The organism is Streptomyces natalensis ATCC 27448 (assembly GCF_000935125.1).
Classification (GTDB): Bacteria; Actinomycetota; Actinomycetes; order Streptomycetales; family Streptomycetaceae; genus Streptomyces; species Streptomyces natalensis.
This window is the reverse complement of sequence record NZ_JRKI01000034.1, coordinates 228,506-286,176: the sequence shown is the minus strand read 5'-3', so window position 1 is coordinate 286,176 and position 57,671 is coordinate 228,506. Positions and strand designations below refer to the sequence as shown.

Annotated in this window: 49 protein-coding genes (2 of these 49 running past the window's edge); 21 read left to right on the top strand and 28 right to left on the bottom strand. The window is 70.5% G+C overall.

The annotated features are described in order from the left end of the window. A protein-coding gene (locus SNA_RS25950) for a M55 family metallopeptidase (protein WP_030066081.1) crosses the window boundary here: on the top strand, positions 1–357 show its end. It extends 468 nt beyond the left edge of the window; the window shows 357 of its 825 coding nt (coding positions 469–825); the start codon falls outside the window, past its left edge; its stop codon occupies positions 355–357. A gap of 82 nt (positions 358–439) precedes the next feature. Here SNA_RS25950 and SNA_RS25945 read toward each other — a convergent pair whose 3' ends face one another. The 7 genes from SNA_RS25945 to SNA_RS25915 all read right to left on the bottom strand — a co-directional run bounded on the left by SNA_RS25945 (position 440) and on the right by SNA_RS25915 (position 8,697). Next, a complete protein-coding gene (locus SNA_RS25945; RefSeq protein WP_030066082.1) occupies positions 440–1,774 on the bottom strand; it encodes an alpha/beta fold hydrolase in 1,335 nt (444 codons plus the stop codon). A 223-nt stretch (positions 1,775–1,997) separates the two neighbouring features. Continuing rightward, complete coding sequence (locus tag SNA_RS25940; protein ID WP_044366976.1) at positions 1,998–3,380, bottom strand: aldehyde dehydrogenase family protein; 1,383 nt, start codon at positions 3,378–3,380, stop codon at positions 1,998–2,000. 100 nt (positions 3,381–3,480) lie between these two features. Then, a complete protein-coding gene (locus SNA_RS25935) occupies positions 3,481–4,485 on the bottom strand; it encodes a proline racemase family protein (protein WP_030066084.1) in 1,005 nt (334 codons plus the stop codon). A gap of 65 nt (positions 4,486–4,550) precedes the next feature. Beyond that, positions 4,551–5,483: a dihydrodipicolinate synthase family protein gene (locus SNA_RS25930; protein ID WP_044366974.1), complete on the bottom strand. Its 933-nt coding sequence runs from the start codon at positions 5,481–5,483 to the stop codon at positions 4,551–4,553. A gap of 79 nt (positions 5,484–5,562) precedes the next feature. Further along, the gene (locus SNA_RS25925; RefSeq protein WP_241779840.1) at positions 5,563–7,197 is read right to left on the bottom strand and encodes an NAD(P)/FAD-dependent oxidoreductase; all 1,635 of its coding nucleotides are present in this window, start codon (positions 7,195–7,197) and stop codon (positions 5,563–5,565) included. Then, positions 7,172–7,492, bottom strand: coding sequence for a (2Fe-2S)-binding protein (locus SNA_RS25920; protein ID WP_030066089.1), 321 nt, complete (start codon positions 7,490–7,492; stop codon positions 7,172–7,174). Before SNA_RS25920 ends, SNA_RS25925 begins: the two co-directional genes overlap by 26 nt. A 44-nt stretch (positions 7,493–7,536) precedes the next feature. Beyond that, positions 7,537–8,697 carry an NAD(P)/FAD-dependent oxidoreductase gene (locus tag SNA_RS25915; RefSeq protein ID WP_030066090.1) on the bottom strand — a complete coding sequence of 387 codons (1,161 nt, stop codon included), beginning with the start codon at positions 8,695–8,697 and terminating at the stop codon, positions 7,537–7,539. Between the two features lie 213 nt (positions 8,698–8,910). Between SNA_RS25915 and SNA_RS25910 the strand changes: the two genes are divergently transcribed. The 5 genes from SNA_RS25910 to SNA_RS25890 are packed head-to-tail and all read left to right on the top strand — an operon-like array spanning position 8,911 to position 14,837. Next, positions 8,911–10,650: an ABC transporter substrate-binding protein gene (locus tag SNA_RS25910; RefSeq protein WP_030066091.1), complete on the top strand. Its 1,740-nt coding sequence runs from the start codon at positions 8,911–8,913 to the stop codon at positions 10,648–10,650. 14 nt (positions 10,651–10,664) lie between these two features. Further along, a complete protein-coding gene (locus SNA_RS25905; RefSeq protein WP_420823516.1) occupies positions 10,665–11,672 on the top strand; it encodes an ABC transporter permease in 1,008 nt (335 codons plus the stop codon). Next, a complete protein-coding gene (locus SNA_RS25900; RefSeq protein ID WP_044366968.1) occupies positions 11,669–12,655 on the top strand; it encodes an ABC transporter permease in 987 nt (328 codons plus the stop codon). Before SNA_RS25905 ends, SNA_RS25900 begins: the two co-directional genes overlap by 4 nt. Continuing rightward, positions 12,655–13,812, top strand: a complete 1,158-nt coding sequence (locus tag SNA_RS25895; protein ID WP_078970198.1) for an ABC transporter ATP-binding protein — start codon at positions 12,655–12,657, stop codon at positions 13,810–13,812. Before SNA_RS25900 ends, SNA_RS25895 begins: the two co-directional genes overlap by 1 nt. Beyond that, positions 13,809–14,837, top strand: coding sequence for an ABC transporter ATP-binding protein (locus tag SNA_RS25890; protein ID WP_044366966.1), 1,029 nt, complete (start codon positions 13,809–13,811; stop codon positions 14,835–14,837). The genes SNA_RS25895 and SNA_RS25890 overlap by 4 nt, the downstream gene beginning before the upstream one ends. Before the next feature lie 162 nt (positions 14,838–14,999). On the opposite strand, the gene SNA_RS25885 is transcribed toward SNA_RS25890, so the two are convergent. Beyond that, positions 15,000–16,250, bottom strand: a complete 1,251-nt coding sequence (locus SNA_RS25885; protein WP_241779839.1) for a M6 family metalloprotease domain-containing protein — start codon at positions 16,248–16,250, stop codon at positions 15,000–15,002. A gap of 134 nt (positions 16,251–16,384) precedes the next feature. Here SNA_RS25885 and SNA_RS25880 point away from each other — a divergent pair, with 134 nt between their 5' ends. After that, positions 16,385–17,350, top strand: a complete 966-nt coding sequence (locus SNA_RS25880; RefSeq protein ID WP_030066096.1) for a LysR family transcriptional regulator — start codon at positions 16,385–16,387, stop codon at positions 17,348–17,350. An 84-nt stretch (positions 17,351–17,434) separates the two neighbouring features. Here SNA_RS25880 and SNA_RS25875 read toward each other — a convergent pair whose 3' ends face one another. Continuing rightward, positions 17,435–19,486, bottom strand: a complete 2,052-nt coding sequence (locus SNA_RS25875; protein ID WP_044366961.1) for a flavin monoamine oxidase family protein — start codon at positions 19,484–19,486, stop codon at positions 17,435–17,437. A gap of 337 nt (positions 19,487–19,823) precedes the next feature. On the opposite strand from SNA_RS25875, the gene SNA_RS25870 reads away from it, so the two are divergent. From SNA_RS25870 to SNA_RS25860, 3 genes are all read left to right on the top strand, one after another. Next, a complete protein-coding gene (locus tag SNA_RS25870) occupies positions 19,824–21,569 on the top strand; it encodes a TIGR03767 family metallophosphoesterase (RefSeq protein ID WP_030066098.1) in 1,746 nt (581 codons plus the stop codon). Positions 21,570–21,777: 208 nt separating this feature from the next. Beyond that, positions 21,778–22,188, top strand: coding sequence for a hypothetical protein (locus tag SNA_RS25865; protein ID WP_030066099.1), 411 nt, complete (start codon positions 21,778–21,780; stop codon positions 22,186–22,188). 153 nt (positions 22,189–22,341) lie between these two features. Beyond that, on the top strand, positions 22,342–22,806 hold the full coding sequence (locus SNA_RS25860; RefSeq protein WP_157880091.1) for a hypothetical protein: 465 nt from the start codon (positions 22,342–22,344) through the stop codon (positions 22,804–22,806). A gap of 232 nt (positions 22,807–23,038) precedes the next feature. On the opposite strand, the gene SNA_RS25855 is transcribed toward SNA_RS25860, so the two are convergent. Continuing rightward, positions 23,039–23,230 (bottom strand): HAMP domain-containing histidine kinase, encoded by a 192-nt coding sequence (locus tag SNA_RS25855; RefSeq protein WP_030066101.1) that lies wholly within the window; start codon positions 23,228–23,230, stop codon positions 23,039–23,041. 183 nt (positions 23,231–23,413) lie between these two features. On the opposite strand from SNA_RS25855, the gene SNA_RS25850 reads away from it, so the two are divergent. Then, the gene (locus SNA_RS25850; protein ID WP_052808988.1) at positions 23,414–24,049 is read left to right on the top strand and encodes a hypothetical protein; all 636 of its coding nucleotides are present in this window, start codon (positions 23,414–23,416) and stop codon (positions 24,047–24,049) included. A 4-nt stretch (positions 24,050–24,053) separates the two neighbouring features. On the opposite strand, the gene SNA_RS25845 is transcribed toward SNA_RS25850, so the two are convergent. Next, on the bottom strand, positions 24,054–25,139 hold the full coding sequence (locus tag SNA_RS25845) for a sensor histidine kinase (protein ID WP_420823512.1): 1,086 nt from the start codon (positions 25,137–25,139) through the stop codon (positions 24,054–24,056). Between SNA_RS25845 and SNA_RS41605 the strand changes: the two genes are divergently transcribed. Further along, positions 25,068–25,277 (top strand): PepSY domain-containing protein, encoded by a 210-nt coding sequence (locus SNA_RS41605; protein WP_030066105.1) that lies wholly within the window; start codon positions 25,068–25,070, stop codon positions 25,275–25,277. The two genes, SNA_RS25845 and SNA_RS41605, sit on opposite strands and share 72 nt — an antisense overlap. A 90-nt stretch (positions 25,278–25,367) precedes the next feature. Here the strand turns inward: SNA_RS41605 and SNA_RS25835 are convergent, their stop codons facing one another. From SNA_RS25835 to SNA_RS25820, 4 genes are all read right to left on the bottom strand, one after another. Continuing rightward, positions 25,368–26,678: a C2 family cysteine protease gene (locus SNA_RS25835; RefSeq protein WP_030066106.1), complete on the bottom strand. Its 1,311-nt coding sequence runs from the start codon at positions 26,676–26,678 to the stop codon at positions 25,368–25,370. A gap of 117 nt (positions 26,679–26,795) precedes the next feature. Then, positions 26,796–27,974, bottom strand: a complete 1,179-nt coding sequence (locus SNA_RS25830) for an acyltransferase family protein (protein WP_037789915.1) — start codon at positions 27,972–27,974, stop codon at positions 26,796–26,798. Positions 27,975–28,231: 257 nt separating this feature from the next. Then, positions 28,232–29,527 carry a sensor histidine kinase gene (locus SNA_RS25825; protein WP_044366956.1) on the bottom strand — a complete coding sequence of 432 codons (1,296 nt, stop codon included), beginning with the start codon at positions 29,525–29,527 and terminating at the stop codon, positions 28,232–28,234. 3 nt (positions 29,528–29,530) lie between these two features. Continuing rightward, positions 29,531–30,244, bottom strand: coding sequence for a hypothetical protein (locus SNA_RS25820; RefSeq protein ID WP_051877303.1), 714 nt, complete (start codon positions 30,242–30,244; stop codon positions 29,531–29,533). Positions 30,245–30,854: 610 nt separating this feature from the next. On the opposite strand from SNA_RS25820, the gene SNA_RS25815 reads away from it, so the two are divergent. Together SNA_RS25815 and SNA_RS25810 are read left to right on the top strand one after the other, a co-directional pair. After that, positions 30,855–32,168, top strand: a complete 1,314-nt coding sequence (locus SNA_RS25815; protein WP_030066110.1) for a M64 family metallopeptidase — start codon at positions 30,855–30,857, stop codon at positions 32,166–32,168. A gap of 200 nt (positions 32,169–32,368) precedes the next feature. Next, entirely contained in the window at positions 32,369–33,235 is an 867-nt protein-coding gene (locus SNA_RS25810) for a GNAT family N-acetyltransferase (RefSeq protein WP_030066111.1), read from the top strand. 61 nt (positions 33,236–33,296) lie between these two features. On the opposite strand, the gene SNA_RS25805 is transcribed toward SNA_RS25810, so the two are convergent. Beyond that, a complete protein-coding gene (locus SNA_RS25805) occupies positions 33,297–35,144 on the bottom strand; it encodes a CocE/NonD family hydrolase (protein WP_078970196.1) in 1,848 nt (615 codons plus the stop codon). 117 nt (positions 35,145–35,261) lie between these two features. Here SNA_RS25805 and SNA_RS25800 point away from each other — a divergent pair, with 117 nt between their 5' ends. Both SNA_RS25800 and SNA_RS25795 read left to right on the top strand, forming a co-directional pair. Beyond that, on the top strand, positions 35,262–36,011 hold the full coding sequence (locus SNA_RS25800) for a TetR/AcrR family transcriptional regulator (protein WP_044366953.1): 750 nt from the start codon (positions 35,262–35,264) through the stop codon (positions 36,009–36,011). A 410-nt stretch (positions 36,012–36,421) separates the two neighbouring features. After that, the gene (locus SNA_RS25795) at positions 36,422–37,906 is read left to right on the top strand and encodes a S53 family peptidase (protein WP_241779838.1); all 1,485 of its coding nucleotides are present in this window, start codon (positions 36,422–36,424) and stop codon (positions 37,904–37,906) included. Positions 37,907–38,193: 287 nt separating this feature from the next. Here the strand turns inward: SNA_RS25795 and SNA_RS25790 are convergent, their stop codons facing one another. Further along, complete coding sequence (locus tag SNA_RS25790) at positions 38,194–39,543, bottom strand: MFS transporter (RefSeq protein WP_157880090.1); 1,350 nt, start codon at positions 39,541–39,543, stop codon at positions 38,194–38,196. 206 nt (positions 39,544–39,749) lie between these two features. Continuing rightward, a complete protein-coding gene (locus tag SNA_RS25785) occupies positions 39,750–40,742 on the bottom strand; it encodes an aminoglycoside phosphotransferase family protein (RefSeq protein ID WP_030072681.1) in 993 nt (330 codons plus the stop codon). 232 nt (positions 40,743–40,974) lie between these two features. Between SNA_RS25785 and SNA_RS41600 the strand changes: the two genes are divergently transcribed. Next, positions 40,975–42,804 (top strand): CHAP domain-containing protein, encoded by a 1,830-nt coding sequence (locus SNA_RS41600; protein ID WP_157880089.1) that lies wholly within the window; start codon positions 40,975–40,977, stop codon positions 42,802–42,804. A gap of 46 nt (positions 42,805–42,850) precedes the next feature. On the opposite strand, the gene SNA_RS25775 is transcribed toward SNA_RS41600, so the two are convergent. Beyond that, the gene (locus SNA_RS25775; protein ID WP_044366950.1) at positions 42,851–43,258 is read right to left on the bottom strand and encodes a VOC family protein; all 408 of its coding nucleotides are present in this window, start codon (positions 43,256–43,258) and stop codon (positions 42,851–42,853) included. Between the two features lie 93 nt (positions 43,259–43,351). Between SNA_RS25775 and SNA_RS25770 the strand changes: the two genes are divergently transcribed. Together SNA_RS25770 and SNA_RS25765 are read left to right on the top strand one after the other, a co-directional pair. Beyond that, positions 43,352–43,858 carry a MarR family winged helix-turn-helix transcriptional regulator gene (locus SNA_RS25770; protein ID WP_063752987.1) on the top strand — a complete coding sequence of 169 codons (507 nt, stop codon included), beginning with the start codon at positions 43,352–43,354 and terminating at the stop codon, positions 43,856–43,858. Positions 43,859–44,054: 196 nt separating this feature from the next. Then, the gene (locus SNA_RS25765; protein WP_037794163.1) at positions 44,055–45,044 is read left to right on the top strand and encodes a helix-turn-helix domain-containing protein; all 990 of its coding nucleotides are present in this window, start codon (positions 44,055–44,057) and stop codon (positions 45,042–45,044) included. 86 nt (positions 45,045–45,130) lie between these two features. On the opposite strand, the gene SNA_RS25760 is transcribed toward SNA_RS25765, so the two are convergent. After that, entirely contained in the window at positions 45,131–45,505 is a 375-nt protein-coding gene (locus tag SNA_RS25760) for a peptidase inhibitor family I36 protein (protein WP_044366948.1), read from the bottom strand. 467 nt (positions 45,506–45,972) lie between these two features. Here SNA_RS25760 and SNA_RS25755 point away from each other — a divergent pair, with 467 nt between their 5' ends. Then, positions 45,973–46,995, top strand: a complete 1,023-nt coding sequence (locus SNA_RS25755) for a hypothetical protein (RefSeq protein WP_241779836.1) — start codon at positions 45,973–45,975, stop codon at positions 46,993–46,995. Between the two features lie 64 nt (positions 46,996–47,059). On the opposite strand, the gene SNA_RS25750 is transcribed toward SNA_RS25755, so the two are convergent. From SNA_RS25750 to SNA_RS25735, 4 genes are all read right to left on the bottom strand, one after another. Next, positions 47,060–48,166: a serine hydrolase domain-containing protein gene (locus tag SNA_RS25750; RefSeq protein WP_198535133.1), complete on the bottom strand. Its 1,107-nt coding sequence runs from the start codon at positions 48,164–48,166 to the stop codon at positions 47,060–47,062. Positions 48,167–48,496: 330 nt separating this feature from the next. After that, the gene (locus tag SNA_RS25745) at positions 48,497–49,483 is read right to left on the bottom strand and encodes a C1 family peptidase (protein WP_044366944.1); all 987 of its coding nucleotides are present in this window, start codon (positions 49,481–49,483) and stop codon (positions 48,497–48,499) included. 182 nt (positions 49,484–49,665) lie between these two features. Then, entirely contained in the window at positions 49,666–50,274 is a 609-nt protein-coding gene (locus SNA_RS25740) for a CAP domain-containing protein (protein ID WP_241779835.1), read from the bottom strand. A gap of 181 nt (positions 50,275–50,455) precedes the next feature. Continuing rightward, positions 50,456–52,132, bottom strand: a complete 1,677-nt coding sequence (locus SNA_RS25735; RefSeq protein WP_044367228.1) for a sigma-70 family RNA polymerase sigma factor — start codon at positions 52,130–52,132, stop codon at positions 50,456–50,458. A 349-nt stretch (positions 52,133–52,481) separates the two neighbouring features. Here SNA_RS25735 and SNA_RS25730 point away from each other — a divergent pair, with 349 nt between their 5' ends. Next, positions 52,482–53,834: a cytochrome P450 gene (locus SNA_RS25730; RefSeq protein ID WP_030065964.1), complete on the top strand. Its 1,353-nt coding sequence runs from the start codon at positions 52,482–52,484 to the stop codon at positions 53,832–53,834. Positions 53,835–53,870: 36 nt separating this feature from the next. Here the strand turns inward: SNA_RS25730 and SNA_RS25725 are convergent, their stop codons facing one another. The 4 genes from SNA_RS25725 to SNA_RS25710 all read right to left on the bottom strand — a co-directional run. Further along, entirely contained in the window at positions 53,871–54,368 is a 498-nt protein-coding gene (locus SNA_RS25725) for a GNAT family N-acetyltransferase (RefSeq protein ID WP_044366942.1), read from the bottom strand. Between the two features lie 150 nt (positions 54,369–54,518). Then, positions 54,519–55,589, bottom strand: coding sequence for a trypsin-like serine peptidase (locus SNA_RS25720; RefSeq protein WP_241779834.1), 1,071 nt, complete (start codon positions 55,587–55,589; stop codon positions 54,519–54,521). A 354-nt stretch (positions 55,590–55,943) separates the two neighbouring features. Continuing rightward, a complete protein-coding gene (locus SNA_RS25715; RefSeq protein ID WP_030065961.1) occupies positions 55,944–56,684 on the bottom strand; it encodes a VOC family protein in 741 nt (246 codons plus the stop codon). Positions 56,685–56,829: 145 nt separating this feature from the next. Then, positions 56,830–57,671, bottom strand: partial view of an alpha-hydroxy-acid oxidizing protein gene (locus tag SNA_RS25710; protein ID WP_030065960.1) — the 3' portion only. The gene runs 319 nt beyond the window's last position; the window shows 842 of its 1,161 coding nt (coding positions 320–1,161); its start codon lies beyond the right edge, outside the window — the gene reads right to left on this strand; its stop codon occupies positions 56,830–56,832.

Here is a 57,671-nt window from a genome sequence, read left to right as displayed (position 1 = left end):
GATACGACGGACGCCGAGATCAAGCCGTTCTGCCCGGGCATCCACAGCGCCGTGGTCAAGTCCTCGGTGTCCCGGTTCGCCGCGGACAGTCTGCACCCCAACGAAGCCTGCAAGCTGATCCGCCAAACCGCGCAAAAAGCTGTGCGCACCCTGCCGCAGGCCACCCCGCCGCACATCACGCTGCCGGCCACGCTCACCGTACGTTTCCGCAACCCCGACCTTGCCGAGATGGCAACCTGGATCAACGGCATCGAACGCGCCGACGCCGTAACCGTCCAGCTGACGGACGAGGACCCGATCCGGCTCTACCGCAGGTTCGTCACTGCGGTCCTGCTCACCCGGGGCATTGCGGAGTGAGGGAGTGGTGAGGTGGCTCTGCCGTGAGGGAGAGGTCGGTTGGGGGCTTGCACCGTGCGGAAGTGCGGTGCGTGCCGGGTGGTCACGCCCGGCCCGCCGCCAGGGCCATCAGGCGGGCGAGGACTTGGTCGCCGGAGGCGGAGAGGCCGTCGTGTTCCCATTCGTTGGTGACCCAGATCCGGGAAGCGCCGACGGTGCGGGCGGTTTCCAGGGACAGGCCCGCGTCCACGTACATGTCGTCGTGGTAGACGACCGCGGCGAGCGGGACCGTGTTCGAGGCGAGACGGGCGTGGTCGTACAGCGGGGGCCAGTCGGTGCGCTGGGCGAGGAGGTCGGCGGCCTGGGCGAAGGGGCGCAGGCCGCGGATGTCCTCAAACATCCAGGGGTAGATCATCTCGCCGGTGAGGAGGAGCGGGTCGGCGTCCTCGGTGAAGTCGGGGAAGGCGGGCAGGGCGCGGGAGGCTGCCCAGGCGGTGGGGCCGGCGCCTTGTCCGTAGAGGGTTTCCTGGAGGACGGCGAAGAGGGGGTTGTCGGTGAAGCCGGTCAGGGTCATGACCTGGTAGAGGAAGGTGTCGGTCAATGTGGTGTCGGTCGACGTGGTGTTGGTCGACCTGGGGTTGGTCGATGCGGCGTCGGGTGTGCCGTCTCCGTCTCCGGCGTTGGACAGGGCATCGTCCAGCAGCCAGTGCAGGCGCTCGAATCCGTCGCCCATGCCGAGTAGCAGGCCGAGGGTGCGCAGTCGGCGGACGGTGAGGCGGTCGCCGTCGGGCAGGCGTATGTCCTGTGTCGCGAGCAGGTCGGCGATGCGGCGCAGGCGCCGGGCGTCCTCCGGGTAGCGGGCGTAGAAGTCGCGGACCCGGTCGCCCACCCGCGGATAGGTGCGGACGTACACGTCGTCGGCGGTGGCGGACAGACCGGGCAGGCCGCCGGCGACGTAGCACGCCTTGAGTCCTTCCGGGGCCTGGGAGAGATAGGTGAGGGTGAGAAAGCCGCCGTAGCTCTGGCCGAGGGTCTCCCAGGGGGTGTCGCCGCACAGTTCGCGGCGGATCAGCTCGGCGTCCGCGACGATCGAGTCCGCTCTGAAGTGGGCGAGGTGGGCGGCGAGTTGGGACGGTTGACGGAAGCGGGCGGCCGATCTTGCGGTGACGGGGGTGGAACGGCCCGTTCCGCGCTGATCGAGGAGCAGGACGCGGTGCGTCTTCAGGGCGTGGGCCAGCCATCCCGGCGACGCGGCCGACGGGCGGGGGGACTTGCCGCCCGGGCCGCCCTGGAGATAGAGCAGCCACGGTAGTTCCTCTTCGGCGCGGGAGCGGTCGGCGACCTCGCGGGCGAAGACCTGGAGGGTTTCGCCGTCGGGGGTGGTGTGGTCGAGCGGGACCGTGAAGAGGTGATCGACGGTTGCGTAGGAGGGGTTCATATCGATGAGTTTGTGGTTGTTGGTGAGTTGGGGTAACTCTCATTTGGGCATAAGTTCACGTTATGCAGCATGTGGCCCCTGGTTCGTGATGTGGCCCCTCGTTCGTCATGTGCCCCGCCCTCCGTCATGCGCCCCGCCCTCCGTTACGTCCCCTCGACTCCGTCACGTCCCCCCTCGACTCCGTCACGTCCCCCCGACTCCGTCACGTGTCCCACCGTGCGGCCTACGAACGCGTGGGGCTCAGGGTGTACGTCCGCTCCGAGGTGAAGAAGTCCAGGGCGGCGCGGCCCTGTTCGCGTGGGCCGCGGCTGGATGCCTTGGTGCCGCCGAACGGCAGGTGGAAGTCGACGCCGGTGGACGGGGCGTTGACGCGGATCATGCCGGTGTCGAGGTGGTCGAGTCCGTGCAGGGCCTCGTCGAGCGATGCGGTGTGTACGGAGGTGACCAGGCCGTAGGGGACGGAGTTGGTGATCCGTACGGCCTCGTCCAGGCCGTCGGCGGTGAGCAGCACGGCGAGCGGGCCGAAGACCTCTTCGCGTCGCAGGACATGACCGAGGGGGACGTCCGTCACCAGCGCGGGGGTCACGTACCAGCCGTCGCTCCCGGTGGGTGCGGGGGCGGCGGCCACGTCGGGCAGTGCCCGCCGGGCTTCGATGACGCGATCGCGGGCCCGCTCGCTGATGACGGGGCCGCAGACGGTGGCTGGATCGGTGGGGTCGCCCACCGGGAGTGTCCGCAGGTGCTCGGCCAGCGCCTCGCGCAGCGGGCCGAGGGCCGCGCCCACCGCGATCACCCGGCTGGTGGCGGTGCACTTCTGACCCGCGTAGCCGGCGATCGCGGAGGCGATCTGCGCGGCGGCGGTGTCGATGTCCGCGTCGGGCAGGACGATCGCCGCATTGAGCCCGCCCATCTCGGCCTGTGCAGGGATGCCGCGTGCGGTGGTGGTACGGGTGACCAGCTGGCCGACGACGGTGGAGCCGGTGAAGGAGACGGCGTCGGCGGTCGAGACGACGGCGTTGCCCTCGGCGGCGCCTCCTGGCAGCACGGTGAACACCCCGCTGGGGACGGCATGTTGGATGATTTCGGCCAGGCGCTGTGCACACGCGGTGGCTTCCGGTGCCGGTTTGAGGACGACCGTGTTGCCGGTCGCCAGTGCCGGGGCGGCCTTCCAACTGGGGATCGCGAAGGGGAAGTTCCAGGGGGTGATGAGGCCGGCGACACCGTGCGGGCGGCGCCGGGTGAGCAGCAGTCCGGGTCCGGCGGCCGTTTCGTGGACGGCGCCGGTGGGCTCGTACGGGGCCTGGGCGTGGTACCGCCAGATCGCGGCGGTGCGCGCCACTTCGGCACGGGCTTCGGCGACCGGCTTGCCCACCTCGCGCACGGCGAGCGCGGTCAGTTCGTCCGCGGCCGCCTCGATACCGGCGGCGATGGCGCCCAGCGCGGCCGAGCGGGCCGCCGCGCCGCCCAGCAGCCAGCGGGGCTGGGCGGCGCGGGCGCGCTCGACGGCATTGAGGGCGGCCGGTGCGCCGGGGGCGGGTAGGTGGACGAGGATGTCGGACGGGTCGGCCGGATTGCGGGACACGACCGGGGGAGGGGTGTCATTCATGCCGTAACCTCGCTTCGCTCGGCCCCGCATTCGCGAGGCACACACCTCTCAGTGGCTCTCCCCCAGCCTCCGGCCGGGGGGACCCCCCTGCTGCGCTCACTCATAGAAGGAAACCTCCGGGGAAGGGGTCCTCGGGATCGAGGAAGTACTGGGCGGTGCCGGTGATCCAGGCGCGTCCGGTGATGCGGGGTACGACCGCGGGCACCCCGCCGACCTCGGTCTCCTCGGTCAGCCGGCCGGTGAACTGCGTACCGATGAAGGACTCGTTGACGAAGTCGCGGTGCAGCGGAAGGGCTCCGCGGGCATGCAGCTGCGCCATCCGCGCGCTGGTGCCGGTGCCGCACGGCGAGCGGTCGAACCAGCCCGGGTGGATGGCCATGGCATGCCGCGAGCGGTGTGCATCGGAGCCGGGGGCGGCGAGGTAGACGTGCTTGAGGCCGGTGATCTCGTGCTGGGTGGGGTGGACGGGCCGGTCGGACGAGGAGTTGACCGCGTCCATGACGGCGAGTCCCGCGGCGAGCAGGTCGTCCTTCCTGGCGCGGTCGTACGGCAGCCCCAGGGCGTCGAGTTCGACGAACGCGTAGAAGTTTCCGCCGAAGGCGAGGTCGTAGGGGACCGCGCCGTAGCCGGGCACCTTCACCGTGCGGTCCAGCGCGACACAGAAGGCGGGGATGTTGGTGAGGGTGGCGGACTTCGCCCGGCCGTCCTCGACGCGCACGTCGACGGCGACCAGCCCCGCGGGGGTGTCGAGGCGGACGGTGGTGACCGGCTCGGCGACGGGCACCATGCCGGTCTCGACGAGGACGGTGGCGACGCCGAGAGTGCCGTGGCCGCACATCGGCAGCACGCCGGAGACCTCGATGAAGAGGACGCCGTAGTCGGCATCGGGGCGGGTCGGGGGCTGGAGGATGGCGCCGCTCATGGCGGCGTGCCCGCGCGGCTCGTACATCAGCAGGGTGCGCAGAGGGTCCAGATGCTCGATGAAGTGGAGCCTGCGCTCCGCCATGGTGGCGCCGGGGATCACCCCGATGCCGCCGGTGATGACGCGGGTGGGCATGCCCTCGGTGTGGGAGTCGACGGAGTGGAAGACGTGTCGGGTGTGCATGGGGATCGGCACCCCTTTCTGCCTTGGTACGGGGCTTGTGCGAGAGAGAGGGAGTCCGGCCGGGGTCAGTGGTGTCCCGCGGCGACGGCCTTCTCGGTCGCCGCGCGTACCTCGGCGGCCATCGGGGAGGTCAGCGCCAGGCGCGGCGGCCGGGTGGGGCCGCCGGGACGGCCCGCGATGTCCATGGACGCCTTGATGGCCTGCACGAACTCCGTCTTGGAGTCCCAGCGGAGCAACGAGTGCAGGGATGCGTACAGGGGCAGGGCGGTCTCGATGTCCCGGGCGACGGCGGCGCGGTAGAGCGCGGCGCAGGTGGCGGGGAAGGCGTTGGAGTAGCCGCCGACCCAGCCGACGGCCCCGGCGAGCGCGAGTTCGAGGAGGACGTCGTCGGCGCCGATCAACAGGTCAAGTTCCGGGGCGAGTTCGGCGATCTCGTAGGCGCGGCGCACATCGCCGCTGAACTCCTTCACGGCCACGATCGCGCCCTCGTCGTGGAGGTCGGCGAGCAGGGTGGGGGTCAGATCGACCTTGGTGTCGTGGGGGTTGTTGTAGGCGATGACGGGCAGTCCGGTCCGGGCGGCCTCGGCGTAGTGGGCGCGTACGGCATGCTCATCGGCGCGGTAGGCGTTGGGCGGCAGCAGGAGAACGCTGCCGCAGCCTTCCTCGGCGGCCTGCTCGGCCCAGCGGCGGGAGGCGGCGCTGCCGTACGCGGCGATGCCCGGCATGACCCGCGCACCGTCGCCCGCCGCGGCGACGGCGGTGCGCACCACGCGGGCCCGCTCCTCGTCGGTGAGGGTCTGGTACTCGCCCAGGGAGCCGTTGGGTACGACGCCGTCGCAGCCGCTGTCGATCAGCCAGCGGACGTGGTCGCCGTAGGCGTCGAAGTCGACGGAGAGATCGTCGCGCAGCGGCAGGGCGGTGGCGACCATGATGCCGCGCCAGGGGCGGTCGGGGCTCCAGGTGGCGGGGGAGGTGGTGGTGAGGGAGGTGTCGGTCATGGAGAGGGATCCCTTCTGTCTTATGTGACATTGCATTAAGTCGGGGGAGGGGGAAGGGTGTGATCGGGTGGGGTGTCGTCTATCTCTCGGTCGGCTTCGGCTCGGCCGTACCGGGGGAGTTCGGTTCGTCGAGGGCGGCCAGCGCCCCCAGTCGGACGGGTACGGCCAGCGGCCGGCGCTCCGGGGACGGCTCCGGCTGCGCCCCCTGCGCCCTCCGCGGCCCCTGCGCCTGTGCGGCCAGGCAGGCCACGGCCGCCCCGCACATCCGGCCCTGGCACCAGCCCATGCCTGCACGGGTGAGGAGTTTGACGGTGCGGGCGTCCCGGGCGCCGTAGTCGGCGACCGCCTCGCGGATCCGGCCCGCGGTGACCTCCTCGCAACGGCATACCTCCGTCGCGTCGTCGAGCCACTGGGGCCAGCCGGGGCCGGGGGCGTGGACGGCGGCCATCGCGTCGGCGAACGCGCGCAGGCGTGCGCGGCGGCGCCGCAGCACACGGGGAGACCTCCGTCCCTCGCCGGCCACCGCCCGGCCACGCAGCCGGGCAGCGATTGCGAGACCGGCCAACTCGCCTTCTGTGAAGGCTAGTTGAAAGCCTCCGACGCCCCCGGTCTCGCCCGCGGCCCAGATGCCGGGTACCGAGGTCTCCTGGAGCGGACCGAGTTCGAGGGCGTGGGTTCCGTCCACCGTGCGCCGCGTGGTGCAGCCGAGTCCGACGGCCAGTTCGAGCTGCGGGACCAGGCCGTGACCGACCGCCAGCGCATCGCAGGCGATCCGGCGGCCGGACCCCCGTACCGGCCGCCACTGGCGGTCGAGCCGGGAGACCGTGACGGCCTCCACCCGGTCCGAGCCGTGCACCTGGGTCACCGCGCTTCGGGTCCGCAGCCGCACGCCGTGCCGCAGCAGCGCCGCGCCGTGGACCGCGGCCTCCGCCAGCTTGGCCGGTTGGGACAGCAGGGCGCCGGGCCGGCGGGCGTATCCGAGGTAGTCCGACGCCTCGACCACCGCGGGGACGCGGGCCCCGGCCGCGGCGAGCGATGCGGCGACGGCGAGCAGCAGCGGGCCGCTGCCCGCCACGACCACCCTCCTGCCCGGCAGGGCCAGAGCGGACTTCAGCATCGCCTGCGCGCCACCGGCGCCCACCACACCCGGCAGGGTCCAGCCGGGGAAGGGCAGTTGACGCTCGTATGCGCCGGTCGCCAGCAGTACCGCGCGGGCCCGTACCCGGCCCGGGCGGTCCTCGTCGCCGTTCGCACCGGTGAGGGCATGTACGTCCCACGATCCCGCCGCGTCCGGTGCCGCTACGACCGTCCAGACGTGGTGTCCTGCGAGATGGGTCACCTCGGCGGCGGCCAGGCGGCGGAGCAGGGCGGCGAAGGCGGGCCAGTTGTGGTGGAGGGCCTCGGGGCGCGTGGCGCCGAGGGCGGGGGAGGGGTGTCGGTAGTACTGGCCGCCGGGCTGCCCTGAGGCGTCCAGGAGGGCGACGGACAGGCCGAGTTCGGACGCGGTGACGGCGCCCGCGAGTCCCGCGGGGCCCGCGCCGATCACCGCGAGGTCGTACTCCGGCCCGCACTCGGCCCCGTACGCCGCGCCGTCGTCAGCCCTGCCTTCCGGCCCGTACTCCGCCCCGTCTTCCGGAGCAGCATCCGGAACGGCTTCCGGAGCGCTGTCCGCGCCGCCTCCCGGTGCCTCAGACGCCGAGTTCGGCATGGCCATGTCCCTCCTGGGTGGTGATCGCGTCGCCGGGCCGGGCCGGGAGCAGGCAGGCCCGGCGGTTGGGCCGGCCGTTGACCGTGGCCAGGCAGTCGTAACACTGGCCGATACCGCAGAACGCGCCGCGCGGACGGCCGCCTACGCGGGTGCTGCGCCAGGCCAGGATGCCCGCGGCCCAGAGTGCGGCGGCGACGGACTGGCCGGGCAGCGCGGTGACCGGCCGCCCGTCGAAGGTGATCTCGAATGCGTCGTCGGTCGCCGCGCCGACGAGCGCGGCGGGGCTGCGGTCACGCGCCATGGCGCGGCTCCCTTCGGGGCGGGGTGGCATCGGCCACCGGGGTGTCAGCACGCCGCACCGTCCCCGAACCGTTCGGGCCGGAACGGGCGGACGTCCAGGGGCGGTTCGTCGCCCGCTGCCAGTGCGGCGATGATCTGCCCGGTGGCCGGGGCGAGACCGATGCCCGCCCCTTCGTGGCCACAGGCGTGCAGCAGTCCCGGCCGGCGCGGGTCGTGGCCGATCGCGGGCAGGTGGTCGGGCAGGTAGGGGCGGAACCCGGCGTAGGTGCGCAGGGCCCGCACCGTGGCGAGTACCGGAAAGAGCCGCACGGCCTGGGCCGCGAGGCGGCGCAGCACCTCCACGGACAGGGTGCGGTCGAAGCCGACGCGTTCCCGGCTCGCGCCGATCAGGACCGGACCGGCCGGGGTGCCCTCGACGACGGCGGAGGTCTGGAGCGCCGCCGAGCCGCTGGCGACGTCGGCGACGTAGTCGGCCGAGTACACCTTGCGCCGCACCACGCGCGGCAGGGGCTCGGTGACCAGGACGAAGCCCCGCCGCGGACGCACCGGCAGCAATACGCCGGCGAGCCTGGCCAGTTCGCCGCCCCAGGCCCCCGCTGCGTTCACCACGCACGGGGCGTGCAGATCGCCGGAGGGCGTACGCACCCCCCGCACCCGACCGTCCGTCGCGGTGAGGATCCCGGTGACGGGTTCGCCGAGCCGCAGCCGCACCCGGCCGCCGGCCGCGCGCAGCAGATGGGCGGCGGCCAGCGCGGGCTGTACCTGGGCGTCCTGCGGATAGTGGACGCCGCCGGCGAGGCCGGGGGTCAGATGCGGCTCCAGGTCGCCGAGCCGGTCGCCCGGCACCGTTTCGGCCGTGACACCGGCCGCCGCCTGCCGCGCGGCGAACGTCCGCAGCGCGGCCAGGTCCTCCGTGCCGGAGGCGACGACGAGACCGCCCTTGGCCTCGTACTCGATCTCCCGCGGAAGCGCGTCGCTCAGCTCGTGCCACAACGACGTGGACAGCTGGGCCAGTTCGAGTTCGGGGCCGGGTCCCTTGTCGGAGACCAGGAGGTTGCCTTCGCCGGCGCCGGTGGTGCCGCCGGCGACCGGGCCGCGGTCGACCACGGTGACGTTCAGGCCGCGCCGGGCGGCGTAGTAGGCGCAGGCGGCGCCGATCACGCCCGCGCCGATGACGAGGAGATCCGAAGAGTGTCTCGTGGGCACGGCAGTAATATTTCACATTGCACCGACGGTGCCAAGGGATCGGCGCGCCGCGAGATCTCCGGGCCCGGATTTTCGGGGCGGGCCTCAACTCCCTTGTGTGCGGCCCCTTGTGCAGTGCAATTTCACATTACTATTTTACAGCTCGCGTTCCAGGCTCCTTGGCTCACTTTCCAGCCGCCCGCGGCTGTCCGACTGTTGACGGAGTGACCCCTGATGAACAAGCGCACGTCCACTGCCTTCGCCGTCTCGCTGGCGACGGCCCTCGCCCTCGGCGCGGCCGGCTGCTCCGGTACCAACTCCGCGGACGGCCGCGGCCGGAACCCCGCCCTCGCCCACCAGGGCGCGGCCATCGGCGGCACCCCGAAGCGGGGCGGCACCCTCACCGTCCTGTCCAACCAGGACTTCGACCACCTCGACCCGGCCCGCAACTGGGTCATGAACACCATGGACTTCGGCACCCGGCTGCTCTACCGCACCCTGGTGACGTACCAGGCCGCGCCCGGCACCAAGGGCGGCAGGCTGGTCCCCGACCTCGCCACCGATCTCGGCACCTCCTCGAACGGCGCCAAGACCTGGACCTTCCACCTGAAGAAGGGCGTCCGGTACGAGGACGGCACACCCGTCACCGCGCAGGACATCAAGTACAACGTCGAGCGGTCCTTCTCGCCCGACCTGCCCGGCGGCTCCGACTACGCGGCCCGCTATCTCGCCGGCGCCGACGGCTACAAGGGCCCGGCCGACGGCAAGCACCTCGACTCCATCAAGACGCCCGACGACCGCACCCTGGTCTTCGAACTCCGCAAGCCGTTCGCCGAGTTCCCCAACGCCACGGTCATGCCGACGTTCGCGCCGGTCCCCCAGAAGCGGGACACCGGACCGCGCTACGACAACCGGCCGTTCTCCTCGGGCCCGTACAAAATCGCGTCGTACGAGCGGGGCACCCGGCTCGTCCTGGTCCGCAACCCGCACTGGGACCCCAGGACCGATGCGGTGCGCAAGGCGTACCCGGACCGGCTGGTCGTGGTGATGGGGCTCAAGCCCAACCAGATCGACGACCGGATGATCGCCGACCAGGGCGCGGATGCCTCCGCCGTCCCGTGGTACGCGCTGCGCCCGGAAAGCGCCGCCAAGGTCCTGTCGAACGCCGAGGCCAGGCGGCGGCTGCTCGCCGAGTCGATGAACTGCACGGACATGGTCCAGATGGACACCGGGCGGGCGCCGTTCGACAACGTGACGGTGCGTCAGGCAGTGCAGTACGCCCTCGACAAGGACGCGATCCTGACCGCGTCCGGCGGACCGGCCTTCAACGACCCGTCCACCGCGTACATGCCCGCCGCGCTCTTCGGCGGCAGACAACCCGACACCCTCAAGATCCCCGCCACCGGAGCCCCCGCCAAGGCCCGTCGGCTGCTCAAGGAGGCGGGCAAGCCCGACGGCTTCGCCACCGAGATCACCGTCTCCTCCGGCGACAAGGGCCGCGCCGAAGCCATCCAGGAGTCCCTGGCCAAGGTGGGCATCAAGGTCACCATCAACACCGTCGACCCCTCGGCGTTCTACGCCACCATCGGGGACACCAAGAACCGCACGCCCCTGGTCTACACCGGCTGGTGCCCCGACTACGCCTCCGGCTCGACCTTCCTCCCCTTCGTCTTCGACGGCCGCTACATCAAGGAGAAGGGCAACACCGGAAACCACTCCCTCTTCCGCGACCGGCCGACCATGCGGCGGATGGACGAGATCGCCGCGATGACGGACGCCCGGCGGGCCAACGAGGCGTGGCAGCGGCTCGACGGCGAGATCCTCGCCAAGGCACCCGCCGTCCCGGTCCTGGTGCGCCGCTGGCCTCTCGTGGTCGGCGGCAACATCGCCGGCGCCTACGGCCAGACCTCCTACGGCGGCCAGCTCGACTACGCCACCGTAGGTCTCAAGGACCCCTCCAAGAGCCAGAGTTGAAGGGAAGCCGCCGCATCATGTCCGCTTCCCCACCCGCCCCGGACACGAACCCGGACACGAACCCGGACACCAACCCGGGCACCAACCCGGGCACGGATCCGGAAACAGCCGCCGGGCCCGCCGTGCCCAGCAGCCCCTGGCAGCTGGTCCGCCGTGAGCTGCGCCGCCGGGCCTCCGTCACGGTCTCCCTCGTCATCATCGGGCTCTTTCTCGTCATGGCGGCCGCCGCCCCGCTGCTGAGCGCGCTCGGCGGCCGGTCGCCCGACGCGTTCGACAAGTCCGCCGTGGATCCGTACCTGGGCGGCATGCCCATCGGGCCGCTCGGCGGGATCTCCGCCGCGCACTGGCTGGGCGTCGAACCGGTCACCGGACGCGACCTGTTCGCCCGCGTCGTGCACGGCGCCCAGGTCTCCCTGCTCATCGCGCTCAGCGCCACCGCGATCGTCGTGGTCGCCGGGACGCTGACCGGGATCGCGGCCGGCTACTTCGGCGGCCGGACCGACGCGGTGCTGTCCCGCCTGATGGACCTCACCATGTCCTTCCCGTCCCTCATCTTCATGATCGCGATGATGTCGGTGGCCAAGGACGTCAACCGGATCCTGCTGATGACCGCCGTCATCGGCCTGTTCGGCTGGCCCGGTATCGCCCGTGTGGTGCGCGGCCAGACCCTCTCGCTCAAACACCGTGAGTACGTCGACGCGGCCCGGGTCGGCGGCTCCGGACCCTGGCGGATCCTCACCCGCGACATCCTCCCCGGCGTCGCGGGACCCGTCATCGCCTACACCACCCTGATCATCCCCGGCATGATCGCCACCGAGGCGGCCCTGAGCTACCTCGGTGTCGGCGTGCGGCCGCCCACTTCGTCCTGGGGCCAGATGATCGCCGCGAGCGTCGCCTTCTACGACACCGACCCGATGTACTTCGTCATCCCCAGTGCCTGCCTGTTCCTGACCGTGCTCGCCTTCACGCTCCTCGGCGACGCCCTGCGCGACATCCTCGACCCGAGAGGAGGCCGCGCGTGATCCTCTACACCCTGCGCCGCCTCGCCGCCGTCATCGGTGTGCTGATCGCCGTCGCCGCCGTCACCTTCCTCATCTTCTACGTCCTGCCCTCCGATCCCGCCGCCGCGGCCTGCGGCAAATCGTGCAGCGCCGAGCGGCTGGCGGCGATCCGCGCACACATGGGCCTCGACCAGCCCCTGTGGCGGCAGTTCTGGGACTTCCTCTCCGGCATCTTCACCGGCCGCACCCTGGGCAGCGGCCACTACGCCCTGCGCTGCCACGTCCCGTGCCTGGGCTACTCGTACGAGAACAGCGAAGCCGTCTGGGACCTCCTGATGAACCGCCTGCCGGTCTCCGCCTCGCTCGCCCTGGGCGCGGCGGTGCTGTGGCTGGCGCTCGGCCTGAGCGCCGGGGTGGTCGCGGCCCTGCGCAAGGACACCCTCACCGACCGCGTGCTGATGGTCGGCGCGGTCGGCGCCGCCTCGCTGCCGGTGTACTTCACCTCGATGATGCTGATCTACGGCCTCATCCGGGTGGCCGGGCTGCTCCCGTATCCGGCCTACGTGCCCTTCGGCGACGACCCCGCCCGCTGGGCATCGAACCTGCTGCTGCCCTGGCTGGCACTGGCCCTCCTCTATGCGGCCATGTACGCACGGCAGAGCCGCAGTTCGATGATCGAGGCGATGGCGGAGCCGTACATCCGCACCGCCCGCGCCAAGGGCCTGCCGCGCCGCACCGTCGTCGTCAAACACGGGCTGCGGACCGGCATGACGCCGATCCTCACCCTGTTCGGCATGGACCTGGGCGGGCTGCTCGCCGGCGCGGTCATCACCGAGTCCATCTTCGGCCTCCCGGGCATCGGACAGCTCTTCTACGGCGCCCTCTCCAGCGGCGACCAGCCGGTGATCCTCGGAGTGACCCTGCTCGCCGCCACGTTCATCGTCGTCGCCAATCTGGCCGTCGATCTGCTGTATGCCGTTGTCGATCCGCGAGTGAGGCTGTGATGGTGAGCGATCCCTGTCAGGTCGGCGAACCCGGTCCGGTCGGCGAACCGCGTCCGGCCGTCGAATCCGCCGACCCCGAACCACTGCTGTCCGTACGGGACTTGACCGTCACCTTCGCCACCCCGGACGGCCCGGTCCGTGCCGTCGACCGTCTCTCCTTCGACGTCGGCCGCGGCCGGACGCTCGGCATCGTCGGCGAGTCCGGTTCCGGCAAGTCCGTCACCTCGATGGCCGTGATGGGCCTGCACACCGGCACCGAGGTCACCGGATCCGTCGTCCTGGACGGCACCGAACTGACCGGACTCGCCGAACGCGAGCTGAACCGGCTGCGCGGCCGGCGGATGGCGATGGTCTTCCAGGATCCGCTCTCCAGCCTGCACCCCTACTACACGGTCGGCGAGCAGATCGCCGAGCACCACCGGGTGCACTTCGGTTCGCGCCGTGCCGCGGCCCGCCGACGGGCCGTCGAGATGCTCGCCGAGGTCGGCATCCCGGAGCCGGCCCGCCGGGCGGGGGAGTACCCGCACCAGTTCTCCGGCGGTATGCGGCAGCGCGTGATGATCGCCATGGCGCTCGCCTGCGAGCCCGATCTGCTCCTCGCGGACGAACCGACCACCGCGCTGGACGTCACCGTCCAGGCCCAGATCCTGGAGCTGATCGCCCGGATCCAGCAGGAACGCTCCCTCGCCGTCGTCCTGATCACCCACGACCTCGGCGTGGTCGCCCGGGTCGCCCACGAGGTCCTGGTCATGTACGGCGGTCTGGCGGCCGAACAGGCCCCGGTGGAGGCCCTGTTCGCCGCACCGGCCCACCCCTACACCCGCGGCCTGCTGGACTCCCTCCCCCGCCTCGACGACACCGACGACGCCCCGCTGCGCGCCATCCCCGGCAGCCCGCCCTCGCTGCTCAACCCCGCGCCCGGCTGCGCCTTCGCGCCCCGCTGCCCGCGCACGGCGGCGGCCGACACGGAAACCCGCGAACGCTGCGCCCGGCTCCGCCCCCGCCTGGCCCGCTCCGGCGACCACGCGGTGGCCTGCCATCTGCCGCTCGGTCAGGGCGCCGCACCGGGCGCCACGGCGCGCCCGCGGACCGAGGACCGGAGCCCGGACCCGAGCCCGAGCCCGGCCCCAGGCCCGACCCGAAAGGCCACACCATGACGACGACCCACACATCCCCGCCCCCACCCCCGGCACCCGGCCCGCCGCACCAGGACGCGCCCCCGCTCCTCTCCGTACGCGACCTGACCGTGACCTACCCCGGCAAACGGGGCCGCACCGCGCCCATCCGGGCCGTCGACGGCGTCGGCTTCGACATCGCGGCGGGGGAAACCCTGGGCCTGGTCGGCGAGTCGGGCTGCGGCAAGTCCACCACCGGCCGCGCGATCGTCCGCCTCCTGGAGCCGACACGCGGTTCGATCACCTTCGACGGCCGCGACATCGGCCACCTCACCCAGCGCGCGCTACGCCCGCTGCGCCGCCATGTCCAGATGGTCTTCCAGGATCCGCACGCCTCCCTCAACCCCCGCCAGACCGTCGCCAGGATCATCGCCGACCCGCTGCTGGCGCAGGGCACTCCGGCCGACGAGGCGCGCCGCAGGGCCGCCGAACTGATGGACCTCGTCGGGCTGATCCCCGAACACCTCGACCGCTATCCGCACGCATTCTCCGGCGGACAGGCCCAACGTATCGGCATCGCCCGCGCCCTGGCCACGCGCCCCCGCCTGATCGTCGCGGACGAGCCGGTCTCGGCGCTGGATGTCTCCGTACAGGCGCAGATCGTGAATCTGATGGCGGATCTGCAACGCGAACTCGGCCTGGCCTATCTCTTCATCGCCCACGACCTGTCGGTGGTCAAGCGGGTCTGCGACCGGGTCGCCGTGATGTACCTGGGCCGCATCGTCGAAACCGGCCCCAAGCAGCGGGTGTATGCGGCCCCCGCCCACCCCTACACCCGGGCCCTGCTGTCCGCCGTCCCGCTACCCGACCCGGCCGCCGAACGCACCCGCGAACGCATCACCCTCCCCGGCGACCCACCCAGCCCTGCGACGCCCCCACCCGGCTGCCCGTTCCACCCCCGCTGCCCCAAGGCCCAGACCGTCTGCCGGACCGAGGCCCCGGTCCTGAAGCCGTCGACGCCTGGGGCGGCACGGCGGGTGGCCTGCCACTTTCCGGAGGCGGGCTGAGGCGGCAGCGGGAGGCGGCCACCGGACATGTTTGTGCCCTGGCATCTCGGCCGATGCCAGGGCACAACGGCCGTCACCAGGGACGCAACTGCCGTTTCCACATTCCGCTCGCCGTTCCCCACTTCCGTTCGCGGTTCCCAACTTCCTGCCCTGCAAGGCGGCTCAGGACTTGGTGACGCGCACCGTGTCCCCGTTCCCGTCCGCGTGCAGCACATCGATCCGCACTCCCGCGCCGGAATCGGTGAACGACTCACCGGGCTGGTACGGCGCATCGTCCAGCGGTCGGCAGCCGCTCGCCGGAGGGGTGGCGGGCCGGGCGTCCATGACCCGGATGGGGCCCTCGCCGGTTTTGACGGACGAGTCGACCTTGTAGACGAGGGCGCCGGTCGCGCACAGGCCCGTGTCCGACCGGGCCGCGCGCCGGGATTCGACCACGTAGGCCGACGTGGGGCCGGTGCGGATCACGGCCATCTTGGTGCCGCCGCCGTACTCCACGGCGGTGAGACGGACGGTGTCGCTGCCCGTCGAGGCGCGGCAGGCGACCTGGTTGTCGGCGGTCCAGCCGAGTTTCCACGACTCCCAGCCGAAGTACTGCGGTCCGGCGCCACTGATCAGGCCCATGACATCCCAGCCGCCGACGAAGCGGTGGGCGTCGTCGCCGGCCTCGAAGGCGTACAGGTCGGGCAGCCCGAAGGTGTGCGCGGTCTCGTGGCCGACCAGCTTGGGCCCCCAGTGCCACATGTCCTGGCCGAAGGTGACGGACCATTTGAGGCGCTTGCCGTCGGCGACCACGCCGGCCGTGCCCGGCTCGTAGATGTATGTCGGAGTGAAGGAGATGGCCGAGGCGTTCTTGGTCGGCATCACGTACAGCAGGTCGTACCGGGAGAAGTCCACCCCCCGGTCCGCGGCGGCCACCGCGTCCCTGATGTATGCCTCGTGCGCCTCATGGCTGAAGCCGCGCTGGAAGTGGTAGTCCGTCGAGTTGTGGGGCATCCGTACCCAGTGCCGGTACTGGGTGATGGCCAGCCATGCCTTGCCGTACGACGCCTGCGACACCCAGTCCGCACCGGGCGTGACCTGTGCCGCGTCGCGGGCGGGGGACTCGGTGGCGGGGGCGTCCGGGAAGTCCACGAAGATCATGGCGGCCCTGATGGTCCCGGTGGGCCGCTGGAAGACGGAGCGGTCGGTGTCGTGGCCCTCGTCCGTCCACCCGGTGGCGCCCGGCAGCGCACAGTCGGCGGCGCCGTGCCGGGAGGAGGACGGCGTGGATATGGCCTGGGACTTGGGGGACGCCTGCCGGGACAGGGGGGACGCCTTGGCGTACGTCATCCCGGCGAGGACCAGCAGCAGACCGGCGACCACCGCGGACAGCAGCGCCGCTCGCCTCCCGGGGGACAGGGCCAGGAATCTCACGGCCGGGAATCTCATGGCAGTTGAACCTCCGCGTGCATAGGAACCTCCATGTAAATAGGGTGTGACATTTCACATAAGACTGAGGGGCGTGACGCCCTGCCGGGAAGCTCCCGTCGGTCCATAACATCCGCGCCATGGATCTGGAGATACGGCACCTGCGGGTGGTGTGCGCCATCGCCGAGGCCGGCAGCCTGACCAGGGCCGCCGCGGCACTGCGGATGACCCAGCCGGGCCTGAGCGCCCAGCTCCGGCGGATCGAAACCCTCCTGGGAGGCGCGCTGTTCGACCGTCGGCGCGCCGGAGCCACGCCCACGCCGCTCGGCGAACTCGTCCTCTCCCGGGCACTCGCCGTCCTGCCGGGCGTCGATCAGCTCCTCGCCGACACCGACCGGGCCGTCCGGCGCGCCACCGCCCCCACCCGTCTGCGCATCGGTTCCGTCGGCGCCCCGCTCCTCGGACATCTCCTTCTTGCAGTACGGGAGTTGCTGCCCGACGCGGAAGTGACGGCCCGCTGTCAGTACGCCCCCGCCCCGCTGCTGGACGACCTCGGCGCCGGCCGTCTGGAAGCCGCGGTCCTCGGCGACCACCCCGGCCAGGAGCCGCCGCCCCGTGACGGGGTACTTCTGCACCCGCTCGTCACGGAGCCCGTCTTCGCGCTGCTGCCCGCGACCCACCCACTGGCCGGCCAGGACGAGGTCGGCCTGGCCCGGCTCGCCGACGAGGACTGGGCCGCGCCCCGGCCGGACAGCGACCGTACGCGGGAGTACTGGTCGTCCGTCTTCACCCTGGCCGACCGTCACCCCCGTATTCCGTACGAGGCCGAGGGACGGCAACTCATCGAGATCGTCCGCGCGGGCCTGGCGGTGAGCCTGTGTCAGGCCACCTTCATCGAGGTACCCGGCGTCGCCGTCCGCCCGCTGACCGGAAACCCGTTGTGGTACCGCCACGTCCTGGCCTGGCACCGCGACGGCCCGCTGGCCAGGCACGGTGGGACGATCCTGCGGCGCGTGCGCGACGGTTATCTGGCCACCTGCGCCGACAGCTCGGTATACAGACGCTGGCGCGAACGGCACCCGGGGGCGGCGCAACCGCTGGTCTGAATCGCCGCGCAGCCGCTGGTCTGATTCGCCGTCACCGTGCGGTGCGGACCGAGCCCCACATCCTCCGGCGGATGTCCGGAAGGGTCACGCGCCCAGGTGGACCTCCAGTGCTGCGCGCACGCCGGACTCCAGCGCCCCCTCGATCCACGCGGGCTTGAGGGACGTGTGATCGCCGGCGAAGTGCAGCGGCCCCTCCGGTGTGCCGACGTCCGGGAACAGGCCGGTGTGCTGGCCCGGCAGCAGTACGGATGCCTCGCCGTTGGAGTAGGGGTTGCGCAGCCAGCTCTGGGTCTGGCCGGCGCCGGTGTAGAAGACCTCGATGCGCTGCCCGTAGACCTCCTGGAGACCGCGCAGGGCGTTGGGATAGCGGGCGTCGTCGTCGAAGGAGTCCCAGCGCATCGCGTCATCGGCCCAGGTGTAGGAGGCCAGGACCACGCCGCCCTGGCTGTCGCCGATGGGGTTGGAGGGGTGGAAGACGAACCGGTTGGCGTTGTCGGAGACGGAGCCGCCGCCCTGCACACCGACGGCCGGCGGCTGGTCTCGGGTGATCCAGCGGTTGGCCGCGTAGTGGGCCCGCTGGGCCCGGGAGATGTGCCCGCCCGGGACCGACGGGTGCTTGCCCAGCAGGGAGCCGTCGTCGGGCGCCTTGCCGAGGCGGAAGTCGTCGTACAGGCCCGGCCGGATGCGCTCCAACTCGGTCCGCCACTGGTCTTCGTCGAACTCCCACCAGCGGCGGCCGAACTCCAGCAGCACCTTGGTGGCCGCGTCGTAGTGCAGTTCCACGACGGCCCGCCGCTTGCCGTAGGAGAGGGCGGGCAGGATCTGCATCTGCCGCAGACCGGAGAAGGGCGCGGTGATGATGGCGACATCGCCGGTGTACGACCGGCGGGCCGGATCCGCACCGTCCTCGGAGACGGTGTCCACCCATACCCGCGGCCCCTCCTTCGACACATGAGTGGCATCGCTCTGGCCGAGGCGCCGGGCGTCCGGGTCGAAGTATTCGATACGGGTGACGCGGCGGCCGAAGTGCACGTCGCCCCTGACCTTCTTCAGCATCTCGTCGGCCAGGGTGGCGGTGCCGCCCTCCAACTCGTAGAACCTGGTACCGGGGTTGATCAGCACCGCGTCCAGGAAGCTGTGCAGGAACGACAGCGACAGCCGGGAGGTCATGTCCTCCAGGGTGCCGATCAGATGGATGGTGCGCTGCGTGAGCTTTGCCTTCTCGGACAGGAACCGCTGCATCGACCAGTCGCCGTACTTCTGGATGATGCGTACCCAGCCCTCCAGCGCCTCGGACGGCTCCTTGTCCTGCCACTTGCCGTTCCTGAAGACACTGAACTCCTCGCGGACATCCTTGATGGCCGCGTCCAGGATGTCGCGAGCCGCGGTGTCCAGGTACTCCGCCTGCACCCCGAAACTGCGGTTCACGGGGCGGGGATTCGCCGCGTACGCGGAGCGGCGCATCCGGACGCCGTTGACCACGATCCACGCGTTGTCCCGCGGCTTCCCGCTCTGCGACCCGGCGTGCGACCCGGCATGGGAATCCTCCGCGACCAGGCGGAAGTCCAGCTTCTTGATCTTCAGCTCGTCGATGAGCGCCATCAGCATCGCGTGGCTCTCCGGCAGCCGCATCGCACCGGCCTCGGCGTGCAGCCGGGGATCGGAGAAGGGCTGCTCCGCATTCTCGTGGCCGCCCGTCCGGAAGGTCTTGATACGGCCCCCGGCCCGGTTGGCGTTGGCCTCCAGCACCGTGACGGAATGCCCGGACCGCTTGAGCAGAGCGGCGGCGAGCATCCCCGCGGGCCCTGCGCCGACGATCAGGACGCGCTTGGGCCTACTGCTGGAGCGCGGCAGCTTCCCGGCGCGCAGGATGTCCACATAGTCCGCCTTCAGCGGCTTTTCGCCCTTGTTCATGACCATGATGGCGCGGGCGACGGTCCGCGCGCGGTCGTCATCGTCGGCCGACGTCGGCACCGGCACCCTCGGGGCGGTGGCCGCGACCGCCGGAGCGGTGGGCCAGGGAGGCAGGCCGGTGGCGGCGAGGGCGGCGGCGGATGCGGTGGTGAAGCTCCGTCGGGTGGGAGCCGAATCGGTAGCGGGATCGGCGGCAGGGGAAGGTTCTTGATGGTTCGTCATGCCGTGAGAGTGACGTCGTTCCCGCCGGTCAGGGGAGGGCGGCTTGCGGTGTGCATGCGGTACGGGGCGTAGGGGAGGGCCGGTCGGCGCAGGTGGCGACGTAGGTGCCGCGGCAGTGCGGCACCTGTGGGCAATCACTCGGATGAGTCGTATTTTCTTCGCCCCTATCAACTGCGTATTCACTCAAAGGGGTGTTCCGTAATGCTTCCCTCCTTGTTCCCGAAGATTTTCCCTTTCCCTCCCTGGACACCGCCTTACTCGTCAGTAGGGTGAGCGCGGCGGACGCGCCCGGCAGGCGGGCCTGACTATGAAGTGCCGCCATGGAGAAGGGGACTTCATGAGCGGGATGGGTCGTCGGCGGTTTGTGTCGGGGATATCCGGGGCGGCGGCGGGTGCCGCTCTGTGGCAGGGGTTCACGCCGGGGCGGGCGGCGGCGCAGGAGCGGGCCCTGGCGCTCACGGCGGCGCGGGCGGTGCGGACGGCCGGAACCACTCTCGAACAGGCGGCGACGCCGACCGGCGACGGGCCGTACAAGCGGCTGGTGGCGGGGCCGGGTTGGCCGCTGGTGGTGCGCGCCGAGCTGGCCGGCGCAGCATCCGGGCGGGACGACAGACGTACCGGGCTCGCCTCCTTCGTGCAGTTCACCGACCTGCATCTGACGGACACCGAGTCCCCGGTGCGGTTCGAGTACCTGGCGCGGTACAACGACAGCGCACACCGGCCGCAGGAGACGCTGACCGTGCGGGGCGCTTCCTCGCTGGTCGAGCGCGTCAACCAGGTGCGGCAAGGCCCGTACACCGGCCTGCCGTTCAGCCTGGTGATGGCGACCGGTGACAACACCGACAACCACGAGCGGCTCGAACTCGACTGGTATCTGAGCGTCATGAGCGGCGGCCGGATCACTCCGAACAGCGGCGACCTCGCGCGCTACGAAGGCGTGCAGAACTCGGGAAGCGCGCAGTACTGGAACCCCGAATCGTCCCTCCAGGACGTCTACAAGGCCAAAGGGCTGCCTCATGTGCCCGGCTTCCTCGGCGGCGCGATACGCCCCTTCGACGCACCCGGCCTGCGCGTCCCCTGGTACACCACGGTCGGCAACCACGACGACAGCATCGAGGGCAGCCTGCCCGACCTCGGCCTGCTGAACGACCTGTACACCGGCTCGCGCAAGCTGGAGGGCTGCGACAACGCGACCGCCGCGCAGCTGGCCGACGCGCTGCTGCACAACCCGGGCGAGGCCGTCATCCTGCTGAGCAAGCTGCTGACCGGCGGTGGCGCGATCCGCACGGTCACCCCCGACGAGCGGCGCCACCCGTTCACCCCCACCGAGTTCGCCCGAGCACACCTCAACCCCGCGTACACCGGCCCCGGCCCCGCGGGCCACGGCTTCACCCAGGACGCGGTCAGCAGCGGGCACCTCTACTACACCTTCGACCTCGCCGACGGCGTCCTCGGCATCAGCCTCGACACCACCAACCGTGCCGGTTTCGCGGACGGTTCGCTCGGCACCGGTCAGCTGACCTGGCTGGAGTCGGTCCTCAAGGCGCACTCCGGCCGTTGGTACGACACCGACGGCCACCTGGTGCGCGGCGGCTCGGACAGCCGCCTCGTCGTCCTCTTCAGCCACCACACCAGCACCACGATGGGCAACCTGCTCCCCGACCCGTACCACCCGTTCGAGGGCCGGCACGGCGGCGACGAACTGGTGGCCCTGCTTCAGCGCTTCCCGAACGTGGTGGCCTGGGTCAACGGCCACACCCACACCAACCAGATCACCGCGCACGGCCACGCCGTCCCCGAGCGGGCCTTCTGGGAGATCAACACCGCCTCCCACGTCGACTACCCGCACCACGCCCGGATCATCGAGGTCGCCGACAACGGGGACCGGACGCTGTCGCTGTTCACCACGCTCATCGAGTCCGCCGCCCCGTACCGGACCGACTTCACCGACACCTCCGACCGGGGCCTGGCCGCCCTCTACCGCGAGCTGGCCTACAACGACCCCTACGCCACCCCCGCCACCCGCATGGGCGCTGCCGCCGACCACAACACCGAGCTCCTGCTCACCAAGCCCGCCACGTAGCCGCCGCCGCGACCGGGCGGGGAAACCGCAGGTCAGATGCCTTATTCGGCGAGTGTCACAGTCTCTATCCGTGATCGAGACGTGGCTGATACACGATCTCGGGACGACTGAAACGGGCGTTGTCTACCTTTCCGGGCATGGGTGCTTCTCGGCCCTCATACCGGGCCGATCACTCTCGGCCACTACACGCATCCGTGAAGGAGTAGTCATGCCCAAGCAAGCCATCACCCGCGCCCGTCGCATCAAGCACAAGGGGCTGCGCACCGGCCTCACCGTCGCGGTGGCCGGCGCCGCCATCGCCCTCCCGGCCACCGCGGCGGTCGCCATGCCCACGGACTACACCAAGGAGGTCAAGGTCGACAACGGCGACACCCTCAAGCTGGACGGCTACGGCAAAAAGGTCAGCATCTCGGACCCCGAGCACGGTGTCACGGGTGCGCTGAGCGAGAACAAGCCCGGCCCGGTGCAGAGCCGTATGGACCCGAACGGGACGTACACACTGAAGCTCCCGAAGCCCGCGGCGCAGGCCGATGCCACGCCCACGGTCGTCTACAAGCACGACGGCAAGACGGTGAAGACCTTCAGCCTCCCGCACGCCCCGGCCGACCTGGGCCGCTGACCTCGGCCGACCTCCCGGCACACGGCGGCCCCCGGCTGGACACTCCCCGGGGGCCGCCTCGCTGCACACAAGAAATCCACAAAGAGCGCCCGTACGCTTCCGACCGTTGAGCCTCAGCGACGTCACATCGAGGCGTCGAACCTCGGAGTCACAGTGGAAAGCGGTGATGTCCTCATGCCGGACGGGCGCTCCTGTACGGGTCTCAGCACCCTCACCGCCGTCGAGCCAGGCGAGCTACGGCTGCCCCTCAGTGGCTGGTTACTGCGCATTGCGCGGGGCTCCGCGGACCGGCCGGCCCTGGAGGTGCACAGCCCGGCCGGGCTCATCGACGTGTCCGTCGTGGGCACGCTCAGCGTCTCCCCGCTCAGGGGAGGCCGGCACAGCGGCCGTGCGGCGAGGTGCTGGTCGCTGGCGTGGGGCCAGCTGCCCCCTGACGCCGACGTCGTCGAGGTGTTCTTCCGGGGGTGGCGGCGCAGCCTGAGCGTCCAGGCGTACACGGTGGCCGATGCGTTCTGGGTGGCCGAGGTCGGCGACCGGTTCCGCTCGGTGACGTGCTCCGCGGGCACCACCCGCACCACGGGGCGGGTGGTCAAGGAGCCCCGGCCCCGGGGGAGTTGACCCGGGGGTGCGCGTGGGCCCGGTCGCCGGGCGCAGGTAGCGCAGGACGCTCAGCCCCCCGCCCTCCCGACCGGCCCGCCCCGGCCAGGAGATTCGTCTCCCGGGCGACGCCACCCATCCACACCGCCAGGCTCACCCCGCCGGTGAAGGTGGCGGCGAGCCGCAGCTCGGATTGCACGTCACCCGTCCGGCCCCGCCCGTCTTCCTCGATCCTCGTGTCCCTGACTCATGCTCACATTGGATCTCTGACGAGGGGCGTGGGCATCCAGCGCTCGGCCACATGGGGGGCGAGCCGGAGGCGGACGACGGCGTCGACGCCGGCCCGGGGCGCGGGGCGCAGGGTGACCTCGCCGCCGCTGGCGTGGGTGAGTTGCCGGACCATGGGCAGGCCCAGGCCGGTGCCGTCGTGCTGGGCGTCGGCCAACCTCCCCCGAGTCGGTGACCGCCGGTCCTTGAGGGTGGCCTCCTGCGAACGGCGCTCGGAAAGCGCTTTAAGGGCACCTTCAGGAACAGGTAGTACGCTGCGCCGCGCACTGGGCAGTCATTCCGACGTACAGGACGGGGTTTCCGCATGGCGGAACAGCAAACGGGAGGCCGTATACCTGCGATGAGCCGGCGTCGGCTACTGGCCGGGCTGGCGGCGGCGCCCGTGGTGCTCGCCGGCTGCGGTCGCAAGGGCCCGTCCGACCCTCTCCATCTGGCGGGTTCCAAGGTCACCACCACCATCATGATCATCCGCCACGGCGAGAAGCCCGACGCAAACCACCCCGGCTACGACGAACACGGTCACCAGGACCCCCACTCCCTCACCCGGCGCGGGTGGGGCCGTGCCCGCGCACTGCCGAAGCTGTTCGACCCGCCGAAGGGCCGGCCCCCCGTCCCCGGTCTGATGCGCCCCAAGACCATTTACGCCGCCACCGACAAGGGCCCGCTGGCCGGCGGCCACCGTATGCGGCAGACCGTGACGCCGCTGGCCCGGCAGATGGGCATCAAGCTCGACATGACCTTCGCCGAGTCCCAGGAAGCGGCCCTGGCGAAGGCCGCAGTCGCCGCCCCCGAACCGGTGCTGATCTGCTGGGAGCACTCCCGCATTTCGTCGATCGTGGATGCCCTTGGTGTGTCCGGTACCGGCGTACCCGGCCAGTGGCCGGATCGTTTCGACCTGGTCTGGGTCTTCACGCATGCCCGCGGCACGTGGACCTTCCGCCAGGTTCACCAGCATCTGCTTCCCGGAGACGCCTGAGGTCTTACGGAACAGCAGCAGGCAGCCGCACCTGGAACACCGCCCCTCCGCCGGGGGATTGGCGTACGGCGATGTCGCCGCCGTGCCTTCGTACGATGTCGCGGGCGATGGCCAGGCCGAGGCCGGCGCCGCCGTCGTCGCGGCTGCGGGCGTCGTCGAGGCGTACGAAGCGTTCGAAGATGCGCTCCCGTTCGGCGGGCGGCACGCCAGGACCGTCGTCGGCGACCTCCAGCACCGCGTCTCCGCCCTCGGCGCGCAGTGTCACGGAGACCGCACCGGTGGCGTGCCGCTGGGCGTTGTCCAGCAGGTTTCCCAGGACGCGGGCGAGTTGTCCGCCGCTGCCCTGTACCTGCGCGTGGTCGGCGATGTGTACGTCGACGGGATGGGCGTCCGTGCGCCGTGCCACTTCCTCGCGTACCAGGTCATCAAGGGTGATGCAGCTGCCCTGGGGTTGCTCTCCCGCGTCGAGCCGGGCGAGCAGGAGCAGGTCTGCCGCGAGGTGCTGAAGCCGTACGGTGTCGGCCACCGTGCCGTCCAGGTCCAGGAGTTCGGGGTGCGCGGCGGCGACTTCGAGCTGGGTGCGCAGGGAGGCGATGGGGCTGCGCAGTTCGTGGGAGGCGTCGGCGACGAAGCGGCGCTGCTGTTCGACGGAGGCTTCCAGTGCGGCCAGGGTCTCGTTGGTGGTTGCCGCCAGGCGGGCCACTTCGTCGTGGGAGGCGGGTTCGGGCACGCGGCGGGTGAGGTCGCCGGCACCGGTGATGGCTGACAGTTCGCCGCGGATGGCCTCGACCGGACGCAGGGCGCGCCGGGTGACGAGCCAGGTCACGCCCGCGACGACAACGAGCAGCAGGGGCAGGCCGATGAGCATCGAGCGGACCACGGTGTCGACGGCGGCAACCGCACCGACCCCGACGACGACCGGGAGGGTGCCGACCTGAAGGCTGTCCAGGCGCTCAGGACGGACGCCCGCGGCGCCGTCGCGGCGGCGCTGGCCAAGGCACCCGGCACCGTCACGTCCGTGGAGCTCGACCACGAACGCTCCGCCGTCTCCTGGGACGTCGAGATCCAGGGGAAGAACGGCGCCGAGCACGACGTGACCGTGAACGCCTCCACCGGAAAGATCATCGCGGCTTCCGTCGACCATGACGACCGTCACGACGGCAGCCGTCACGCCGACCGTGACCACGAAGACCACGACGGCGCCGACCACGACGCACACGACGACTGACACATCCCCGGCGCCGCCGGCTCCGTCAGCGTTGTCGGTGGAGCAATGGACAATTCCCTTCATGGCCCACACCGTCGAGACGTCCGGAGGTCACCAGGTGTCGACGGCGTCGATCTGCACCAGGTAGGAACCCACTTCCTGGAGTGTCAGCCAGCACTCCCAGTGCGTCCGGGTGGCCTGGTCGCCCCACGGATTGCCCAAGGAGATCCGACCGCCGGCCGGGTCCACATCCTTGACGAAGTAGGCGTGGTTCCCGATCAGTCGGCCGCCCGCGATCTCCACGGCGTCGTCCGGGCCGGCGTTGGCGGCGGGGACGGTGGTGGCGACGAGCGCCTGGCCGCGCGACTTGCGGTCGGCGATCTCCTGGACGACCCATGGCGAGGTGACGTCGAGCTTCTGTCCCGTGCGGCCGGTGATCAGGGCGAGCGCGTCGGACGGGGGCCCGCCGTGGGCGATGTCGTGGTAGTTGCCGCGGGCCTGGGCGGCAGCCTTCTCGAAGTAGCCCGGCCAGGTCTCTGCGTAACGGGCGTCCTGGGTGTGGCCGGTGGCACACCAGAGACGACCGTGGCCGTACGGCAGGTCGGGCACCACCGTGATGGGGTCCGGGCGGCCCTCGTCGTAGAACGTGATGGTGACGGTGCCGTTGGCCTCCTGTCGGAAGTGCCGTGAGGCGTGCTGCGGGTTGGCCTGGAGCACGGCCTGCATGCTCGTCAGCAGCCAGCAGTCCCCGAAACAGCCCTGGTACATGTCCTGCCAGGACAGCGCCTCGGTCGAGCCCGAGACCCACTGCCAGTTCTCCGTGACGTACGCGCCGTCCACCTTGGCGAACGGCCCCTCGGGCAGTACCCAGCCGTGGTCGCCACAGTCGCACCCGGGATCGTCGTTCGGCTGGCTGCACGTCATTCCGGTACCGATCAGCATTGCGCCGTACGGGCTGACCGTACGCAGCAGCCAGTTGAAGAGCTCCTGCTGACGCGGCCAGTCGTAGGCGGGCTCACCGTGCTCGTCCTCGACGTGGGTGAGCGCGTCCCAGCGGTCCAGGCCCTGTGTCCCGAACCGGCGGACCACCATGTCGAGTTCGGTGGGCGGCAGCGGCATCAGCAGGTTGCCGACCTGGTCGAGCAGGGACCGGGCGCTGTACTGCTTCTCGTCGGCGAACAGCAGGTCCCATGCCTGGCGGCCGACGGCCTCGGCCCGCTGTGGGTTGGGCGGGGGGCCGGGCGGCTGCCAGGGCAGTTCGACCAGCGGGCGGCCGCCGCGCACGTACTGGAGCCGGTCGCGGCCGACGCTGTCGCTGATCCCGTGCACCACGTCCACGGCGGCCATCAGCTCCTGACCGCCGGGAATGTAGGGCGCGGCCTTGCCGACGACCTGGCGCCAGTTGTTGCGGTGGTAACCCACGTTTCCTCCCCGTACCTCTCCCACCCGGCTCATGAGGGTACGTGGGCGGCTCGGCGACCTGGTCACCGCCCTCTGGCCAGGGCTTTCAGCCCCACCGGTCCCGCTCCGGCCCGCCGGTCACACCGACTCGAAGGTGCGGGCGCGCGGCACTGCCTGGTCGTCTTCCGCCCTGGGTGACGCGGGGGACGTCTGGGGTGCGGAGCGCCGGAGGGGTCCGCGGGGTGGTGGGGCATGCCGGCGGACGTCGTCGATGCCCCGGCGCATGGTGGCGCGGAGCCACTTTCCCAGGGGGCGTTCGACGAGGCGGTGGATGAGCCAGGCGGTGGCCAGCATGAGCGCGGTCACCGAGGCCACCAGGACCGGGGCGGGGACGCTGCCGCGGAAGTGGTGGATGAGCGTCATGCCGATGTTGAGGTGGACGAGGTAGAGCGGGTAGGTGAGCGCTCCCGCGACGGTGAGCCACTTCCACCGGATCCGGTCGCAGGCGCCGAGCGCGATCGCGCCGATGAGGGCGAAAGCGACGATGATGACGATGCGGGCGGGCCAGGTGGGCAGGGCGTCCGCGGCGGCCGCGCCGAGGTTGACGGCCATCCGCTCGTAGATGTAGCGCTGCGCGAGCAGCAGTTGCAGGATCACGATCGCCCACAGGATCGCGTTGGGCCGGTGACGGTGCATCAGGTAGAAGGCGATGCCCGCGATGAAGAACGGCGCGTACTGCGGCATGGCGAACTCGCTGATCAGCGGGGTCTTCAGAATCGGTGCGAGGGCGGCGGCCGCGGTCCATACCCCGCACAGGATCAGGCAGTTGCGGTAGGTGACGCCGAACAGTATGACGACAGCCATGATCAGGTAGAACTTGAGTTCCACGAAGAGCGTCCAGTACACCGGGTCGACGTCGGGAGTGTCGTTACCGCCCTGGAGCATGGTCAGGTTGGTGATCACCGTGTTCCAGCTCCGTGGCGTAGCGGCCTCCGGCCACGTTTTGACCACCACGACGGTGATCAGGAGGCCGGCCCAGTAGGCCGGGAACAGGCGGGAGAGGCGGGAGACGGCAAACTCGCCCACCGTACGGCCCCATACGCTCATGCAGATGACGAAACCGCTGATCAGGAAGAACAGCTCCACGCCGAGCCAGCCGTACTGGGCGGCGCTGTGGGCGGACGGGAAGATCGTGTCCGTGGTATGGCCCCATGGTCGTACGAGGGCGACGTAGTGGTAGCACACCACCATCAACGCGGCCAGCAGACGCAGCCCGTCGAGTGCGGCAAGCCTGTTCCCTGAACGGCGCTCGGCCATAGTGCAACCCCCAAGCGCCCTGATCAGCAGCGCTCCGTGTCGGAAGCGGTGCACAGGCTGCGAAGAACGCGTGCGTAGGTGAACCCGTGCGTGAGTCGTATGCCCTCCGTGCTATCACCTATAGGCGAACCGGGAGCCCCGCAGCACGCGATGCACTCAGTCCGGAACATGCAGCGTTGCACGGCGGCGGCGTTCGGGGCGAATTCTTCGGGTGGGGGACCCGGCCAAGTGGGACTGATGGGCTGACAGGTCGGATATCAGTGCTGGTCCGGGTGGGCCGGGAGACGGAGTTCGGCGATGGCTCCACCGTCGGCGGCGTTGGAGAAGCGGAGGGTGGCGCCGAGGACGTGGGCCTGCCCGGTGGCGATGGTCAGGCCCAGACCGTGGCCGGTCCGCTTGCCGACGTCCGATCCGCCGGACTGGCTCCGGAAGCGCTGGGGGCCCTGGTCGAGGAGGTAGGTGGGGTAGCCGTCGCCGTGGTCCCGCACGGTGATGACGGGACCCTCGACGGTGACCACAACGGGCGGGCGGCCGTGTTTGTGGGCGTTGGCGACGAGGTTTCCCAGGATGCGTTCGAGCCTGCGCCGGTCGGTCTGCACATGGGCGTCCTGTACGACGCGGACCTCCGTCGCCGTTCCGGTGGCCCGTACCGCGCGTTCGGCCAGTGGCCCCAGCTGGTGGATGTCGAGGTCGGCGCTCTCGACCTGGGCGTCGAGCCGGGAGATCTCCAGCAGGTCCTCGGTCAGTCCGCACAGGGTCTGCACGCGGTCGCGCACCATGTCGGTCGGGCGGCCGTCCGGCAGCAGCTCGGCCGCGGCGTGGAGCCCGGCGAGCGGCGTGCGCAGTTCGTGGGAGACGTCGGCGGTGAAGCGCTGTTCGCTGTTCAGCCGCTCCTGAAGGCTGGCGGCCATCGCATCGAGCGCGGTCGCCACGGCGGCGGCCTCGTCCTGGGCACGGTGGGGGCGCCGGGCGCGAGGGTCGTTCACCCGGGCGTCGAGATCGCCGGTGCTGATCCGCCGGGCGACGCGGGCCGTGCGGTGCAGTCGGCGGGTGATGCGGGAGACGGAGATCAGTCCGGCCGCCAGGGTGAGGCCGATCGCGGCGGCGGAGGAGCCGATGATGGCCCCGTCCAGGCCGCGGAGGGAGGCCGCCTGCTCGCTGTAGTCCAGCCGTACCGCCAGCACCTTGCTCCCGGTCACGGGCGTGGCGGCCCACATGACGGGGCGGTCACGGTGGGTGGCGAGCTGGGTCCCGCGCTCATGCCGCTGCACGGTCATCTTGCGGAGCGGAGCGGGGAGGTCCGGCGGGTCCACCGCGACGTCGCGGCTGAGCGGGGCCCCGGTGACATAGGCGGACGTGCTGCGGTCCAGTTCCTCCAGCGCCACGTGGCGCGCGCGGTCCTGGGTCTGCCCGTCGACCAGGACGTGCACCAGCATGCCGAGCACCGCGGCGAGCAGGCAGCACATGACGGTGATGAAGACGGCCGTCTTCCAGTAGAGCGTTGCCGTCCAGGCCTGCAGCCACTGCGGCGGTCGGGACCGGACCGGGCGCACGGCTCACCGGCCCGAGGGGGTCGCAGGGGTCCGCCGACCGTAGCCCACGTCCTGGATGGACATGACCTGGTGCCGCGCATCCCACGCGTAGACCGTGCGGCTCTCGTAACCGGGCGCGTCCCCGGGCTCATGGATGACCAGCTTGTGGTTGGCGACCTCCACCGACTGCGGGTAGCTGGTCGAGTCCAGGATCGAGTTCACCACCCCCTTCTTGAGGGTGTAGGCCCAGATGATCAGGAGGTGGTCCTTGCTCTCGACGCCGAGGATCAGCTCGTTCTTCCCGTCCCCGTTCAGATCGTGGTACTCGGGGGCCCGCACGGCACAGGAGCGCGAGCCCGGCCTGTCGGCACAGGCACGGATCTTGCGTTCCTCGTCCTTCTCGAAGACCGGAGTGCCGCGGCGCTTGTCCGCGTCGATCTGCGCCCGGAGAACCGAGCCCACGGAAAGCTTCCGGATGTCCCCGGACGGCATGCGCGGCAGCGCGGTCAGCGGCTGTGGCTTCTCCTGCGCTTCCGTGGCCGGCGAGGACGGTGGCGCGGGCTTACGGTCCGGCCACAGCTGTGCCGGACCGGTAACCGCGGTGGTACGTCCCGCGCTCTTGGGTGCACCGGCCTCCGCACACCCGCCCAGCAGCGCCGCCGTGCCCGCCACCGCGAGCACCGGCGCCACCGCTCGTACGACGGTACGGGGCGGGCGCGGGCCGCGGACACGGGGCACGGTGCTGCTCCCGGAAGGCCCGGAAGGACCAGCAGGCCGGGAAGTCGTGGGGGGTGGGACGTACGAGGCCAAACAATCACTCCGCGTCACTATGCGGCGGTCGAACAGGTCTCCAAACGGTAACCCATCCCTCTTCCAAACCACCGGCCCCGCGTAGCGTCGCGGCCCGGCGGGCCCGCACGAGGTGTCGCAGCTCCGGACCACCCTCCGGTGTGCCGCGGCTCCGGGTCGCTCGCTTGGTGCCCGGTGTGGCGGGACGACTCCGGGCGGTCGGCGCGCCGGGACAGGCGCCCCTGCCCGATGCGTGGTCCGGCGGATCGCGGCCGGGCTCTGGTCGACGGCTTCGGCGAGCTTCGGTGAGCTCGCCGTAACCGGGGTCGAAGACGGCCCGAGGCCGAAGACGGGGGGACGGGACGGTCCGATGCCACCCAAGCCGTCCCTCCGGGCATCGTTCCGTCCACCGCTGGGCCCCAGGCCCGAACTCGACCACGCTCCCGACCACTTGAGCCTCATCCGTTGCTCCCGCTCCGCAACGGCCTTTATTTTGAGCGCGTTTGAATCCGGTTCCACCCTCCCCGTCCAGTCGACGGGATTCGGAAGGAAACCCCCCATGCTCAGACGTATCTCCCTACGGACCGCGGTGACCGCGGGCCTGGCCGTCGCGGCGCTGGCCGGCACCACGGTCGCCGCGACCACGGCATCGGGCGCCCCAGAGCCCTCCCCGCAGCCCCGACACACCCAGCAGGTCGAGTACTTCACGGGACCCGGCGGCCATCCTCGGCACACCACCGTCCCGGCCCCCAAGCCGCTCTCCCGGTCTGCGAAGGCCGCAATCGCCGCCGGTGACGGCGATGTCACCCCGATCGTGCAGAACGGCCCGGTGGGCGACAAGCTCGACGTCGTCTTCATCGGGGACGGATACACCGCCGCCCAGCAAGAGGACTTCCACGCCGACGTCCGCGCCAAGTGGGCCAAGATATCCGCGGTTGAGCCGTATGCCTCGTACGCCAAGCTGTTCAATGTGTGGGCCGTCGACGCGGCGTCCCACGACTCCGGTGTCTCCGGTGACCCGACCAAGGACGTGGTCCGCGACACCGCGCTGAACTCGGCCTTCTTCTGCGACGGCACCGAACGTCTGCTCTGCGTCGACACCGGCAAGGTCGACGCGTACGCCGCCAAGGCCCCGGCCGCCGACCTCGTCGTCGTCCTGTCGAACTCCACCAAGTACGGCGGCGCGGGCTACAACGACGTCTCCTCGCAGGTCGGTTACGAGGGGATCGCCACCGCCTCGTCCGACAACGACCGGTCCGACCAGATCGCGGTGCACGAGACCGGCCACTCCCTGGGCAAGCTCGCCGACGAGTACGACTACGGCGAGTCCGGCACCTACTCCGGCCCCGAACCCGCCCAGGCCAACCTCACCACCCTCTCCGCCGACCAGATGACCGCCCAGCGACAGAAGTGGTACCGCTGGCTCGGCCAGGAGTCGCCGGACGGTGGCACGGTCGACGCGTACGAGGGCGGCGGCTACTACCAGTACGGGCTGAACCGGCCCACCGACAACTCGATCATGCGGTCGCTCGGCCGGGAGTTCAACCTCCCCGGCCGCGAGGCGATGATCGCCGCCTTCTACCGCCATGCGAGCGTGCTGACCAGCCCCATCGCCACCGGCCGTGTACTGCACCGCGGGGACCGTATCCGGGTCTCGCCGGCCGCCTCCGCACAGGTGAGGTGGTACGTCGACGGCCGTGAGCGCAAGGCCGCGCGGGGCCGGACCGCGGTCGTTCCGCGCGCTCTCGGCGTCCCCGTGGACGGCCGCCGCCACACCGTCACCGCCCGCGCCACCGACGGCACGAATGCGGTACGCGACCCGGCGCTGCGCAAACTGCTCTCCGGAAAACTGAGCTGGCGCATCGCCCCCTGACCGCATCGCCCCTGATCGCACCGCCCCCTGATCGCACCGCGCCCCGCCCCGGCCGCCGCCTTCGATGGCTGACGGCTCCGGGGCGGGGCCCCTGCGGCGACGGGTAGGTGGGCCGTAAGTTCCGGGGCTGTGCAGTCGCGGGGGCCGTGCAGTTCCGGAAAAGTGCTCCCCGGCGTCGAGTACATCCGGGAGCATGAAGCATGCGCCCGGATGACTGGCACCTCACCGAAGACGTCGACCACTTTCTCGCCCGAGCCGGGGACTTCCTTCGCTCCCGCCCCGCCCTGCACACCATGCCGCTGACGGTGACCGAGAAACTGCGTACGAACGGGGCGGCCGCGCACGGCGCCGAAGCCCCGGTGTTCGGCCGACTGGAGTCAGGGGGCGAGGTCCGCGCCACTTTCCACCAGCGCACCCCGGCCGGTCGCCTCAGCCTCACCGAGGTCACCCGCGAGCAGGCCGACATGCTCGCCGTCCGCCTGGCCGACCTCGGCCACCCCGTCCCCGGCGTCAGCGCGGACCATGACAGCGCCACCGCTTTCGCCGAGGCATGGCAGCGGCACACAGGCGCAGCGCCGACACTCAGCAGGCGGGTCCGTCTCTACCGTCTCGGCACGCTCACTCCACCGGAGCCGTTCCCGGAGGGCCGGGGCCACACCGTGGGCGAGCAGGACCATGAGCAACTCGTGGGGTGGTGCGGCGAGTTCGTCGACACCGTCGGCGAAGTCCCCACCGTGGACGCCGAGTCCTGGGCGGGCTCGCGCTTCGCCGACAGACACTTCACGTTCTGGGAGACCCCGGACGGCACTCCCGTCTCCATGGCCGCCGCGACGTCGATGGTGGCCGGCATGGTCCGGGTGGACCCCGTCTACACCCCGGCCCACCTCCGGGGCCGCGGCTACGCGGGCGCCGTGACGGTCGAGGTGAGCCGAGCCGCACTGAACGCAGGCGCGACGGACGTCGTGCTCTTCGCCGACCCTGCCAACGCCACCAGCAACGCCCTCTACCAGCGCCTCGGATACGTCCCGGTGGCCGAGTGGGCCGGGTACGACTTCCCCAAGAACTAAGGCGGCCGAAGCCCTTGGTTCAGAAGCGCTTGGTCAGAACCGCTTGGTTGGAGGCCCTTGGTCAGGGGACGGCCGTGAAATGGCCGTGGACGTCCAGGGCGTAGCGATCGGGACGGATCTGGGCGGGGGATCCGGTGGCGGGATCCGGCCCCGACTCGTCCTCCGCGAAGGGGAGAACGAGCGCGGACGGATGATGGAGCGAGACGTCCGCCGGTATCAGGCGAGTGGCGGTCGCCGGGGGTTCGGTGGTGCCCGTGTTACGGGCGAAGCGGGGGTGGGCGCCGCCGCTGATCTGTAGGCGGATCCGGTGTCCGGCGGGAAAGCAGTAGGCCGTGGCACTCATCGCGACGGTGACGGCGGCCGGGGCGGTTCCCGTGGGCCGGAGTCGGCGCAGCCCGTCGCAGACGTTGGTAGAGAGGTTCCGGTCGTCGACGTCGCAGAGCCGGGCGAACACATCGGCGTGGCCGGTGCCCGTACTGACCTGGAGATCCACGCTCACCGGGCCGAGGATGCGGAGCGGCTCGGTGAGCGGCGCGGAGGTGAACGTCAGGACATCGTCCCTGGCCTCCAGGGCGGTGTTGTCCCGCGGGCCCGCCTTGGGGGACACCAGGGGGCCGCCGATCGAGGGGGTGGGGTCGGACGGGTCGTAGTGGAACGACGGCAGCGGCGCCGATGTGTCCTCGGGGGCCTGGGTGCTCAGCGTGCCGCCGCCGTCGAGGGACCGGCCGAGATACCAGCGGTGGCCGCTGGAGGCCGGGGGCCAGTCGGGAAGGTCGTGCCAGGTCTGCCGGCCGCCCAAATGAACACGCACCCTCGTCTCCCGCCGGCCGGACGGCTCGTCGCACAGGTGGGCCCGCAGCCAGGCGAGGCTTTCGGCGAAGCCCTCGGGCCAGCCTTGCTGTAGCGCGGTGTTGTGCGTCCAGGGGCCGACGAGCAGGGACGTGTCGCAGCCGGCGCGCCGCAGTCTGCCGTACTGCTGGAGGGTCTGGTCGAGCAGCGCGTCGTGCCAGCCGGTGATCAGGCTGGTCGGCACGGTCAGACGCTCGGCCGCGGCCCCCAAGTCCGCCCCCTGCCAGTGCGCGTCCCGCGGGTCGGGGTGAGCCATCGCCTCCTCCAGGAACGGCACTCGTCCGCCCAGTCCGGGTGCGTACACCTCGCCGAGGGGCAGGGTGCGTGTGATCGTCCGGAGGTGGCGTTGGAGCCGCAGGGCGGCCCACAGAAACTTCGGTACGCCGCGGTGGTGGTGCATCCGGCCCAACGAGGTGACCAGCGTGTTCTCCAGGGCGAACGCGCCTCCGGGATAGAAGTAGCCGTGCAGGTCGTGCAGGCCGACCTGGACCACCATCGCGCGCAGCTCCGGCGGCGGGTCCAGGGTGAGTGCCCATTGGGTGTAGCCGAGATAGCTGGGGCCGATTGTCCCCAACTTGCCGTTGAACCAATGCTGTTGGCGCAGCCAGGCGACGGTGGCCCGGCCGTCGGCCGCCTCATGGCGCCACAGGTCGGATGCGCCGCCGGAGCCTCCGGTGCCACGGCAGCTCTGGAGGACGACATGGAAGCCCTGTTCGGCGAAGAGCACGCCGAACGTCAGCGCCCAGGGAAAGCCCCGGCCGTACGGCGAACGGAGCAGGAGGGTGGGGAAGTCGCCGTCGGCCAGCGGGAAGTAATGGTCCGTCAGCAGGGGGCTGCCGTCGGCGGCGGGTACCGCGAGGCCGGGCTCGTAGGCGATGTCGTGAAGCTTGGGCGGCAGGTTCCGCTGGAGGCGCCGCAGGACGCGGGCGTGCAGGGGCGGCTTCTTGAACGGCTTCCTGATCGGCCGCTTGAACGGCTTCTTGGAGGGCTTCTTGGAGGGCTTCGTGGGGGACGAGTGGTGGGTCGCCTTCGCCTTGGCCGTCGTCGCCTTCGTCGTCATCGTGCCTCGATTCCTGAGCCGGGATCCGCAGGAGCTATTTCCAGTACGTTGTACGAGAATAGCGGATGGTTGGAGGGATGGTTGGATGGCCGCCGACAGGAGTGAGGAGAGAGCGACGTGGCCCGTACAGGCTCATCCGGCCGCAGTGCCGGTGTGGATCCCGAGGTGCTGTGGTCGCAGGCCGAACGCCCGCGGCGGGGCAGGCCACCCGCGCACAGTCGCGCCGAGATCACCGCCGAGGCCGTCGCCCTCGCCGACACCGAGGGGCTCGCGGCGGTCACGATGCGCGCGGTCGCGGCCCGGATCGGGGCCGGAACGATGTCCCTCTACAGCTACGTCCCCAACAAGGAGACGCTGCTGGAGCTCATGATCGACCAGGTGAGCGGCGACCACCGGCTGCCGCCCGAACCCTCCGGCGACTGGCGCGCCGACCTCCGGGGCATCGCCCGCGAACAGCGCGCGATCATGCGACGCCACCCCTGGCTGCCGGCCGCCCTGCCCGCCCGGCAGACCTTCGGCCCGAACACCCTCGCCGTCGTGGAGTACACGCTCGCCGTACTCGCCCCCGTCGGCCTGGACGCCCCGGCGCGGCTGGAGACCTTCAGCCTGCTCACCGGTTTCGTGGCCAGTCATGTGACGTACGAACTCGCCCAGGAACAGGCCACCGAGGCCGCCGGCCGCACCTCCGGCGAACTCCTCGACGCACAGACCCGCCACCTACGGGCCGCCACCGCCACCGGCGGCTACCCCCATCTCGCCCAAGCCCTGGCGGCCCCGGCCGCCGACCCCGCCTCTCACACGGACCCCGAAGCCGTATTCGACCGTCTCCTCGGCCGCATGATCAACGGGCTTACGGCAGCGCCGTGATCCGTCCCGTGCGCGGCCCGGGGATTGCCCATTCACCGCCGAGTTGCCGTCCTGGCCATGGTGTGCTCGTGTGGAGTTAGGCAGGTTTGGGTCGATGCTGACACCACGCCACGCCCTTGCTGTTTCCCCGCGTTGTGCTCTTCGAGCCCGCGTGGTGCGCAGGGATCCTCCTGTACAAGATGACTGCTCCCGTGGATTCCGCGAGAGCGGCGTGGGCTGCGCGTATGTCAGCGGGGACCGATCCCGAGCGCGGCGCGGCTTTGCGGGACAGCCGCCCTCCATTGCAGGACAGCAGTCCCCAATTGCACGTTCAATTAGCACAATCGGTGAAATCGATGGCAAAGAAATCATTTACACCTCTCGACGGCAGCGAGCGGATGCCAGTCCCTGATGCGCGCCACATCGATGAGGTGGACGATGCCCAACAGATCGACGTCACCCTGGTCCTGAGGCGCCGGGAAGAGCTCCCCAAAAGCCTGGTCGAAGGATCCGACACCGTCTCGACGGAGGAATTCGCCGAGCGCTACGGTGCGAATCCCGATGACATCGATCTCGTATGCCGCACAGCGGAGGACCACGGACTGACCGTTCTGAAGACGGACCCGGCGGCACGCAAGGTGGAGATCGCCGGCACCCTCGGCCAACTGCGGACCGTGGTGGATCCCGGACGGCTCACCTGGGTCCAGAGCACGGATCCCGTCACCGGAAAGTCGACCGAGCACCGCCACAGGGACGGCACCCTCCAGATCCTCCCCGAATGGAACGGCATAGTGACCGGGGTGTTCGGCTTCGACGACCGTCCTCAAGCGCGCCCGCATCTGCACCGTAGGGACGCCGCCGAGGGCGACGGAATCTCCTATTCGCCGGTCCAACTGGGAGAGCTCTACGACTTTCCGCCGCAGACCGACGGGACCGGCCGGACGATAGCGATCGTGGAACTCGGCGGCGGCTTCGAGCAGGAGAACCTGAAGGACTACTTCACCGGTCTCGGACTGCCGACCCGGCCGAGCGTGACCGCCGTCAGTGTGGGCCACGGGCAGAACGCCCCCGACGGACCCCAAGGCGACGACGGCGAGGTACAGCTCGACATCGAAGTGGCCGGTGCGCTGGCACCCGGGGCCCAACAGATCGTCTATTTCGGCGGGAAGGACGACAGAGGCTTCATCGACACGGTGAGTGCCGCGGTGCACGCCAATCCTCCCCCGACCGCGGTCAGCATCAGCTGGGGCAAGCCGGAGGAGGCATGGACGCCCCAAGGCCGCAGAGAGATGGACGAGGTGTTCATGGACGCGGCGGCGCTCGGAGTGACCGTGTGCGCGGCCGCGGGTGACCACGGAGCGAGCGACGGAGTCCGGGACGGCCGGCCGCACCCCGACTTCCCCGCCACCAGCCCCCACGTCCTTGCCTGTGGCGGCACCCGGCTGGAGGCCGATGCCCGGACCCGTACGATCGACTCGGAGACGGTGTGGAACAACCGTGACGGCTGGGCCAGTGGCGGCGGTTACAGCACCGCATTCGCGCGGCCGTCCTGGCAGGCGTCCGCGGGCAGTCCCGACGGCGTGACGCGGAGGCGCGGTATCCCGGACGTGGCGGGTGACGCCGACCGCGGCACCGGATACGAGGTGGTGATCGACGGGCAGGAGGCAGTCATCGGCGGCACGAGCGCCGTTGCTCCGCTGTGGGCCGCACTGGCCGCCCGCCTCTCCGAATCGAAGAACCGCCGCCTCGGCCTGATGCAGCCGCAGCTGTATGCCGGCATCACACCTGGCGAGACCGTCGTCGGCTTCCGGGACATCACTGACGGCGACATCGGCACGTACCAGGCGGCAACGGGCTGGGACGCGTGCACCGGCCTCGGCGTTCCGGTCGGGACGGAGCTGTTGGCCCGGGTGTAGGGGCGGGCGTAATGACGTACTCCGTAACCCCGTACGCCCGTAAGCCCGTAAGCGGGCGTGCCGGCCGACACCGGCGGGCACGCCCGCCGACATGTCCACGCCCACCCACCCGCCCGCTCAGCACGGACGCTGCACGGCCGCCGTCACGCGGCCCGCTCCGTCCTGCGGCGGCGATGAGGCGGGCGTGCCGGCGGGCGCGTGCGCCGTATCCGGGGTTGTCGATCGTGCGGCGGATGGCGTGGGCGAGCCGTTCGGCCCCACAGGTGAGGCGCGCGCCGCCGGGTGCGTCAATTCAGCGTGTGAACAGGGGTGGTGGACGGGACGGCGGCGGTCGGGACGGTCGGGAGCCGGAGGGCGGCTGCCGAGGAGACCGCCAGGGCGCAGGCGATGAGGGCGTAGACCGGCCGGTAGCTGCCGGTGGCACCGGTGAGGTGTCCGGTGACGTAGGGACCGGCGAAGCTGACGAGGCTGCCGAGCGCGTTGACCCCGGCGATGGTGATTGCTGCGTGGGGGCCGGCCAGGACGCCGGTGCACCTGCTCCAGTAGGCAGGTACGACGGCCAGACTTCCCGCGACCGTCACGGTCAGCGCGATCACGGTGAGCACCGGCACATGGGAGAGCGCGGCCAGGGCGGCGGCCTGCGCGGCGACCGCGACGGGCAGTGCGACGACAAAGGTTCGGGAGCCGGCTGTTTCGCCGCGGCGGCTCCAGAGGAGCATGGCCGGGGCCGCGACCGCGTACGGGAGAGCCGCCAGCGCCGAGACGCCGGAGGTCCCGGCCCCAGGAAAGAGCGCGGCGATGACCTGGGGAAGGAAGAACTGGAGCGAGTACAGGGAGAAGGAGATGCCCGCGTGCACCACGGCGAAGTGCACGGCGCGGCCGATCGTGGCACGTCCGAGCGCGGTGCGGCGCGATGAGGCGGGCGGGGCCTCCTGGGCCAACTGGGCTTCGAGGGCACGTCGTTGGGGCATCGACAGCCAGGCAGCCTGGCGTGGGGTGTCGGGCAGCAGGCGCAGTGCGGCGATCCCGAGGACGACAGCAGGTACGGCCTCGATCAGGAACATCGACCGCCAGCCGCTGAGGCCGAGGATGCCGGAATGCGCGACCAGCACGCCGGAAGTGGGCAGGCCGATCGCGGTGGAGACGGGAATGGCCAACAGGAAGGCGGCCAGGGCGCGGGTGCGCTGCCGGGCAGGGATCCAGACGGCCAAGTAGGCGACCACACCGGGGAAGAATCCCGCCTCGGCCACCCCGAGGCAGAACCGGGCCATGTACAGGCCGTGGGCGTCGGTGACGAATGCGGTGGCGGCCGAGCAGAGGCCCCAGGTGGTGATCACGCAGGCCAGCCAGCGTCGCGCGCCGAACCGGCCCAGGGCCATGGCAGCCGGCACGTGGAAGACGACATAGCCGACGAAGAAGATCCCGGCGGCCGTTCCGAAGGCGGCCGAACTCAGGTGCAGGTCGGCGTTCATGGCCAGCGCGGCGACGCCGATGTTGGCGCGGTCGAGGAAGTTCACCACGTACAGCACGAACAGCAGCGGCAACAGCCGCCGCGCCACCGTGCGCACCGCCCCCTCACCCGCATCCACACCGGCCGCCGCGCGCGCGGCCTCTGCCCTCTCAGCGTTTGTCTCCATTCCCGTTGCCACTGGTCGCTGCCTCCGCTCCACCGATCGCCTCGTCCCTCGTCCTTCAATGAAGCCCATGGACAAGGGCCGTGCGTGCGGCACGAGCAGCGCTGCATGCCAGGCAACCCGAACGGGTGCGGTGCTGACCCCATTCGGCGTCGGATCAGCAGCATCGCGGAGCTTTCCGGATGGCCCCCGCGGGCAAGGGTCACGACCTAAGCGTGCTCCGTGAGCAACTCCGCCAGGAGATCGGCGAATTCGGTGAGCCAGTCCAACCGCGATCCACTGCGGGCGACCCGGAATCCGTGACGGCGGCCCCAGAATGCAGCCTGAACGGCATGGAACTGGGCCCATCGCCGGACGCGGCCGCGATCGAGTTCCGCGGCCTCGGCGAAGACATCCAGGATGCGGTGGACGGCCTTGCGTGGGTCGTCCGCTTCGAGGAGCGTGAGCGCGCGCGACTTGAGCAGCGTGCCGCCGTCGTAAGCCGGGTCTCCTGCGTACCCCTTGGGGTCGATGGCCAACCACGGCTCACGGTCGGCGCGCAGGATGTTTCCGGCGTGCAGATCGCCGTGGATGAGGAGGTCCGGCTGGACGCGGCCCAACTCGCGGATGGTGGCAACAGCGGCCTCCACCACATAACGCGTCAAGCCGTGTGGCAGCTCCGCGGCATCCTTGCGCAGTTGCTCCTCCCAGTCATCGGCCTGGTCACGCAGTCGGGGCAGCCCAGGCGGCGCGGGGATGGCCAGGCGGCGACTGATCCGCCCCGCGACCGTCACCACCTCATCGCCGTCTTCGACCTCGGCCAGGGGCGACGTATGACGCCGATCAACCTGACCCCGATCAACCTGACCCTGGCCCGTCCGATCCCGCGCTGTCCGAGCCCGCTCGAGCAGCATCGCGAAGCGTTCATCGTCACGCTCGTGCAGCAGAACGGCCCCGCGCCCGCCCCACGCCGCGAACGCATCCGGCTCATGGACGTTGCCGGGATGCGGAAACGACACCTTCAGCACGGCGGTCCCCGCGCCCCGCCGTCGCACCGGGACGATGACCCCGACACCCCCGTGCATGACCTCGCCGTCAGGAACACACCCCCAGCGCCCCAGCAGCTCGTCCACGATCCCGGGCAGTTCGGCGAGCCACGCCGCCCCTGGCTCTCCTTCGCGCTCGACGGTGCTCCGCGCGAACACCTCTGGTACGTCGATCATTTGGGCACCTTACGCATCAGCCCGGCGGCGCCGCCACGTACCGGAGTGCAGACATCTGGCCTGCGCGCAAGTTCAGGATGCGTTACCGCACCATGGGCGGTAACGTCGGTTGAAATAGGAGCATTGGCGATTCTCATTGGCGATTCTCAATTTTCAATGCGGGGGAGGGCTTATGGCCTGATACTCCGAGATCCCGACGTCAGCAGCGCGTCACTTTCCCCGCCCCCTGGTTTTGGATATTACGGGAAATTTCTTCCAGGCACCTCAGAAAGGCGACGGACAGGGCGACAGGAAAGGCGAGGCGATGAATCAAGCCGATACGCTCATCGACATCGAAAAGGCCGAGGTCGGGTATCGCGAAGGCTATTCGAACGGTCACTACAACAACCATCAGAAGTTTTCCCCCGCCGTTCCCGGGCTGGAGTGGTCACAGAACCAGGCGTGGTGCGAGACCTTCCAGTCCTGGGCCTTCCAGCAGGCCGATGAGAAAAACCTCGCTCCGGTCACCGCCTCCTGCGCGACCGGTGTCACCTGGTACAAGAGCCGTGACAGGTTCTCGTACTATCCCGCGATCGGCGCGCTGGCATTCTTCGGCCCCGGGGGAGGCGAGCACGTCGGGCTCGTCCACAAATACGACGCGGACAACGTGTACACGATCGAAGGGAACACCAACGCCAACGGCTCGGCCGAAGGCAACGGCGTGTACATGAAGACGCGTCCCCGTAGGGACGGTTTCCTCTACGGCTACGGGATGCCGGCCTTCGCGGAAGGCGTCGTCACGGCCGATCCAGGGCTGAAGGACAAGGACGGCTTCCTCTACAAGGCCACCGCCTCGTCCAGTGCGGCCGGTTCGCCCCCTACGACGCCCGTCGAACCCGCGCTGCCGTGGGTGTCGTCGAACCAGCTCATCTGGGCGGCGACCCACTCCGCGGCCGAACAGCGGGCCGTGGAGCCCGGCGACAGCAACCCGGCGGACGATGTGGCGCTGGTGCAGGACGCACTGGAGAAGGTCATGGGGGCCGCCCCCGGCGACCCGCACGGCGTGTTCGACGCGGAAACCCAGAAGCTCTACGACGGATTCCGCAAGGAGAAACTGGGCTACACCGGGACGGACGTCATGGGTACCCCCGGAACGCGCTCACTGGTCGAACTGGGGGAGCGGTCACAGCTCTTCAACGTACGCGCGGGCTCGTCACCGGCTCTCGCGCTGCCCTGGGTCAGCGTGAACCAGGTGGTGTGGGCCGCGACGCACAGCGCCCAGGAAGAAGAGACGCAGCCGGCCGGGGCCGCCGGCACGAAGGCCGATGTCGCCCTGGTGCAGGACGGGCTGAAGAAGGTCATGCACACGGTGGTGGCCGACACGCCAGGAATCTTCGAGCAGGCCACGCAATCTCTCTATGACGAGTTCCGTCGTACGGTGCTGAATTACACCGGAAGCGACGCCACCGGGATACCGGGTGAGGCATCGCTGAGAGAACTCGGGCAGCGCTCGGGACTGTTCCAGGTCCGTGACAGTTCGCCCACGAGCGGACCGACGGGCGGTACGGGCGTCAGCGGAGCGGGGGCAATTGACCCGAAGGACGTGACGTTCAATCGACATGTGAGCGACGGCGCCCTTGAGGACTGGGTCAAGGAGGCTTGTGCGGCGGCCGGAGTCCCCGCCAACAACAACTGGATAAGAGGCATCAGGACCGCCGCCGTGCGCGAGTCGTCCGGCAACCCGAACGTCTGCAATCTGTGGGACAGCAACGCCATTACCCCGCACGGCTTCAGCGAGGTCCACGACTTCGGAGACGGCGTCCACAAGCCCAGCGGAAAAACCCAGAAAATGAATGGTGTTCTGGCACCGTTCCAATGCTCCCGCGGTGTCATGCAGTGCATTCCGCAGACATTCGCCTCGCGCCACGTCTCCGGTACGTCGGTGGACATCTACGATCCCGTGGCATCGATCGCCGCCGCAATCGGGTACGTCCGCAAGAGGTATGACGTCGCCGCGGATGGTTCCAATCTCGCCGCGAAGGTCCGCCAGTTCGACCCCAACCGGCAGGGCGGGCCCTACTGATGGCGAGGAATCCCGCTGGTAGGACCGACTGGCAGGACGGAACCGACTAGTAGGACTGAAGCTCGATCAGGTGGCCGTCGGGGTCCCGCAGGTGGGCGCTGCGCAGGTTCGGGCCCCACTCCGGGCGGTCGGTCGGGGCGGCGACGAGACGGCCACCGTGTTCCAGGCAGAGGGCCATCCGCTTGTCCACGTCGTCCACCCGGAAGACGAGCATGGCGGTGTCCTGCGCCGGTCGGGGTTCTGCGGGAAGCGTCCCGGTGCCGATGGTTGCGGCCATCGCGCCACGGTCGAACAGCACCAGGACGGCCTCGTCGTCGACGTCCCAGTTGGCGTAGGGGCCCTCCGGAGTGCCCTTGACGAGGTCTGCGCCGATCAGCGGCGGCAGGATCGCCTTGTAGAAGGTGAAGCACTCGGTGAAGCGGGTGACGAGCAGGCGAGGGTAGAGGGCATCCACGGCAGGGCTCCTCGGGTCGGCGGTCGGCGGTCGGCGGTCGGCAAAAATTAGTGGGTTGGCACCCACTATAGGTGGGGACCTTAGAATCGCACCATGGCCACCGAACGATCCACCCCGCCAACGCTGCTGGATCTCAGCACCTACCTGCTCTCCCGGGTCGGCAAGACCGCCCGCGGCCTGCTGGCCGAGCGGCTGGCCGAACGTGGCCTGCGACTGTGGGACATGGCGGTCCTCGCCGCGCTGGCCGACTTCGGGCCGCATGCCCAGCGCGATCTGGTCGTCCGGCTGGGCGTGGACCCGAGCGATATGGCCAAGGCGGTCGACCAGTTGGCCGCCGCCGGATACGTCGACCGGGCACGTGACACGGTGGACCGGCGGCGGGTCTCCGTGTCCCTCACCCCCGCCGGGCGGGCCGTCCTGGCGGACCTGGACGCCGAAGCCCGAACCGTGCAGGCCAAGGTGCTCGCACCGCTGGACACGAAGGAACGCCAACTGCTCCAAGGGTTGCTGCTACGCGTCCACGAAGGGCTGGCGGGCGCCGATGGCGAGAATGACGGGCAAGGCGGGCAAGACGGGCAAGACGGTGCCCAGATCAGCTGACGGACCGGCGACAGACGTGCCGTGATCCGCCTTCCGGGCCCGGATCGGCGACCTCGGCCGGCTGGCAGACGTGGCAAACGTTGCTCGGTGCGGCGCATGCGAGCGTGCGAACTGGGTGGCCCCTTTGCGGTCCGTCGCCCTCGACGTCGCCGTACGATCGCCTTGCACGGGTGGGGGCCCAAGGCGGGGGAGATTCATGCTCGGCGAGATGGTGTTCCGAAGCGACGAGGTGGCTCCGGCGGACCGGTTCGACTACTGGCGTGAGCAGGTCGTCGGGAGCTTCATGCCCATGGAAGTTCTCAGTGACGACCACGTGACCGACTTCGCTGTCTCACAGCGCATCCTGGACCTCGGCGCCGTGCGCTTGCGTACGACTGAGCACACGCCGATGACCGTGCGGCGCACGGCGCAGCTGGTCCGGCGGTCCGACCCGGGGCACTACCACCTGTCTCTTGCCACTAGCGGGAGCACGAAGGTCGTCCATCCCGGTGGCGATGCCTGGTACGGCGTGGGTGACCTGATCCTCGTGGACACCTCACGCCCCCATCATGTGGAGATGGGCAGCGGTGAGAGCCAGGATCGGGTGCGGGGGACGGGAGTCTTCGTCCCCCGGGAGATGCTGTCCCTGCCTACCAAGGGCGTCGAGCAGCTCGTCAACCGGCGGATGTCGGGGCGGGAGGGCGTCGGTGCCCTGCTGGCACAGTTCCTGACCCAGGTATGCAGGGACAGCGGCTCCTACCGGCCCTCCGACGGGCCCCGACTGGGGACGGTGGCCCTCGACCTGGTCAACACGCTGCTGGCCCACACCCTCGACGCCGAGGACGTGCTAGCGCCGGAGACCCGTCGGCGCGCCCTGCTCCTGCGTATCCAGGGGTTCATCCAACATCACCTGGCCGACCCCGATCTGACGCCCAGTATGGTCGCTGCTGCCCACCACATATCCGTCAGCTATCTGTACCGCGTCTTCGAGGACGAAGAGGTCACCGTCGCCGCCTGGATCCGCCGCCAGCGCCTCGAACGCACCCGCCGCGACCTCGCCGACACCGCCCTCCGCAACCTCCCCATCCACACGATCGCCGCCAGGTGGGGCTTTCCTCGGGCGGCCGACTTCACCCGTGCCTTCCGGACCGCCTATGGCATGCCGCCTACGAACTATCGGGAGGAGGTATGTCGGGTGGGTGAGTAGGTCGGGTGGGTCTCCCGGTCGTCCGGTCGGTGGTGCACTGGTCGGGGCCGGTCCGGTGCCGCATCTTGACCGGCAATGACTCGCCGTCAGTGAAAGGTGAGGGAGCCGACGCCGACAACGTACGCATCCCGGTAGCCGGTAGCCGGTAGCCGGTAGCCCGGTGCGAGGGAGAAGTGGGCGCCGTGGAAGTACGGTTCGGAGGAGAAGGTGACCGCGCGCTTGCCCTCGTTGATGGCGGAACTGATCGTGTCGTTCCAGCCGTCGTGCTTCAGATTCCACATGTTCTCCGTGAAGGTCGTGTTCCTGTTCTTGTACTTGGCGTCCTGGAAAACCTTGACCTTCGCCCCCTTGGCCAGAGGCGCGGCGACACTCGCGTGGCTGTTGGCGAAGGCCGGCAGCGCGGCGCCGAGCGAGAGCGCAGCGGCGGCGGCGCCCGCAGCGGCTATGAGACGAATACGCATGATGTCTCCCGTTTCACTGGTTCTTGTCTGTTGACGTGATCCACGTGACGTGACGTGTCGTGATCCACGTGGCGCGACGTGATCCACGTGGCGTACGCGATCCAGGCGCGATCGAATCCCCCGTCGGGGCCGACGCTCCGGCTGCTGGTCCGGGCCATGCCGTCCAGCTGCCTCCTTCAGAGTGCCGGGGTGCCGACCAGGTGTCGTTAGCCGTGATTCCACAGTCACTTGGCTCTGCGTCCACCGCGTCAGCGGCGGAACGATCCTATTTATCCGCTATATGCCGTAAATCCTGCTGTCCGCAGACAACCAACAGCGCCTTACCGCCATCTCTGCCAGTGACCAAGCACTTGGACATGGGGGAGACGATGAACTGGTCGAGGCTGGTGGGGCTTGCGGCGGCCGGTCTGGTGCTGTGCGGGTGTGCTCCTGGGGCGGGTGCGACAGGGGCGGGGCAGAGTCCGGGCGTGTCCGGCCACGGTGCACACAAGGCCGCGGGTAATGGCCCGAGCAAGCCTGCGCACACGCCCACCCACACGCCGCCCTTCAACCCCGAGTTGGACCTGAGCGGCAATCTCGACGCCCGTCCCGGCCAACTGATCAGTATGCGGCTCGATTCCATCACCCGCGCGCAGGGGCACGACGCGGTGACCGCCCACTCGCCGGCGTTCGGCGGGCCCGTGCGGTTGCGATGGCAGGACGACGCCTCCTACGGGGCCACACGCCCCCTCGCGATGACGGTCAAGCCCGGCTGGTACCCGCTCTCGGTCTCCGTCGCGGGCCGCACCGTCGCTCGCGACAAGATCCACGTCTTGCGTTCCGAGCGTCCGTCATTCACCGTGACGTTCGGGTCGGAGGTGGCCCGTCCCGGGGAGTCGGTGTGGCTGAACTTCGACGATCTGTACCCCGGTGAGCGGGGCACCCGCTTCACCGTACGGTCCGCGGCTCTGCACCGGCCCGCGCGTCTCGTCCACGACGAGCGGTACGACTTCTACAACCCCCGGGCGTTTCTGGCCGGAACGGCGCTCAAACCCGGGCTGGCGGACGGTACGTACACCTTCACGCTGTACGGCCCGCACGGTCATCGCATCGCCAAGAAGCGGCTGAAGATCCGGGCGTCCCGCCCCGGCGACCCCGACTATCTCGGCAAGGTGCACGGCCCAGCCCTCTACGACCCGGGCCTTGGCTACGCCGACAGCCCGCACCGACGCGACTTCAAGGTCCGTCCTGGAGGGCGGGTCGCGGTCATGTGGCGCGACGCGGTCCCGGACCCGGGCGAGGAGACGCGGCTGACCGCCACCTCCCCGGCGTTCACCCACGTCCTCCGCCTCAATCGCGATGACAGCAAGGCATCCGACGGCGATGATCCGCGCTACTTGAACACGGCCACCGTCCGCGCCGGCCTCAAGCCGGGCCGCTACCCCGTGACGGTGGTCGCCCACCACGGTCGGGTAAGGAAGGTCGGCTATGTGATCGTGACGGCGCGGTAGGTGTACTGACCCACCGCTCGCGGGCAGGCGCATGCGGGTGGTGGGCTTTCTGAGGCCCAGGCCCTCACTGTGCGCGGCCACCGGCCAGGCGATCTGCGAAGGCCGCGGACAGTATCCGGTTGACGAGGGCGAGGTCGTTGCCGCCGCCCGTGGTGGGGTTGAACGAGTAGACGAGGCGCCGGCGCAGGTCGGGTGTGACGAACATGCCGTCGGTGTAGCCGAAGGTACTGCCGGTTTTGCCCCATACGGTGATGCCGCCGACGGTGGCGCGCATCGGGCCCGCGCCGTAGTAGGCCCGGCCGTGGCCCGGGTCGCGGTCGGAGCCGCCCAGGTAGGGGACGTCGGGGACGGTGAGCATCTCGCCGAGTTGGGCGGGCGACAGGAGCCGTCCGCGGAACAGCTCCGTCATGAAGCGGTCCAGGTCGGCCGTGGTGGAGATCATCCCTCCGGCGCCCGGGTTCTGCTCGGTGATGTCCTTCAGGCAGCTCCCACCGCATGGTTGGGGGACGGTGATATAGCCGTGGGCATGCGGACCGGGGATGGTCGGGTCGATTTCCGGGGCGGTCGTGTGCCGCAGGCGCAGCGGCCGCACTATGCGGTTGGTGATCTCCTGCTGGTAGCTGTGGCCGGTCAGTTTCTCGACGAGCATTGCGGCGACGTAGTAGCCGGTGGCCCCGTAGCTCTGCATGGAGCCGGGCTCGTCGAAAAGCCGGGGGTGCCGGACGGCCTTGGCGACCAGCTCGGCGAGCGGATGGTCGTCGAAGCGATGCTCCACGATCCCCTGCGGATCCATGGGCAGATCCTTCTCCGTCAACTCGGCCAGGCCGCTGGTGTAGTTGAGCAGTCGACGCACGGAGATCGGTGGGTATGTGTCGGGCAGCACATCAGGGAGGTACTCCTGGACGGGGCGGTGGAGATCGACCCGGTGTTCGGCGGCCAACTGGAGCACCACGGTGGCGATGAACATCTTGGTGACACTGCCGAGCCGGAACCGGCCCTCGGGTTCAACCGGCGCCTGGGTGGTCACATCGGCCGTACCGAAGGTGCCCGTCCAGCGCCCGGCCGATCCGCTGACTCTGGCCAGTACCGCCGTCACTCTGTCGGGAGCGCTGGAGATCGCCTGCTGAAGTGCGGCCGGATTCAGCGGCGCAAGAGCCGGCGCGACGGACAAGGACCGGGCCGTGGGTCTCTGGGACGGGGCAGCGACGGCAGGGGCGGCAGGGACGCCAGTACTCATGACCACGGCTGTCAGGGCCGTGCAGGCCAGTGCCACCCGTGACAGGCGAGCAGGGCGGACGCGCTCGGTGGTTGTTCGGCAGTTACTCGACAAGGCTTCAGAACTCATGTCCATGAGCCTGAGGCAGAACGGCCGCGCAGCCATCAGGGAAAACCCGGTAGATGACCCTCAGTTGTCCCTGAGGCGACGTCAACGGCAAGCTCGCTCCCGGAAGGCCGGGCCCCATGAGGGCCCGGCCACCGGCTGTGCGAGGTGCTGGGATGCTCAGCGCTTGACGAGCTTGCCGACCGCGTTGGCCTCCCATGCCTGGTCGGCCAGGAACTTCCAGGACAGGTTGACGAACCCGTGGTCGGCCCAGCCGGAGCCCCAGGAGTTCTCGATCTTCACGCCCTTGCTGGTGTAGCCGACGATGGTGATCGCATGGCCCCCGACCTCGGGGTCGCCGGCCGCCGGGTAGTAGGAGTACGACCGGGACTGCTGCGGGGTGATGTCGAAGAAGCTGTTGTGCACCGGGATGGCGATGACGACGGGCTCGCCCTTGGCCAGGGCGGCCTTCACCTCGGCCTTGATCTGGCTTCCGGTGTGCAGCGGCGTATAGCCGGTCAGCTTCCACTTCGCCGCGTTGCGCTGTTCGCCGGCGGTCGGCTGCGTCGAGTAGTCGAAGTCCCCCTGCCAGTAGTGGGACTTGGAGTCGATGCCCTGCTGCTTGGCAATGCCGAGGTGGGCGCCCAGGGACGTTCCTATGTTCTGTCCCTTGGCGATCTGGCTGTAGGTGTACATGGGTGCCTGGGGGCCACCGGAGATCTTCTGCTCGTGCTCCAGGACGCTGTAGGCGGTGTAGTCGACGGCCCAGGCGGCGCAGGAACCGACCTGCCCCTGGTCGCCGGGCCGGGCCGTGAATCTGGTCAGGTCGACGCTGACCGGAAGCGCCGCCTTCTTGGTGGTACGCACTGCACCGACGGGGGCGTGGGGTGCGATGGCCGCCAGCCGCGGCTGAAGCGGCTTGTCGAGCACGGCCTTTCGCCACGCGTCGTGCGACGGTACGGCGCCGGTGGCGTACCGGTGGTGGGGCGTGTGCGCGGCCGCGCGGGGTGCCTGGGACGCCTTGGCCGCCGCCTGGTCGTGCGGATCCGCGGTGCTCGCGTTCGAGACGCCGACGGTCACGGCGCCGATCGCACCGGCCGCCGCCACGGCGATCGCCGCACGGGACTTGCCGCTCATCCGGGTCCAGCGGTGGGAACCAGGGCTCATCGAAGTACTCCTTGAGGTTGGGGGGTGATGCCGGGGGAGGTGGGGGGCCGGGGGGGAGAGAGAGGCGCGGGCGGTAGTACGCGCGACAGGTCAGGCACCTGACATCCGCGATTGATGTGCCGACAAGTGCGTTGTCACTTGTCGGCCTCGCCTCGGCCCCGCCTATCGGCGCGGTGACGGGCTCAGTTGGAGAAGTCCTGCGTCATCCAGACGATGCCGTGCGCGTCCCGGTGAACGGCGATGCCGATGTGGTGGAAACTCCGGCTGAGGATGTTCTGCCGGTGGCCGTCATTCGGTGGCTTCTCGGCCAGCATGTCCCGGGTCAGGCCGACCGCGGCAGAGGCGATCCGGGCGCGTGCAGGCCCGGACGACGCCTCGCCGATGTTCTCTCCGGCCGCGTTCCAGTGCACGCCCGCGGCCGTTTCCCGGTCGCCCAACGCGGGCTCTCCAGGGCATTGGTGGGACAGGCCGCAGCCGTTGGCCATCTGCTGGTTGTGCTGCTGCGCGCTGCGGTTGAGCCCGTGCGTGAGGGTGTAGGGCGGCAGATGCTGGGCGGCGCGTGCCCGGTTGATCGCGGTCAGGACCTCGCGGGTGGGGGACGGGGAGTGGGTCTTGCCCTTCGCCGTGTGGGGCGCCTGGGAGGTCTTGGCGGCCGCCTGGTGGTGAGGTTCGGCGGTGCTCGCGTTCGAGACGCCGACGGTCACGGCGCCGATCGCGCTGGCCGCCGCCACGGCGATCGCCGCACGGGACTTGCCACTTATTCGGGACCAGCGATGGGAACCACGACTCATGGTCGTACTCCTTCCGGTGTGCGTGTGGGGGGAGAGTTCGAAGACCTGGGAGGCCATCGCGTCGGAAAATTCGCCGACACCCAGGGAGACCGGTCGGGCCGGTGCGGATAACCAAAACCCCGCGACTTTCTGCGATGTGATCCGCGCAACACCACCGATGGGGCGCGAGGCCCCACCCAGATCAGTCCGAGAAGTCCTGTGTCATCCACACCACGCCCCGGGTATCCCGGTAGACGGCGATCCCGATCCGGTGAAACGTCCCGCTGAGAAGGTTCTGCCGGTGGTAGTCGTTCGGCGGCTGTTCGTCGAGCATGGCGCGGGTCAGGCCGACGGCCGCCGACGCGATCTGGGCGGCCTCGGGCCCGGAGGACGCGTCGCCGATGTTCTCTCCGGCTGCCTGCGGGGTGACCCCCTGCGCTCTCTCCCGGCCGTCGAACGGCGCCTCGCCTGGGCATTGGTGGGACAGGCCGCACCCGTTGGCCATCGTCGTGCTGTGGTCCTGCGCGCTGCGGGTGAGCCCGGAGGCGAGGGTGTAGGGCGGCAGTTGGTGGGCGGCGCGGGCCTGGTTGATCACGGCGAGGACCTGCTCGGCGGCGCCCGGCGTCCCCCTGGTCTGCTGGCGGGAGGCGGCAGAACCGGTCCGCGACGGGCGGGAGGCGTGCGGTCGGCTCCGGCTGGGCGTGGGCGCCGGTTTCCCGCTCGGCGTGCGGGACGGGCGGGGTGGAGCGGTGTGGGAGGGACGGGGGAGTGGCGTGGCGCTGTAGGTGGTCGATGGGGCGGAGGGGGCAGAACGGGCCTGAGGCGGCCCCTCGGGGTCGTCGTCACCGTCGATAAAGGCGATCGCCAGGCAGAGGACGGCGGCAGCCACGGCAGCGGGTCCCGCCCAGTGGCCCCGTAGCCCACGATGACCCCACGAACGCCACCCGCCTGCTGTGGGCATGCCGGTGGCTGCCTGCTGGGCCGTCGCACCGCCCGACGTCCCTCCGAGGCCGCCGCCAGCCGTCCCTCCGAGGCCGCCGCCCGCCGACGTGACGTGGGCCGCGGTGGCGACGGCCGCCGTGCCGTGTCCGCCCGCGGCGCCCCACGCCGCCAACAGCCCCACCGCCGGCGGCACCAGGCCGAGCCCCACCAGCAGCCCTTCGGCGGGGACCAGATCCACCGAGTGCCCGGAACACGTCAAGCACTCCCGCGCGTGCCGGGATATCCGCTTACGCCACAATGCGGACGGAACCCCGTCCCACCGCTCCACCAGCGCCCCCAGCTCCCCGCACCGCGGCTCCGCCGACAACGCCCGGGTGACCACCCGTGCGGTCTCCAGCTGGCTCTTCATCCGCTGCACCCGCACCGCGGTGTGCTGCACCGACAGCTCCATGGCGGCGGCCACCTCCGCCCGGGACAGCTCGCCCGCGGCCTCCAGCCACCACAGCGACAGCAGCGCCCGGTCGTTCTCGTCCAGCCATCGGGTCGCCTCGGCCACCTCCTGCCGCTGACCGGAAAGCCCGAGCCGCGCGATCGTCACATTCACGAAGTCGGCCGCCGGATCCGCGAGATCCACCGCATCGTGCAGCCCGCCGCCCTGGACCGCACGCTGCTTCTCCCGCCAGTGGGAGCGCACCTGGTTCATCGCCACGGCCACCAGCCACGAGCGGAAACTGTGCCGCTCACGCAGACCGCCGATGCCCTCCAGCATCCGCAGCATGGTCTCCTGCACGACGTCATCGACATCGGCATGACCGTGAAGCGCCCGGCCGACGATGTTGTACACCAGCGGCAGATACCCGGAGACCAGATCGTCCTGTGCCCGCTGATCCCCCTCCTGCGCAGCTGCGACGGTCGCAGCGCCGGGTATTCGGTCCACTCGGTCCACGCTTTCCAAGCCTTCCAGTCCTTCCCGGGTCTTCATGAAGGGGTCCAATCCGAGTTCATGGCAGCGGTCCAACACCTCGGAGACGCCGAGACAGCGACCGGATAACAAAAAACCGGCCCCCGTATGCACTCCGGCGAAAGGGTAAAGGGGAGGAAGCAGGGACTCTTGGGGGACTGTTGTGGTCCCGTTCCTGTACGGTCCCGTTCCTGGGGGCTTGCCCGGAATTCAGCGTGTCGGATTACCTCTGCGGTGGATGCGCACCCTGTGCCCCTGTCCGTACAGTCACTTACTGCAACGCTCCGTCAGGACCCAGTTCAACGGTTGAATCAGGAGAAGCAGCGTGGCCACCGAAGCCAGCCTCGGCCCCCTCCCGCACGCTCCCGGAACGGGACGGCCGGTCCCCGAAGCCGAACCGGCGCTCGTGGAGCGGTGGCGTTCCGGGGGAGGGGAACTGGTCGATCTGCTGTCCCAGGTGCGCGAGCGGCTCGGCGGGGTCGCCGCGTTCCGCCCCGGGCCGGACCGCACCGTCCTCATCACCGATCCGCAGGCCGTCCAACACGTCCTCGCCCGCCACGCCGACCAGTACGTCAAGCGTTCCCACCGTGCCCGTCTGCTGATCGGCGACGGCGTCGTCGCCGCCACCGGCGAGGCGTGGAAGCGGCAACGCCGCCTGCTGCAATCCCAGTTCACCGGTACCGGGATGCGCCGCTACGAACAGCGGATCGGCGAGGCCGCCCGGATCACGGCCGAGCGCTGGGCCGGGTACGCCCGCACCGGGCAGACCCTCGACGTCGGACGGGAGATGCGCCGCTTCGCCCTGGACACCATCTGGCGTTCCCTCACCGGCCACCCCCTCGATGACGGGACCGAGCGCGAACTGGGCTCCGTGGCAACCGTGGTCGCCGCCCTTCCGACGCTGCCCGCCGACGGCACCGACGCCCGGGATGCCGTCGCCGCCGACCTCGCCCGGATCGACGCCGTCGCCCGGCACGCCATCGAGGCCGCCCGCAGCGGGGCGCCCGGCCCGGACGGCCCGGGGCTGCTGCACGTATTGGTCGACGCCGCCGACGAGCGCCCCGAGTACACCGACCAGTTGATCCGCGACGAGCTGATCACGCTGCTCGTGGCCGGACACGAAACCACGGCCACCACCCTGACCTGGCTCTACCTGCTCCTCGACCGGAACCCCGCCACCCGCGAACAGGCCCTCGCCGCCGGCGGCGAAGGCTCACCGGAACGTCGGCAGGCCATCCAGGCCCTCATCCACGAAACGCTCCGGCTCTACCCGTCCGCCTGGATCCTGCCGCGCCACGCCACCGAGGACGACACCGTCGCGGGCTACGCCATCGAGGCGGGCGCCGACATCCTGGTCTGCCCCTACCTCACCCACCGCGACCCCGAACTGTGGCCGAACCCCGAGTGCTTCGATCCCCGGCGCTTCACCACCCCGGACGGCCGCCCCACCCACCCGGGCGCCTACCTCCCCTTCGGCATCGGCCCCCGCGCCTGCCTCGGTCTGCAATTCGCACTCCGCGAATCGACCGTCCTCCTCGAACACCTGCTGCCGGCCCACACCCTGACCTTCCACTCCACCCCCACAAAGGCCGCGTACAGCATCACCGTCCGCCCTGACGGCCCCACGCCTGCGACCCTGGAGCCGCAGGCCGACGCCGACCCCTCGGACAGGCGCTAGCCTCCCGCCGGACCGTCCGCCCTCCGTCGTCCGTCGTCAGCGGACCCGGTCGGCGGCCGGACGGACGCGCACCATGGTGAACTCCCCACCCGCCTCCGGCCCATCGGTACGGTCCGATACCTCACGCCGGAACCCGTGACGGGTGTAGAGGCGTTCGGCCGCGCCGTTGCCCTCCTTCACCCGCAGCCGCACCTTGGCGACGCCGTACTCGTCGGCCCAGCCGAGCGCGGCCCGCATCAGCAGATCGCCCGCGCCGGTACCACGCGTTGCGGGCCGTACCCACAGGGAAACCAGCTCGGCGGCGCGCGGGCCGACCGGGACGACCCCGACCAGCCCGCACGGCGCGCCGTCTTCCTCGGCGAGGAACTGGTTGCGGCCCGCCAGCCGCAGCCGCCACCGCTCCTCGGAGAGGGATTCCTCACGGCTCAGCGTGGACCCGAACGCCTCCGGAGCGTCCGTGAGCGCGGCGATCCGGACCGCACGGCACAACCGCCAGTCGTCGGGGTCCAGGGTGCGTACGGTGAGCGAGGGCATGGGGCAGACCGTGGCACATCCCGGTATGGAGCTCAACTTGCGCGGCGTCCACCTGCCGATCCGGGCTACGCACCGTCCGGTGCGTACGGCGGGCCCTCCGTGGTGTAGGACCCGCCATGCCGCTACTGGGCGCCAACGCGCCCTGCCCGCCTACTGGTTGGCGAACTTCCGGCTCATGGTTTCGAAGATCTGCTGCGCCTCGGGGCCCAGGTGCGGGCCTGCCAGTATGGTGTGGCCGGGGGTAGTGATGGAGGTGTTGGACACCAGGGTCAGCTTGCCGTTGTGGTTGGACAGCCAGCCGCCGCCGGACGAACCGCCGGTCATCGTGCAGCCGATGGCGTCCATGGCGGGGGTACCCTGCCGCATGGTGAAGCTGCTCGGGCGGTTCAGACAGCTCATCATCCGGGCACCGTCGTAGGGCGCATCGCCAGGGTATCCAATCGCCGTGACCGAGCCGAGGCTGGTGCCGGTGGGAGCGTCGAACGCTACCTGGGCAGCCGCGCCGACCGTTTCCTGGAGGGACCTGCCGGTTCCGTTCTCCGGCCTGACATGCAGTACGGCGAAGTCATAGGCGGATCCAGCAGAGGCGCGCTCGCCTCCCATTTTGATCCACTCATTGGAGGTGTTGATCCAGTCGGCCCAGAATTTGCCGTACGGCGCGATCTGCTGGGCGGGCGTGTTGCCGACCTGGCTCATTGGGACGCCGTTGTGGTTGTACGACGGCACGAAGACGATGTTGCGCATCCAGCTGCCGTTCTTGCCGGAGTGGACACAATGACCTGCGGTCCACACCAGGTTGGACTTGCCCGGGTGCGCCGGGTCCTCGACGACCGTGCCGGAGCAGGCCATCGGGCCCTCGGGGCCGTCGACGACGAGCTTGCCGACCGGGGCCATGTGGCGGTCGTACGGGCGGGCGATCTCCTGGGCGGCGACCGTCCGCGGCGGCGGGTTGGAGGCATCGTTCTGACCGCCCAGGCCGCCGGCCGGTACAGCGACGTCCGGTGCGCCCTTGGCCTGCGCCAGCCGCTTCGCCCCCCAGTGCCCCTTGTCGATCGGATTGGAGAAGTCCGGCGCCTTGTCCCCCCCGCCGGCGCCCTTCTGCCCGGCGGCGGACGAGCTACTCGGCGACGCGCTGACGTTGCTGTGGCTGGGGCCGCACGCGGTGGCGGTGAGTGCGAGCAACGAGGCCGCCGCGACGGCAGTCGCGGTGGAACGGCGCATACGGCGGACACGGGATATGAGCGGCGTGGAAGGTATGGGCGACTTGGGTGGCATGGAGCATTTCCCCCTGGTACGTACCGGTGACGGCTGTGTGCCGTGCGACTGTCATGCCCCTGCTGGAGGCGCGCTCTACTATGCCGCCCCTCCGCGACGGCCGTGCGGCCAGGTCCCGGGGCAGGTCGGCGGGGTGCTGCCAGGCCCGGTGCGGCCCTGCACGTCGGGCGGGGAGCCCACCGGTCCTGGCGGCCATGATGTGCGCCGCCCGAATCGACTGTGACGCCGCAGTCCCACCCACCCGGGGTCATGGCGCATCAGCACACGGCTCACGTGTCAGGGTGTCGTGAAGGCTCCGCGTCAGGACGGGGCGAGGACGCAGAACTCATGGCCCTCCGGGTCGGTCAGGCAGGTCCACGGGACGTCACCCTGGCCGAGGTCGAGGTCGGTGGCGCCGAGGGCCCGCAGCCGGGCCACCTCTGCTGCTTTGTCGTCACCTGGGTATGGCAGCAGGTCAAGATGGATGCGGTCCGGCACGGTCTTCACGTCGGACGTGCGGAGGAACTCGAGATACGGGCCGACACTCTTGGCGGAGCGCAACACCGCGTGATCGACGGTCACGGCGTGCAGGGTCCAGTCCATTGCCTCGCCCCAGAACCGGGCCATGGCCTGCGGATCCGCGCAGTCGACCACCACCGCGGCGATCGGCCCGGTGTCCCGGTAGATCTCCCGAGGCTCCAGCACGCAGAACTCGTTGCCCTCGGGGTCGGCGAGGACCGTCCACGGCACGTCGCCCTGGCCCACGTCGGCGGCCGTCGCACCGAGAGCCTTCAGGCGCGCGACCAGCTCCGCCTGATGGGCCGCAGAGGTGGTGGCGAGATCGAGGTGCATACGGTTCTTTGTTGTTGTCCTGGGTTCCGGGACGGGAACGACGTCGATGCCGACGGCGACCGGGTCCGGCCAGACGAGGCCGCCGGAGGGCCCGACGTAGGTGGTCACGCCGGGGCTGTAAGCACTCCAGCCGAGCGCCTCCGCCCAGAACCGGCCGACCGCCGAAGCGTCAAGAGCCTTTATGTTCACGTGAACAGGTCGCAGTGCCATGCCGGCGATCCTATGGGCCCGCTCCGGCGCGCCGGTTTCGCCGGATGATGTAGCGGCGGATCATGCTGCCTTGCTCCCACCAGCGGCTCCGTGCCGGACGCCGTCCGGCACGGACAACTCGTCGCGCCCCAGAGATCGGCCTGCGTCAGCGGATGCGGTGGAGGGCGTCGGGGGTGAGGTCGGCGATGGCGGGGTAGCCGTCGACGGCCATGAGCAGGTCGGCCTCGGCAAGCAGTGAGCGCAGGACGTGGACGATGCCATCGGTGCCGGCCAGGGCCGCGCCGTAGGCGTAGGGGCGGCCGATGGCGACGGCGGTGGCGCCCAGGGCGAGGACCTTGATGACGTCGGCGCCGGTCCGGATACCGGAGTCGAACAGGACGGGCAGACCGTCGGCGGCCTCGACGACGGCGGGCAGGGTGTTGAGGGCGGGCAAGCCGCCGTTGGCCTGTCGTCCGCCATGGTTGGAGCAGTAGATGCCGTCCACGCCGCCGTCCTTGGCGCGGCGGACGTCGTCGGGATGGCAGATGCCCTTGAGGATCAGCGGCAGGTCGGTGATCGACCGCAGCCAGGGGAGGTCGTCCCAGGTGAGGGGGTTGCCGAAGATCTTCGCCCAGTGCATTACCGCTGCGGTCGGATCGTCTTCGGGTGACTTGGCGAGCCGGGAGCGGAAGACCGGGTCACTGGTGTAGTTGGCCAGGCAATGGCCGCGCAGCTGGGGAAAGTTGCCGGCCGACAGGTCGCGGGGGCGCCAGCCGGGGATCCACGTGTCGAGGGTGACCACGATGCCCTTGAAGCCGGCGGTCTCGGCGCGATGGACCAGGCTCTCGGCCACCTCCCGGTCGGTGGGCGTGTAGAGCGAGAAGAAGCCGGGGGTGTCGCCGAACTCGGCGGCGACCTGCTCCATGGGGTCGACGGTCAGGGTGGAGGCGATCATGGGCACGCCGGTGCGGGCGGCGGCGCGTGCGGTGGCGAGGTCGCCGTGGCCGT

What these genes read in the sequence shown, in the direction of transcription:
- SNA_RS25935 (WP_030066084.1), bottom strand. Translation starts at nt 4,485, where the DNA reads ATGCACACCCGACACGTCTTCCACTCCGTCGACTCCCACACCGAGGGC.
- SNA_RS25895 (WP_078970198.1), top strand. Translation starts at nt 12,655, where the DNA reads ATGGTGAGCGATCCCTGTCAGGTCGGCGAACCCGGTCCGGTCGGCGAA.
- SNA_RS25715 (WP_030065961.1), bottom strand. Translation starts at nt 56,684, where the DNA reads ATGGCACTGCGACCTGTTCACGTGAACATAAAGGCTCTTGACGCTTCG.
- SNA_RS25910 (WP_030066091.1), top strand. Translation starts at nt 8,911, where the DNA reads ATGAACAAGCGCACGTCCACTGCCTTCGCCGTCTCGCTGGCGACGGCC.
- SNA_RS25745 (WP_044366944.1), bottom strand. Translation starts at nt 49,483, where the DNA reads ATGAGCCCTGGTTCCCACCGCTGGACCCGGATGAGCGGCAAGTCCCGT.
- SNA_RS25720 (WP_241779834.1), bottom strand. Translation starts at nt 55,589, where the DNA reads ATGCGCCGTTCCACCGCGACTGCCGTCGCGGCGGCCTCGTTGCTCGCA.
- SNA_RS25925 (WP_241779840.1), bottom strand. Translation starts at nt 7,197, where the DNA reads ATGGCCATGCCGAACTCGGCGTCTGAGGCACCGGGAGGCGGCGCGGAC.
- SNA_RS25940 (WP_044366976.1), bottom strand. Translation starts at nt 3,380, where the DNA reads ATGAATGACACCCCTCCCCCGGTCGTGTCCCGCAATCCGGCCGACCCG.
- SNA_RS25945 (WP_030066082.1), bottom strand. Translation starts at nt 1,774, where the DNA reads ATGAACCCCTCCTACGCAACCGTCGATCACCTCTTCACGGTCCCGCTC.
- SNA_RS25785 (WP_030072681.1), bottom strand. Translation starts at nt 40,742, where the DNA reads ATGATCGACGTACCAGAGGTGTTCGCGCGGAGCACCGTCGAGCGCGAA.
- SNA_RS25830 (WP_037789915.1), bottom strand. Translation starts at nt 27,974, where the DNA reads ATGGCCGAGCGCCGTTCAGGGAACAGGCTTGCCGCACTCGACGGGCTG.
- SNA_RS25920 (WP_030066089.1), bottom strand. Translation starts at nt 7,492, where the DNA reads ATGGCGCGTGACCGCAGCCCCGCCGCGCTCGTCGGCGCGGCGACCGAC.
- SNA_RS25890 (WP_044366966.1), top strand. Translation starts at nt 13,809, where the DNA reads ATGACGACGACCCACACATCCCCGCCCCCACCCCCGGCACCCGGCCCG.
- SNA_RS25930 (WP_044366974.1), bottom strand. Translation starts at nt 5,483, where the DNA reads ATGACCGACACCTCCCTCACCACCACCTCCCCCGCCACCTGGAGCCCC.
- SNA_RS25870 (WP_030066098.1), top strand. Translation starts at nt 19,824, where the DNA reads ATGAGCGGGATGGGTCGTCGGCGGTTTGTGTCGGGGATATCCGGGGCG.
- SNA_RS25765 (WP_037794163.1), top strand. Translation starts at nt 44,055, where the DNA reads ATGCTCGGCGAGATGGTGTTCCGAAGCGACGAGGTGGCTCCGGCGGAC.
- SNA_RS25810 (WP_030066111.1), top strand. Translation starts at nt 32,369, where the DNA reads ATGCGCCCGGATGACTGGCACCTCACCGAAGACGTCGACCACTTTCTC.
- SNA_RS25790 (WP_157880090.1), bottom strand. Translation starts at nt 39,543, where the DNA reads ATGGAGACAAACGCTGAGAGGGCAGAGGCCGCGCGCGCGGCGGCCGGT.
- SNA_RS25875 (WP_044366961.1), bottom strand. Translation starts at nt 19,486, where the DNA reads ATGACGAACCATCAAGAACCTTCCCCTGCCGCCGATCCCGCTACCGAT.
- SNA_RS25850 (WP_052808988.1), top strand. Translation starts at nt 23,414, where the DNA reads ATGAGCCGGCGTCGGCTACTGGCCGGGCTGGCGGCGGCGCCCGTGGTG.
- SNA_RS25815 (WP_030066110.1), top strand. Translation starts at nt 30,855, where the DNA reads ATGCTCAGACGTATCTCCCTACGGACCGCGGTGACCGCGGGCCTGGCC.
- SNA_RS25805 (WP_078970196.1), bottom strand. Translation starts at nt 35,144, where the DNA reads ATGACGACGAAGGCGACGACGGCCAAGGCGAAGGCGACCCACCACTCG.
- SNA_RS25725 (WP_044366942.1), bottom strand. Translation starts at nt 54,368, where the DNA reads ATGCCCTCGCTCACCGTACGCACCCTGGACCCCGACGACTGGCGGTTG.
- SNA_RS25760 (WP_044366948.1), bottom strand. Translation starts at nt 45,505, where the DNA reads ATGCGTATTCGTCTCATAGCCGCTGCGGGCGCCGCCGCCGCTGCGCTC.
- SNA_RS25865 (WP_030066099.1), top strand. Translation starts at nt 21,778, where the DNA reads ATGCCCAAGCAAGCCATCACCCGCGCCCGTCGCATCAAGCACAAGGGG.
- SNA_RS25880 (WP_030066096.1), top strand. Translation starts at nt 16,385, where the DNA reads ATGGATCTGGAGATACGGCACCTGCGGGTGGTGTGCGCCATCGCCGAG.
- SNA_RS25740 (WP_241779835.1), bottom strand. Translation starts at nt 50,274, where the DNA reads ATGAGTCGTGGTTCCCATCGCTGGTCCCGAATAAGTGGCAAGTCCCGT.
- SNA_RS25770 (WP_063752987.1), top strand. Translation starts at nt 43,352, where the DNA reads ATGGCCACCGAACGATCCACCCCGCCAACGCTGCTGGATCTCAGCACC.